General features: G+C 65.3%; 57 protein-coding genes and 1 tRNA gene (1 of these 58 cut by a window edge). 18 read left to right on the top strand and 40 right to left on the bottom strand.

Features of this window, described 5'->3' with window-relative positions; translation table 11 throughout:
- Positions 1-858, top strand: the 3' portion of a protein-coding gene (locus NO364_RS05350) for an alanyl-tRNA editing protein (RefSeq protein ID WP_257628720.1). It extends 333 nt beyond the left edge of the window; 858 of the gene's 1,191 nt are visible here — the last part of the coding sequence; its start codon lies beyond the left edge, outside the window; it ends in the stop codon at positions 856-858.
- Here NO364_RS05350 and NO364_RS05355 read toward each other — a convergent pair.
- Positions 855-2,075, bottom strand: coding sequence for a carboxypeptidase regulatory-like domain-containing protein (locus NO364_RS05355; protein ID WP_257628721.1), 1,221 nt, complete (start codon positions 2,073-2,075; stop codon positions 855-857). The genes NO364_RS05350 and NO364_RS05355 overlap by 4 nt on opposite strands.
- A gap of 83 nt (positions 2,076-2,158) precedes the next feature.
- Complete coding sequence (gene cysE / locus NO364_RS05360; RefSeq protein ID WP_157688396.1) at positions 2,159-2,773, bottom strand: serine O-acetyltransferase; 615 nt, start codon at positions 2,771-2,773, stop codon at positions 2,159-2,161.
- A 288-nt stretch (positions 2,774-3,061) separates the two neighbouring features.
- Between cysE and NO364_RS05365 the strand changes: the two genes are divergently transcribed.
- The 3 genes from NO364_RS05365 to idsA3 all read left to right on the top strand — a co-directional run bounded on the left by NO364_RS05365 (position 3,062) and on the right by idsA3 (position 6,217).
- Positions 3,062-3,622 carry an HAD family hydrolase gene (locus NO364_RS05365; RefSeq protein ID WP_257628722.1) on the top strand — a complete coding sequence of 187 codons (561 nt, stop codon included), beginning with the start codon at positions 3,062-3,064 and terminating at the stop codon, positions 3,620-3,622.
- A 199-nt stretch (positions 3,623-3,821) separates the two neighbouring features.
- Positions 3,822-5,174: a ribonuclease J gene (locus tag NO364_RS05370; protein ID WP_257629146.1), complete on the top strand. Its 1,353-nt coding sequence runs from the start codon at positions 3,822-3,824 to the stop codon at positions 5,172-5,174.
- A complete protein-coding gene (gene idsA3, locus NO364_RS05375) occupies positions 5,171-6,217 on the top strand; it encodes a geranylfarnesyl diphosphate synthase (RefSeq protein ID WP_257628723.1) in 1,047 nt (348 codons plus the stop codon). The genes NO364_RS05370 and idsA3 overlap by 4 nt, the downstream gene beginning before the upstream one ends.
- 14 nt (positions 6,218-6,231) lie before the next feature.
- Here the strand turns inward: idsA3 and NO364_RS05380 are convergent, their stop codons facing one another.
- The 8 genes from NO364_RS05380 to NO364_RS05415 all read right to left on the bottom strand — a co-directional run bounded on the left by NO364_RS05380 (position 6,232) and on the right by NO364_RS05415 (position 11,240).
- On the bottom strand, positions 6,232-7,185 hold the full coding sequence (locus tag NO364_RS05380; RefSeq protein WP_157688400.1) for a metal-dependent hydrolase: 954 nt from the start codon (positions 7,183-7,185) through the stop codon (positions 6,232-6,234).
- A gap of 72 nt (positions 7,186-7,257) precedes the next feature.
- A complete protein-coding gene (locus NO364_RS05385) occupies positions 7,258-7,809 on the bottom strand; it encodes a mechanosensitive ion channel family protein (protein WP_257628724.1) in 552 nt (183 codons plus the stop codon).
- Between the two features lie 42 nt (positions 7,810-7,851).
- Positions 7,852-8,196, bottom strand: coding sequence for a DUF7116 family protein (locus tag NO364_RS05390; RefSeq protein ID WP_157688402.1), 345 nt, complete (start codon positions 8,194-8,196; stop codon positions 7,852-7,854).
- 50 nt (positions 8,197-8,246) lie between these two features.
- Positions 8,247-8,522: a DUF5816 domain-containing protein gene (locus NO364_RS05395; protein WP_157688403.1), complete on the bottom strand. Its 276-nt coding sequence runs from the start codon at positions 8,520-8,522 to the stop codon at positions 8,247-8,249.
- Positions 8,500-8,865: a HesB/IscA family protein gene (locus NO364_RS05400; RefSeq protein ID WP_157688404.1), complete on the bottom strand. Its 366-nt coding sequence runs from the start codon at positions 8,863-8,865 to the stop codon at positions 8,500-8,502. The genes NO364_RS05395 and NO364_RS05400 overlap by 23 nt, the downstream gene beginning before the upstream one ends.
- 48 nt (positions 8,866-8,913) lie before the next feature.
- The gene (locus NO364_RS05405; RefSeq protein ID WP_257628725.1) at positions 8,914-9,582 is read right to left on the bottom strand and encodes a DUF8071 domain-containing protein; all 669 of its coding nucleotides are present in this window, start codon (positions 9,580-9,582) and stop codon (positions 8,914-8,916) included.
- A 40-nt stretch (positions 9,583-9,622) separates the two neighbouring features.
- Positions 9,623-10,891 (bottom strand): histidinol dehydrogenase, encoded by a 1,269-nt coding sequence (gene hisD, locus NO364_RS05410; protein ID WP_157688406.1) that lies wholly within the window; start codon positions 10,889-10,891, stop codon positions 9,623-9,625.
- Positions 10,892-10,961: 70 nt separating this feature from the next.
- Positions 10,962-11,240 (bottom strand): DUF8028 family protein, encoded by a 279-nt coding sequence (locus NO364_RS05415; RefSeq protein ID WP_257628726.1) that lies wholly within the window; start codon positions 11,238-11,240, stop codon positions 10,962-10,964.
- A 294-nt stretch (positions 11,241-11,534) separates the two neighbouring features.
- Here NO364_RS05415 and NO364_RS05420 point away from each other — a divergent pair, with 294 nt between their 5' ends.
- Entirely contained in the window at positions 11,535-12,617 is a 1,083-nt protein-coding gene (locus NO364_RS05420) for a putative sulfate/molybdate transporter (RefSeq protein WP_157688408.1), read from the top strand.
- Here the strand turns inward: NO364_RS05420 and ggt are convergent.
- Together ggt and eif1A are read right to left on the bottom strand one after the other, a co-directional pair.
- Positions 12,614-14,233 carry a gamma-glutamyltransferase gene (gene ggt / locus NO364_RS05425; protein ID WP_157688409.1) on the bottom strand — a complete coding sequence of 540 codons (1,620 nt, stop codon included), beginning with the start codon at positions 14,231-14,233 and terminating at the stop codon, positions 12,614-12,616. The two genes, NO364_RS05420 and ggt, sit on opposite strands and share 4 nt — an antisense overlap.
- Before the next feature lie 319 nt (positions 14,234-14,552).
- On the bottom strand, positions 14,553-14,837 hold the full coding sequence (gene eif1A / locus NO364_RS05430; protein WP_157688410.1) for a translation initiation factor eIF-1A: 285 nt from the start codon (positions 14,835-14,837) through the stop codon (positions 14,553-14,555).
- Between the two features lie 103 nt (positions 14,838-14,940).
- On the opposite strand from eif1A, the gene NO364_RS05435 reads away from it, so the two are divergent.
- A complete protein-coding gene (locus NO364_RS05435; RefSeq protein ID WP_257628727.1) occupies positions 14,941-15,960 on the top strand; it encodes an alcohol dehydrogenase catalytic domain-containing protein in 1,020 nt (339 codons plus the stop codon).
- 7 nt (positions 15,961-15,967) lie between these two features.
- Here NO364_RS05435 and NO364_RS05440 read toward each other — a convergent pair whose 3' ends face one another.
- Positions 15,968-17,614, bottom strand: a complete 1,647-nt coding sequence (locus NO364_RS05440) for a potassium channel family protein (RefSeq protein ID WP_157688412.1) — start codon at positions 17,612-17,614, stop codon at positions 15,968-15,970.
- Between the two features lie 3 nt (positions 17,615-17,617).
- On the bottom strand, positions 17,618-18,940 hold the full coding sequence (locus NO364_RS05445) for an MFS transporter (RefSeq protein ID WP_257628728.1): 1,323 nt from the start codon (positions 18,938-18,940) through the stop codon (positions 17,618-17,620).
- Between the two features lie 52 nt (positions 18,941-18,992).
- Between NO364_RS05445 and NO364_RS05450 the strand changes: the two genes are divergently transcribed.
- The gene (locus tag NO364_RS05450; RefSeq protein WP_420191765.1) at positions 18,993-20,036 is read left to right on the top strand and encodes a sodium:calcium antiporter; all 1,044 of its coding nucleotides are present in this window, start codon (positions 18,993-18,995) and stop codon (positions 20,034-20,036) included.
- 15 nt (positions 20,037-20,051) lie between these two features.
- Here the strand turns inward: NO364_RS05450 and NO364_RS05455 are convergent, their stop codons facing one another.
- Entirely contained in the window at positions 20,052-21,893 is a 1,842-nt protein-coding gene (locus NO364_RS05455; RefSeq protein WP_157688415.1) for a formate/nitrite transporter family protein, read from the bottom strand.
- Positions 21,894-21,989: 96 nt separating this feature from the next.
- Between NO364_RS05455 and NO364_RS05460 the strand changes: the two genes are divergently transcribed.
- Positions 21,990-23,348 (top strand): cytochrome P450, encoded by a 1,359-nt coding sequence (locus tag NO364_RS05460; protein ID WP_257628730.1) that lies wholly within the window; start codon positions 21,990-21,992, stop codon positions 23,346-23,348.
- Between the two features lie 68 nt (positions 23,349-23,416).
- On the opposite strand, the gene NO364_RS05465 is transcribed toward NO364_RS05460, so the two are convergent.
- Positions 23,417-25,903, bottom strand: coding sequence for a DUF5059 domain-containing protein (locus NO364_RS05465; RefSeq protein WP_257628731.1), 2,487 nt, complete (start codon positions 25,901-25,903; stop codon positions 23,417-23,419).
- 158 nt (positions 25,904-26,061) lie between these two features.
- A complete protein-coding gene (locus NO364_RS05470) occupies positions 26,062-27,570 on the bottom strand; it encodes a uracil-xanthine permease family protein (RefSeq protein WP_157688418.1) in 1,509 nt (502 codons plus the stop codon).
- A 106-nt stretch (positions 27,571-27,676) separates the two neighbouring features.
- On the opposite strand from NO364_RS05470, the gene NO364_RS05475 reads away from it, so the two are divergent.
- The gene (locus tag NO364_RS05475) at positions 27,677-28,288 is read left to right on the top strand and encodes a hypothetical protein (RefSeq protein WP_257628732.1); all 612 of its coding nucleotides are present in this window, start codon (positions 27,677-27,679) and stop codon (positions 28,286-28,288) included.
- A gap of 46 nt (positions 28,289-28,334) precedes the next feature.
- Positions 28,335-29,132, top strand: a complete 798-nt coding sequence (locus tag NO364_RS05480; RefSeq protein WP_157688420.1) for an RIO1 family regulatory kinase/ATPase domain-containing protein — start codon at positions 28,335-28,337, stop codon at positions 29,130-29,132.
- A gap of 308 nt (positions 29,133-29,440) precedes the next feature.
- Here NO364_RS05480 and NO364_RS05485 read toward each other — a convergent pair whose 3' ends face one another.
- The 4 genes from NO364_RS05485 to NO364_RS05500 are packed head-to-tail and all read right to left on the bottom strand — an operon-like array spanning position 29,441 to position 31,180.
- Entirely contained in the window at positions 29,441-30,256 is an 816-nt protein-coding gene (locus tag NO364_RS05485) for a carbon-nitrogen family hydrolase (RefSeq protein WP_157688421.1), read from the bottom strand.
- A 1-nt stretch (position 30,257) separates the two neighbouring features.
- Positions 30,258-30,683 (bottom strand): SRPBCC family protein, encoded by a 426-nt coding sequence (locus tag NO364_RS05490; RefSeq protein ID WP_157688422.1) that lies wholly within the window; start codon positions 30,681-30,683, stop codon positions 30,258-30,260.
- Positions 30,684-30,720: 37 nt separating this feature from the next.
- Positions 30,721-30,945 carry a DUF7123 family protein gene (locus tag NO364_RS05495; protein ID WP_114586681.1) on the bottom strand — a complete coding sequence of 75 codons (225 nt, stop codon included), beginning with the start codon at positions 30,943-30,945 and terminating at the stop codon, positions 30,721-30,723.
- Positions 30,946-30,997: 52 nt separating this feature from the next.
- On the bottom strand, positions 30,998-31,180 hold the full coding sequence (locus tag NO364_RS05500) for a DUF7525 family protein (RefSeq protein WP_157688423.1): 183 nt from the start codon (positions 31,178-31,180) through the stop codon (positions 30,998-31,000).
- Positions 31,181-31,273: 93 nt separating this feature from the next.
- Between NO364_RS05500 and NO364_RS05505 the strand changes: the two genes are divergently transcribed.
- Together NO364_RS05505 and NO364_RS05510 are read left to right on the top strand one after the other, a co-directional pair.
- Entirely contained in the window at positions 31,274-32,413 is a 1,140-nt protein-coding gene (locus NO364_RS05505; protein ID WP_257628733.1) for an acyl-CoA dehydrogenase family protein, read from the top strand.
- Between the two features lie 41 nt (positions 32,414-32,454).
- Positions 32,455-32,724 carry a DUF7111 family protein gene (locus NO364_RS05510; RefSeq protein ID WP_157688425.1) on the top strand — a complete coding sequence of 90 codons (270 nt, stop codon included), beginning with the start codon at positions 32,455-32,457 and terminating at the stop codon, positions 32,722-32,724.
- Positions 32,725-32,736: 12 nt separating this feature from the next.
- Here the strand turns inward: NO364_RS05510 and NO364_RS05515 are convergent, their stop codons facing one another.
- Entirely contained in the window at positions 32,737-33,417 is a 681-nt protein-coding gene (locus NO364_RS05515; RefSeq protein WP_157688426.1) for a protein sorting system archaetidylserine synthase, read from the bottom strand.
- Between the two features lie 97 nt (positions 33,418-33,514).
- Here NO364_RS05515 and NO364_RS05520 point away from each other — a divergent pair, with 97 nt between their 5' ends.
- Complete coding sequence (locus tag NO364_RS05520; protein ID WP_157688427.1) at positions 33,515-33,928, top strand: cupredoxin domain-containing protein; 414 nt, start codon at positions 33,515-33,517, stop codon at positions 33,926-33,928.
- Here the strand turns inward: NO364_RS05520 and NO364_RS05525 are convergent, their stop codons facing one another.
- The 9 genes from NO364_RS05525 to NO364_RS05565 form a co-directional block, all read right to left on the bottom strand.
- The gene (locus NO364_RS05525) at positions 33,929-35,161 is read right to left on the bottom strand and encodes a PAS domain-containing protein (protein WP_257628734.1); all 1,233 of its coding nucleotides are present in this window, start codon (positions 35,159-35,161) and stop codon (positions 33,929-33,931) included. It lies immediately after the preceding gene.
- Positions 35,162-35,260: 99 nt separating this feature from the next.
- Positions 35,261-35,998, bottom strand: a complete 738-nt coding sequence (locus tag NO364_RS05530; protein WP_157688429.1) for a universal stress protein — start codon at positions 35,996-35,998, stop codon at positions 35,261-35,263.
- The gene (locus NO364_RS05535; RefSeq protein ID WP_157688430.1) at positions 35,998-37,443 is read right to left on the bottom strand and encodes an APC family permease; all 1,446 of its coding nucleotides are present in this window, start codon (positions 37,441-37,443) and stop codon (positions 35,998-36,000) included. The genes NO364_RS05530 and NO364_RS05535 overlap by 1 nt, the downstream gene beginning before the upstream one ends.
- 95 nt (positions 37,444-37,538) lie before the next feature.
- The gene (locus NO364_RS05540) at positions 37,539-38,558 is read right to left on the bottom strand and encodes a DHH family phosphoesterase (RefSeq protein ID WP_157688431.1); all 1,020 of its coding nucleotides are present in this window, start codon (positions 38,556-38,558) and stop codon (positions 37,539-37,541) included.
- Between the two features lie 42 nt (positions 38,559-38,600).
- Positions 38,601-39,524, bottom strand: coding sequence for an LLM class oxidoreductase (locus NO364_RS05545; protein WP_257628735.1), 924 nt, complete (start codon positions 39,522-39,524; stop codon positions 38,601-38,603).
- 75 nt (positions 39,525-39,599) lie between these two features.
- The gene (locus tag NO364_RS05550) at positions 39,600-40,244 is read right to left on the bottom strand and encodes a 30S ribosomal protein S3ae (RefSeq protein WP_157688433.1); all 645 of its coding nucleotides are present in this window, start codon (positions 40,242-40,244) and stop codon (positions 39,600-39,602) included.
- Positions 40,237-40,473, bottom strand: a complete 237-nt coding sequence (locus tag NO364_RS05555) for a KEOPS complex subunit Pcc1 (RefSeq protein WP_157688434.1) — start codon at positions 40,471-40,473, stop codon at positions 40,237-40,239. The genes NO364_RS05550 and NO364_RS05555 overlap by 8 nt, the downstream gene beginning before the upstream one ends.
- The gene (locus NO364_RS05560; RefSeq protein ID WP_257628736.1) at positions 40,470-41,636 is read right to left on the bottom strand and encodes an exonuclease RecJ; all 1,167 of its coding nucleotides are present in this window, start codon (positions 41,634-41,636) and stop codon (positions 40,470-40,472) included. The genes NO364_RS05555 and NO364_RS05560 overlap by 4 nt, the downstream gene beginning before the upstream one ends.
- 1 nt (position 41,637) lies before the next feature.
- Positions 41,638-42,105, bottom strand: coding sequence for a 30S ribosomal protein S15 (locus NO364_RS05565; RefSeq protein ID WP_157688436.1), 468 nt, complete (start codon positions 42,103-42,105; stop codon positions 41,638-41,640).
- 246 nt (positions 42,106-42,351) lie between these two features.
- Here NO364_RS05565 and NO364_RS05570 point away from each other — a divergent pair.
- The 3 genes from NO364_RS05570 (at position 42,352) to NO364_RS05580 (ending at position 43,736) form a co-directional block, all read left to right on the top strand.
- Positions 42,352-42,423 (top strand) — tRNA-Ala (locus tag NO364_RS05570).
- Between the two features lie 256 nt (positions 42,424-42,679).
- The gene (locus NO364_RS05575) at positions 42,680-42,982 is read left to right on the top strand and encodes a hypothetical protein (protein WP_257628737.1); all 303 of its coding nucleotides are present in this window, start codon (positions 42,680-42,682) and stop codon (positions 42,980-42,982) included.
- 334 nt (positions 42,983-43,316) lie between these two features.
- Positions 43,317-43,736: a hypothetical protein gene (locus NO364_RS05580; RefSeq protein ID WP_257628738.1), complete on the top strand. Its 420-nt coding sequence runs from the start codon at positions 43,317-43,319 to the stop codon at positions 43,734-43,736.
- Between the two features lie 146 nt (positions 43,737-43,882).
- Here NO364_RS05580 and NO364_RS05585 read toward each other — a convergent pair whose 3' ends face one another.
- Both NO364_RS05585 and NO364_RS05590 read right to left on the bottom strand, forming a co-directional pair.
- Positions 43,883-44,404 carry a hypothetical protein gene (locus NO364_RS05585; RefSeq protein WP_257628739.1) on the bottom strand — a complete coding sequence of 174 codons (522 nt, stop codon included), beginning with the start codon at positions 44,402-44,404 and terminating at the stop codon, positions 43,883-43,885.
- Between the two features lie 32 nt (positions 44,405-44,436).
- Complete coding sequence (locus NO364_RS05590) at positions 44,437-44,985, bottom strand: hypothetical protein (protein ID WP_257628740.1); 549 nt, start codon at positions 44,983-44,985, stop codon at positions 44,437-44,439.
- A gap of 1,046 nt (positions 44,986-46,031) precedes the next feature.
- Here NO364_RS05590 and NO364_RS05595 point away from each other — a divergent pair.
- Positions 46,032-46,889, top strand: coding sequence for a hypothetical protein (locus tag NO364_RS05595; protein ID WP_257628741.1), 858 nt, complete (start codon positions 46,032-46,034; stop codon positions 46,887-46,889).
- On the opposite strand, the gene NO364_RS05600 is transcribed toward NO364_RS05595, so the two are convergent.
- The 3 genes from NO364_RS05600 to NO364_RS05610 all read right to left on the bottom strand — a co-directional run bounded on the left by NO364_RS05600 (position 46,886) and on the right by NO364_RS05610 (position 49,431).
- Complete coding sequence (locus NO364_RS05600; RefSeq protein WP_257628742.1) at positions 46,886-47,416, bottom strand: GIY-YIG nuclease family protein; 531 nt, start codon at positions 47,414-47,416, stop codon at positions 46,886-46,888. The two genes, NO364_RS05595 and NO364_RS05600, sit on opposite strands and share 4 nt — an antisense overlap.
- A 222-nt stretch (positions 47,417-47,638) precedes the next feature.
- Positions 47,639-48,064 (bottom strand): hypothetical protein, encoded by a 426-nt coding sequence (locus NO364_RS05605; RefSeq protein ID WP_257628743.1) that lies wholly within the window; start codon positions 48,062-48,064, stop codon positions 47,639-47,641.
- A 572-nt stretch (positions 48,065-48,636) separates the two neighbouring features.
- On the bottom strand, positions 48,637-49,431 hold the full coding sequence (locus NO364_RS05610) for a homing endonuclease associated repeat-containing protein (protein ID WP_343217997.1): 795 nt from the start codon (positions 49,429-49,431) through the stop codon (positions 48,637-48,639).
- An 834-nt stretch (positions 49,432-50,265) separates the two neighbouring features.
- Between NO364_RS05610 and NO364_RS05615 the strand changes: the two genes are divergently transcribed.
- The gene (locus tag NO364_RS05615) at positions 50,266-51,417 is read left to right on the top strand and encodes a phage NrS-1 polymerase family protein (RefSeq protein ID WP_257628745.1); all 1,152 of its coding nucleotides are present in this window, start codon (positions 50,266-50,268) and stop codon (positions 51,415-51,417) included.
- A 99-nt stretch (positions 51,418-51,516) separates the two neighbouring features.
- Here the strand turns inward: NO364_RS05615 and NO364_RS05620 are convergent, their stop codons facing one another.
- The 4 genes from NO364_RS05620 to NO364_RS05635 form a co-directional block, all read right to left on the bottom strand.
- A complete protein-coding gene (locus tag NO364_RS05620) occupies positions 51,517-52,806 on the bottom strand; it encodes an Nmad3 family putative nucleotide modification protein (protein WP_257628746.1) in 1,290 nt (429 codons plus the stop codon).
- Between the two features lie 295 nt (positions 52,807-53,101).
- Positions 53,102-53,806, bottom strand: coding sequence for a hypothetical protein (locus tag NO364_RS05625; RefSeq protein WP_257628747.1), 705 nt, complete (start codon positions 53,804-53,806; stop codon positions 53,102-53,104).
- Positions 53,807-53,948: 142 nt separating this feature from the next.
- A complete protein-coding gene (locus NO364_RS05630; RefSeq protein ID WP_257628748.1) occupies positions 53,949-54,620 on the bottom strand; it encodes a hypothetical protein in 672 nt (223 codons plus the stop codon).
- Between the two features lie 394 nt (positions 54,621-55,014).
- Positions 55,015-55,479, bottom strand: a complete 465-nt coding sequence (locus NO364_RS05635; protein WP_257628749.1) for a DUF3267 domain-containing protein — start codon at positions 55,477-55,479, stop codon at positions 55,015-55,017.
- Positions 55,480-55,720 lie beyond the last annotated feature (241 nt).

Here is a 55,720-nt window from a genome sequence, read left to right on the forward strand (position 1 = left end):
GGCTACGGCGGGTTCGACATCGACGCCGAGAAGGTCCGCGTCGACCTCGCGACGACGACCGACGTCGACGACGCGGTGCTGGTGGAACTCGAACGGCTCACCAACCGGGCGGTGTGGGACTCCCGCCCCGTCTCCTGGGAGGAGGTCCCGGTCGAGGAGGCCCGCGCCCGCGACGAGGTGGCGTTCAACACCAAGACCGAAGAGGGCGTGATGAGCGACGCCGACACGGTCCGTCTCGTCGAGGTCGAGGGCTGGGACGTGGCCGCCTGTGGCGGAACGCACGTGGCGAACACTCGCGAGATCGGGCCGATCGAAGTCCTCGACCGGTCGAACCCGGGGGAGGGGCTCACCCGCGTCGAGTTCGCGGTGGGGCCCGGGGCGATCGACCGCCGGGCGACCGTCCGCCGGGCGGCCCTCGACGCCGCCCGCGACCTCGATACGAACGTCACCGACCTCGACGAGGCGGTCGCGTCCCTGCGGGCGGAGCGCGACGACCTCGAAGCGGCGGTACGGACGTACAAATCGGCGGTGCTCGACGCGCGGCTGGCCGATCTGCCGACGGCCGAGCGCGACGGGGCGGTCTGGCGGATCGGCACCGTCGCCGACTTCGACCCCAACGAGGTCGGCGAGGCGGCGAAGGAACGCGTCGGGGACGACGTCGACGCCCTCGCGGTCGTGGGCGAGGGATCGGCCCCGTACGTGGTCGTCGCGACGACCGGCGAGGTGGACGCCGGCGACGTCGTCGACGGGGTGACCGAGCGGTTCGGCGGCGGCGGTGGCGGCGGGCCGACGTTCGCGCAGGGCGGCGGCCTCGACGCCGACCCCGCCGACGTCGTCGCGGCCCTGCGGGGCGGTTAACGGCGTCCGCAGGCGACGGCGAGGAGGGCGAGGATAGCGAACAGAGCGGGGAACGCGCTGAATCCGGGGCTGGTCCCCGTCGTCGTGGCCGGCGTCCCGGTCGCGGTGGGATCCGTCCCCGTCGTCTCCGTCACGCTGGGCGTCGCCGTCCCGCCGTCGCCGATCGCTTCGACCTGCACCTCGTTCGATCGGACGCCGTCCTTGCTGACGTACAGCGTGTGCGTGCCGGGGTCGGCGATCCGCACCGTGACCTCGCCGTTCCCGTCGGTGGTGCCGACCCGTTCCCCGTCAAGGAAGACCGCCGCCACCGCCGCGCCGTCGCCGTACGCGTTGGTCGCCCGGAGGACCGTCCGTTCCCCCGCCACCACCCGTTCGTTGACGGCTTCGAGCGTGATCGATCGCGTGCGCGTGAGGTCGACCGTGACGGTTTCGGCCGTCTCGTCGACCGTCACCTCGCGCTCGACGGTGCGGTAACCGTCGCGGGTCACCCGCAGGGTGTACTCGGTGTTGACCGGGGCGGTCACGGTGACGTTCCCGGTCCGGTTCGTCCGGTCGGTGGCGACGTCGCCGAGGCTGACGGTCGCCCCGGAGACGGAACGCGGTGGATCGAAGTAGGGATCGGCGACGCGGACGGTCACGGGCGCGGAGCCGCGTCGCAGCGCCACCCGGTTCGTGATCGACCCCTCGATATCGATGGACTTGCGCCGGACGTAGTAGCCGGGCTTCCTGACGACGATGGTGTACGTTCCCGCCTGGAGGTCGTCGGACTCGAAGACGCCGTCCGGGCCGGTCGTCCCCGTCTCGTAGGTCAACCCGCCCCGCTCGATGCGCACCGACGCGTCGGCGACCGAGCCGTCGTCGTCGTTCACTTCCAGACGGACCGAACTCCGGCGGTACACGACGATTTCGACCTCGCGCTCGCTCGCGGACTCGACGACGTACGGCGAGTTCCGGACGTATCGCGGGTGCGTGACGGCGATTTCGACCTCGGCGTCGGCGGGGACGTCCACGAACGCCTTGCCGTTGGCGGCGGTCGTTGCCGTCGTCGACCCGTCCGACCACGTCGCGTCGAGGTCGGCGTCGCCGACGGGGTCGCCGTCGGCGTCGCGGACGGTGACGGTGAGCGTTGCCGTATCGCTCGACTGGGCGGCGACCGGAGCCGCGGGGGCCACGAGCAGAAGCAGGGTGACACACAGCACCGTGGGGGGGCGGAACATGAATAGATGTAGACCGTCCGACAGTAAATAACTCGCGGCCGGCGCGCCGGCAGCGGTCAGCGCCCGTCGTCGCCGGTCTCGGCTCAGCAGCGACCCCCGTCACAGACGATGCGATCGATCTCCGCGTTCCCGTCGCGGACCGGTTCCCCGTCGTCGACGAGGTGCGTGTCGCCCACGGGACGGGCGGGATTGCCCACGACCGTCGTGTCGGGGTCGACCGGTTCGACGACGACCGCGGCGCCGCCGACGGTCGCCCCCCGACCGATCTCCACGGGCCCGAGGACGGTCGCGTTGGCTCCGAGCATCACGTCGTCGCCGACGGTCGGGTGGCGCTTGCCGTCGACCGGCCGGCGGTTCCCGAGCGTGACCCCGTGGTACATGAGGACGTCGTCGCCGACCTCGGCGGTCGAACCGATCACCACGCCTATGCCGTGATCGATCACGACGCGACGACCGATCTCCGCGGCGGGGTGGATCTCGACTCCCGTAATCAGCCGGGCGAACTGCGACAGCAGGCGCGCGAGGACGGGGTGGTCGCTCGTCCAACACAGGTGGGCGATCCGGTAGATCCACAGCGCGTGGAGGCCGGGATAGCAGGTGAGGAGGACGAGGCGGTTCCCGGCCGCCGGGTCGCGCTCGCGGATCGCCGCGAGATCCTCGCTGACGCGGCGGCGGGCGGCGGCGAGGAGGTTACGCATACGTACGAGACCGCCCGCGGTCGCCCGTAGCGACCGGCGGACGCGTTGCCGCGTGGGCCGGGAAGCGGGCGGACGGTTCCGTCGGTCGGCGGGGCGTGAGACACGGACAGGGACAGCACCTCGCGAGCGGGAGAGTGCGCTCGAAGGCGATCCGCTGGCCGTGGTGACCGACGGTCGTCGGCATAAATATCGGTACTCGATACGTCCACAAAAGAGTTCTGACGAAGGTCATCGCCACCGGACGGTCCGACCGAAGCCCCCATTATCGGGGGCGACGTACGCGGAGGCGTGAGCACCCGCATCGACGACCACGACGCCATCGTCTACGACCTCGACGGGACGCTCGTCAGGTTGGCGGTCAACTGGAAGGCCGCCGCCGAGGAGGCGACGGCGGCGTTCGCCGAGGCGGGCGTCGACGCCGACGCGGACCTCTGGTCCCTGCTCGAAACCGCGCCCGAACACGGCCTGGCGGACGAACTGGAGTCGATCCTCGCGGCCCACGAGCGCCGTGGCGCCGAGCGGTCCATCCGCCTCCCGCTCGCCGACCGCCTCCCGCACCGGGACCGACCGGTCGGCGTCTGTTCGCTCAACGCCGAGTCGGCCTGTCGGCTGGCGCTGGACCGGCACGACCTGTCCGCCCACGTCGGCGTCGTCGTCGGGCGGGATTCGGTGGCGACACACAAGCCCGATCCGACGCCGTTGCTGGCGACGGTCGACCGGTTGGGGGCCGATCCCGAGCGGACGCTGTTCGTCGGCGACTCCGAGCGCGACGCCCTGACCGCCGAGCGTGCGGGCGTCGCCTTCGCGTGGGCCGACGCCGTGGCCGACAGCGTCCCCGCCGAGCGGTAGGCCGGACGGCGGCGTGGACCCACGTAGTTTTTATTACCCCGGTGTGTAGTGCCCGCTACCAGTGACCCGCGGGCAAGTGCGGCAGCGGCCGCACGCGGGGACCAGCGACCGACGTGCTGTAAGACGCCGGGGCCGGTGGCCCCCGAGGACGGGATTTGCGTGAGCGGTCCGCCACGTCCGTGGCATTTCAATGCTAACCATGGAAATCGAAATCGCAACGATCGGCGGTTACGAGGAAGTCGGGCGGCAGATGACTGCCGTCCGCGCCGGTGACGACGTCGTCGTCTTCGACATGGGTCTGAACCTCTCGCAGGTGCTGATCCACGACAACGTCGAAACCGAACAGATGCACAGTCTCGACCTGATCGACATGGGCGCCATCCCGGACGACCGGGTGATGAGCGACCTCGAGGGCGACGTCCAGGCCATCGTTCCGACCCACGGCCACCTGGATCACATCGGCGCCATCTCGAAACTCGCCCACCGCTACGACGCCCCCGTCGTCGCGACGCCCTTCACCATCGAACTGGTGAAACAACAGGTCGAGGGCGAGAACAAGTTCAACGTCGACAACGACCTGGTCAAGATGGACGCCGGCGAGACCATGTCCATCGGCGACTCCGGCTCCGTCGAGCTGGAGTTCGTGAACGTGACCCACTCGATCATCGACGCGATCAACCCCGTCCTCCACACGCCGGAGGGCGCGGTGGTCTACGGGCTGGACAAGCGGATGGATCACACGCCCGTCATCGGCGATCCGATCGACATGAAGCGGTTCCGCGAGATCGGTCGCGAGGGCGAGGGCGTCCTCTGTTACATCGAGGACTGCACCAACGCGAACAAGAAGGGCCGCACGCCGAGCGAGTCCGTCGCCCGGAAACACCTCCGCGACGTGATGTACTCGGTCGAGGATTACGACGGGGGTATCGTCGCCACGACGTTCAGCTCCCACATCGCCCGTGTCACCAGCCTCGTCGAGTTCGCGAAGGACATCGGACGCCAGCCCGTCCTGCTCGGGCGCTCGATGGAGAAGTACTCGGGCACCGCCGAGCGCTTGGACTTCGTCGACTTCCCGGACGACCTGGGGATGTACGGCCACCGGAAGTCCGTCGACCGCACGTTCAAGCGGATCATGAAGGAAGGCAAGGAGAACTACCTGCCGATCGTGACGGGCCACCAGGGCGAGCCGCGGGCGATGCTCACCCGGATGGGTCGCGGCGAGACCCCCTACGAACTCGAAGACGGCGACAAGGTGTTGTTCTCGGCCCGCGTCATTCCGGAGCCGACCAACGAGGGCCAGCGCTACCAGTCCGAGCGTCTGCTCCGCATGCAGGGCGCCCGCATCTACGACGACATCCACGTCTCCGGCCACCTCCGTCAGGAGGGCCACTACGAGATGCTCGACGCCCTCCAGCCCCAGCACGTCATCCCCGCACACCAGGACCTCGAAGGGTTCGCCCCCTACGTCGACCTGTGTGAGAGTCAGGGCTACGACCTGGGCCGTGACCTGCACGTCACGCGAAACGGCAACATGATCCAACTGGTGGAATGACGGCCGACTCGACGGAAGAGCGGGTGCTCGCCGCGGTCCGCGAGCGCCGCGAGCAGGTCAACGCGGCCATCGACGAGGACCTTCCCCTCGTGGAACCCGAGCGGCTCTGGGAGGCCTCGCGGTACCTGCTGAAGGCCGGCGGGAAGCGACTCCGACCGACGGTGTCGCTGCTGGTCGCCGAGGCCATCGCGGACGTGCCCCCGCTCTCCGTCGACTACCGGCAGTTCCCCGCACTCGACGGCGACGACGTCGACGTGATGGCCGGCGCCCTGAGCCTGGAGGTCATCCAGTCCTTTACGCTCATTCACGACGACATCATGGACGACGACACGCTCCGCCGTGGCGTGCCGGCCGTCCACGAGGCCTACGACGTCGATACCGCCATCCTGGCGGGCGATACGCTCTACTCGACGGCCTTCGAGATCATGGCCGAGACGGGGGCCGCCCCCGAGAACGGTCTGGAGGCGATGCGGATGCTCGCGAACACCTGTACGCGCATCTGCGAGGGCCAGGCCCTCGACGTCGAGTTCGAACACCGGACCGAGGTGCTCCCGGAGGAGTATCTGGAGATGGTCGAGTCCAAGACCGCCGTACTGTACGGGGACGCGGCCGCGACGCCGGCGATCCTGCTCGACGCCGAGGACGACGTCGTCGACGCGCTCTACGACTACGGCATCCACTCGGGCACCGCGTTCCAGATCCAGGACGACGTCCTCGACCTGACGGTGCCCTCGGAGCGCCTCGGCAAGCAGCGCGGCTCGGACCTCGTCGAGAACAAGGAGACCCTGATCACGCTCCACGCCCGGCAACAGGGCGTCGACGTGGACGGACTGGTCGACGCCGAGGACGCCGACGCGCTCACCGACGAGGCCGTCGAGTCGGCGGTCGAGACGCTGAACGAGGTGGGCAGCATCGAGTACGCCCGTGAGAAGGCCCGCTCGCTCGTCGCGCAAAGCAAGGCCGACCTCGATGCCCTCCCAGACAACGAGGCTCGATCGCTCCTCGAGGATCTCGCCGAGTACCTCATCTCGCGGGGCTACTGAGGCCCCCTTCTCTCTCACCCCACGACCACGTAGGCGACGGTGTAGGCCAGCCACGCGACCGTGATCGCCGACAGCCCGGTCAGGCCGGCGACGACCCAGTCGGGCGGTTCCACGGTCGGCCCGTCGGCGGTACCGACGAGACGTACCCGCGGTAGGGCGCCGACGAGGCCGACCCCGAGCACCGAGAACACGAACGGGTAGGAGAGGTCGAGCGTCGGCGCCGGAATGAGGAGGACCGTCGCCGCGTAGCCCGCACCGAGGCTCGCCCGCCGGGAGACGACCGTCCGGGGCCGGAGTCCCGTCGCGGCCCCGGCGACGGCGACGGCCGCCCAGACCGTCGCGAGTTCGACGCCGAAGGCGGCGAGGAGGTGGAGCGTCGGGTCGGCGGCGAGGACGAGACGCTCGGCCACGAGCGCCGTGTCGAGGGGGTAGAGCATCGCCGGCGGTTCGCCGGTGACGAGGTCACCGAACGGGTGGGTGACGAGGCCGACCAGCCCCACCGCGAACACCGTCGGCGGGGCGTGATCGGTGTATCGGCGGGCGAGCACCCCGAGGGCCATCGCACCGATGACGAACGGGACGGTGACGACGGCGCCGAGCGGGCCGCTCACGGACCAGGCGAGGACGACGACGCCGGCGGCGAGGGCGAACGCACCGAGGCGAGTGTCCCGACGGGCGGGGCCTGCGAGCGCCGCGACGAGGGCGACCGGCGGGGCGAGTATCAGCGAGTGGGTGACCGCACGGTGGACGAGGTTCCCCGTCGACCAGAACGCGGTCGCGAGGCTCAGGGCGTCGCCGCTCGCGGCGGCCGCGACGCCCACGAGGGCGTACGCGATGTCGACGTCGGGGAGCGCGGCGAAGGCCCCCGCCAGCAGACCGACGGCGAGGACCCGTTCCGCGGTCCAGCCCCGCCGGACCGCGCCGCCCGCGACGATGGCGAACGCGACGGCGGCGTGACCCACGAACATACCACGATTTCACACGGAACGGACATAAAGCACGCGGGCGGGATGACAACGGGGCGCACGGAATCGCCGGTCTCAGGCCCGTTCGCGGTCGACTTTCGTCCAACGGGCCTCGATGTCGGCGTTCCCACGGACGACGGTGTCGCCGTCGACGTCGAAGCGGGTCTTCCGGAGTTCGATGGACCGGACGATTCCCTCCATGTCGCCGACGCGGACGGTGTCGCCGGCCTCGAAGTCGGGGTCGCGGAGGAGGTAGATGCCGGCGACGGCGTCGGCGATCATGTCGCTCGTGGCGTAGGAGACGCCGAGGGCGACGAAGCCAGCGGCGGTGCCGAGCGACGCGGCGATGCCCTCCAGTCCCGCCACCGAGAGCGTCGAGAGGCCGACGCCGAACCAGAGGAAGACGGCGACGACCGTCGTCAGGAACTGTCGGTAGACGGGCGACTGCCCGCGCATCGTCCGCGCGAGGACGGCATTCAGGACCGTGAGGACGAGTTTGACGAGGAGGACCGCCAGGACGAGAAAGACCACGCCCGTGATGACGGTCGGAAGGGTGTCGACGAGTCGCTCGACGAACTCGACGAGCGCCCGTCCGACGAGGTCGGACTGGAGTGCGAACTCGGCCATACCCTACCGCGTGGTCGCCGGGGACGTAAAAGTGCGGCGCGGCTACGCCGCCGTTCCGACGCGGTCGACGACTTCGTAGTCCTCGCCCGCGTCTTCGACGCCGATGACCGCCCACTCGTAGTCGGGATCGAGTCCGGCGAGTCGGTCGCGGAGGTCCCCTGCGGCCTCCATCCACGTGACGAAACAGCGGAGGCGATACTCGGATCGCCCGCCGTCCGCGCGCAAGCGTCGCGGCGAGGACGCCTCGTCGGCGTCGAGTGCAGTCACGTGGACGGTCCGCCATTTCCGCTCGGCCCGGAGATCGGTCCCGTCGCCGTCGACGGAGTAGCCGAGGCGACGGAAGATCCGCCGGGCCTCTTCGACGGGTGGCATGGTAACAGGGGCCATGTACGAGCCACTACGGCGGGTCGGATGATAAGTGTTGTCACGGCGAGGGATCACTCGTGAGCGGCGTCCCAGCGGTCCGGTTTCCGGAGGTTGCCACAGGCGTTGCACTCGATGCGCCCCATGGTGTCCATGGCGGTGTCGAAGGCGTCGCAGTTGCCACAGAGGTAGCCCCACCGGCGGTCGCAGTCGGGGGAACAGTAGGCGACGAAGAACGGACCGTGGGTGCCGCGATCGGGGGCCGTCCGGTCGACGTAGACGGTTACGTCGTCGGGCGCCGAACGGGTCGCGAGCGACGACCCGGGCTCAGGTTCGGAAGGACTCCCCACAGCCACACTCCGAGACGACGTTCGGGTTCTCGACGTGGAATCCCTCGGCCTGGAGGCCGGCCTCGTAATCGAGGACGGACCCGCCGATGTAGTCGGCGCTCGCCGGATCGACGAACACGCGCAGGTCGTTGGACTCGACCACCATGTCGTCCTCTTCGGGTTCGTCGTCGAACCGCATTCCGTAGGAGAGGCCCGCACAGCCGCCCTGCTGGACGAACAGTCGCAGGCCACCGACGTCCAGATCCATCCCCTCGCGATCCATCAGTTCGAGGGCTTGCGTGGCGGCTTCGGGGGTGATCTTCACCACACCGTCGCTCGCCCCGCTCGCGTGCTCCGTGCTCATGGACGCCTATACACCGTCGAACGTGTTAACACTGACGGGAAGACGTAATCATTCCTCGTTACGTTCGCCGCGATCCGTCCGGACGATCCGGACGGCCCGTCGACACGCAGCCCCGAGCGGGTAGCCGACGGCGACGACGGCGACGCTCCCGACGGCGGCCACGCCGGCCGCGACGGCGACGGCATCGGGCAGGGAGACGACCCGCTCGCCGCCGTACGTGGACACGACGGTGCCGTAGCGCGTGACGGCGACGCCGAAGACGGGGCCGGCGACCAGGAGGCCCGTGGGGACCAGCCCCGCCCTCGCGGCGGCACCGGCGGCGGCCAGCCCGACGAGCAGGGCCGCGCCGACGAAGACGACGATTCGGGGATCCGTGCCGGTCCACGTGCCGACGAGCCACCGTTCGAGCGGGCGGTAGCCGGTCGTCGACGCGACGGCGCCCGCGGTCAGGGCCGCGAGGACCGGCGTGATCCCGACGAGGATCACGGAGACGGCTGCTCGACGACCGAGGACGAGCGCCGCGAGCGGACCGCGGACGACCCGCACGACGGGCGCACGGAGGGCAGCGAGGCGGTGGAGTCCCGAACGGGTCAGGCCGAGGGCCGCCACGAGTCCCGTGACGAGGGCGGCGAGGAGCCAGCGAAACCCGGCGGAGAGGCGTTCGAGCGACGAGCGGGTTCGACTCAGGGCGGTCGGAACGGCGTTGGAGGGACGCATCGTCGGCCCCTTCGCGGCCCCGGGTACTCAACGTTGTGGACTACTCGAACCGGCGGCGGACGCTGTCGGCGTGGCCGTGGAGGCCCTCGGCCTCGGCGAGAGTGGTGATCGTCCCCGAGAGGGCGTCGAGGGAGTCCCGGTCGAGTCGTTGGACGGTCGTCGAGCGCAGGAACGTCTCGACGGAGAGGCCGCCGAAGCGTTTCGCGCCGCCGCCGGTGGGGAGGACGTGGTTGGTGCCGGAGGCGTAGTCGCCGGCGGCGACGGGGGTGTACGGGCCGAGGAAGACGCTCCCGGCGCTGTCGATCCGGTCGAGCAGTTCCTCGTCGTCCTCGGCCTGGATCGAGAGGTGTTCGGCGGCGTACTCCTCGGCGAAGAGGACGGCCTCCGACATCGAACGGGCGAGGAAGACGCCGCTGGCGTCGTTCGCGAGCGCCGCCTCGACCGTCTCCGCCCGTGCCATCCCCGGTGCCCGGGCGTCGAGTTCGTCGGCGGTTGCCGCCGCGAGGTCGGGGTCGTCCGTCACGGCGACGACCGAGGCGTGGTCGTCGTGTTCGGCCTGGGCCAACAGGTCGGCGGCGACGTAGGCCGGATCGGCCGTCCCGTCGGCGAGGACGAGCACCTCGCTCGGGCCGGCGAGGAAGTCGATGTCGACGTCACCCCGGACCTCGGCTTTGGCGGCGGTCACCCACCGGTTGCCCGGGCCGACCACCTTCTGGACAGGTGTCACCGTCTCGGTCCCGTAGGCCATGGCGGCGACGCCCTGCGCGCCGCCGACGCTGTAGACGGCATCCGCACCCGCCTCGTGGATGGCCGCGAGCGTCGCCGGGTTCAGCTCCTCGGCCGGTGGCGTCGCCACCACGACGTGATCCACCCCCGCCACCTTCGCGGGGACGACCCCCATCAGCGCGCTGGAGGGGTAGGCGGCCGCGCCGCCGGGGACGTAGACACCGACCCGTTCGAGCGGACGGAACCGCCGCCCGAGTTCGCGGCCGTCGAAGTCCTCGCGCCAGTCGTCGGGGCGCTGGCGCTCGTGGAACGCCCGGACGTTGTCCGCGGCCTCACGGATCGCCGCCAGGACGTCCGGATCGACGTCCTCGTGGGCGGCCGCCGCGGCGTCGGTCACGTCCAGGTTGCCGACCTCGACGCCGTCGAACTCGCGACAGAACTCCCGAACGGCCACGTCGCCCTCGTCGCGGACGCGGTCCACGATCCCACGGACGTCGTCGCGGACGCCCTCGACCCCCGCATCGCGGTCGAACAGCGCCGCCCGCTCCGCGGGGCCGAGCCCCTCGATTTCGCGTACTTCCATACCGACACGTTGCGCGGGCGGGCGAAAAGGGATTCCGGTTCCCGGGGCGGAACCAGTCGGTCCCGGGCGGTCACTCGGGCGGGTTGTAGGAGTGGCCGACGACGAACGCGACGGCGTTCAGGGTGAGCAACCCCGCGAACGCGAGGCGGTGGCCGGTCACCGTCCCCGTCGCCAGCAACGGGAGGTACGTCAGGGGGAGCAGCGTCGCCAGCCAGAAGGCGACGAAACGGATGGGCAGGGCCGCGTACGTGAGGGCCGAACGGAGGGTATCCTGGAGGGCCGGGGTCGGTTCGGCGGCGGTGCCGTCGAGGGGCCTGGATTCGGGCGTGGACATGGTGACTGGCTCCACTCATCGCTTGTCCCCCTACCCCCATATAGGGGGCAAATCGTTGCGGTGTCTTCGTGTCGTTTCGCTCGATTAACGCGACCGAACGGTCGGTTCGGATCGTTTTACAACGGCCGCAAAAACGTTTAGAAAATTCACGAAGCTCCGAGAGCGGTTTAGACGCGTCGGGCCCCGATCGCCCCGCTCGACCGGCCACCGTCCCCCGGACGTAACCGAAACCGGTCACATCGCCGTCGAATCGTACTATATATCAGTTTCTCGATGCTTCTTTCCCCGTCGAGCGGGAAGGCGGGGACGATGTCGTTGGCTAGTTGGCGCGGAACGCGGTTCGGTGTCGCCTGGGGCGAGGTGACGGGGGCCGTCGGGGACACCGTCACCGTCCTCCCCATCGTCGTCGCCGTCGCGGCGCTCACCGACCTCTCGCTTGGTCGGCTCCTCCTCGGGTTCGCGCTCTTTCAGGTCGTGTGGGGACTCTACTACGGCTATCCGATATCCGTCGAGCCGATGAAGGCGCTCGCGGCCCTGGTGATCGCCGGTGGCCTCTCGGGTGGGGAGTACGTCGCCGCGGGACTGCTCGCCGGCGTGACGCTCCTCCTGGTCGGGACGACGGGGACGCTGGACCGGCTGGCGCCCTACGTCGGGGAACCGGTCGTCCGGGGCATCCAGGTCGGGGTGGCGCTCGTCCTCCTCCGGACGGGCGTGACGACGGGGCTCGGGGCCCCGCGACTCGCCGCGCTCTCCGTGGTCGTCGCCCTGGCCGCCGTCGCGCTGGGCTACCGGAACGCCGCCGCCCTGGCGGTCCTCGCGATGGGGGGCGTCGTCGCCGCGGGCGCCGCCGGGACCGTCACGCCCCGGCTCCCGACCCCCGTGCTCCTCGATCCGTCGACGCTCGTCGTCTCCCGGAACGCCGTCGGCGCGACCCTCGGCCAGCTTGCCATGACCGTCGGCAACGCCGCCGTCGCCACCGCCCTGCTCGTCGACGAATACTTCGACGCCGACACCTCGCCCGACGACCTCTCGACGAGCATGGGCGTGATGAACCTGCTGGCGATGCCGCTGGGGGCGATGCCCATGTGTCACGGGAGCGGCGGCGTCGCCGGCAAGTACGCCTTCGGCGCCCGGACCGCCACCTCGAACCTCGTCCTCGGTGGGTGCTACCTCCTGCTCGCCGTCGTCGCCGTCGACCTCGTGGCCGCGTTCCCGATGGCCGTCCTCGGCGTCGTCCTCGTCCTCGTCGCGGTGGAGCTCGGCCGGGCCGGCGCCGACACCGAGGATCCGCTCCTGACCGGCGCCATCGGCGTCCTCGCGCTCCTGACGAACGTCGGCGTCGCCTTCCTCGCCGGCCTCGTCGGCTACCACGCCCTCGCCCGACTCCGCTAGAAGCCCGCGGCGCTCCCGTCCTTGCGGGGTTCGGTCGCCCCCGAGATGACGCCGTCGGCGACCCGCGTAATCTGGCCGCCGCCGAACTCCGAGGCCGGCTTCACCACCACGTCGTGGCCCCGACGGGCGAGTTTCGGGAGCAGTCCCGAGGGGAAGCGGTCCTCGACGGCCAGCGACCCGTCTTCGAGGTAGCGCCAGCGCGGGGCGTCGAGCGCCGCCTGGAGCGGCATGTCGTAATCGAGGAGGTTCGCGAGCACCTGGAGGTGGCCCTGTGGCTGCATGTACCCGCCCATGACGCCGAAGGCCGCCCAGTCGTCGCGGTCGAACCGGACGAGCCCGGGAATGAGCGTGTGGAAGGGTCGCTTGCCGGGTTCGATCCGGTTCGGATGGTCGGGATCCAGCGAGAACGAACTCCCACGGTTCTGAAGCGTGATGCCCGTTCCGGGGACGACGACGCCGCTCCCGAAGTGGCCGAAGATGGAGTTGATGAAGGAGACGACGTTGCCCGCCTCGTCGGCGACCGTCAGGAGGACGGTGTCGCCGTCGCCCGGGGCGCCGGGTCCGCCGACCGTGACGGAGCCCGCCCGCTCGCCGACCGTCGCCGCCCGCTCGGCGGCGTAGGACTTCGATCCCAGCGGCGGCACGTCCTCGAACGCGGGGTCGGTGATGTAGTGGTGGCCGTCGTGGAACGCCCGCTTCAGCGACTCGGCGAAGTAATGGACCCGGTCGGCGGCGTCGTAGTCGTGGGCGCCGGCGTCCAGTTCCTCGGCGACGTTCAGCGCCTCGAGCGCGACCAACCCCTGGTTGTTCGGCGGGAGTTCGTACACCTCCGCGCCGCGGTAGGTCGTCGAGACGGGATCGACGTACTCCGGTTCGAAGCCCGCGAGGTCGTCGGCCGTCAGCAGGCCGCCCCGCTCGCGCACCGTCCCGGCGATACGCTCGGCGAGCGGTCCCTCGTAGAGGGCGCCGGCTCCCTCGGCCGCGAGGGTGCGGAGCGTCGACCCGAGGTCCGGAAGCCTCACCACTTCGCCCGCCTCGGGCGCCCGCCCCTCGATCAGGTACTCCTTGCGGGCGTCGTCCCGGGTGAACAGCGTCTCCGCGACCGTCCACATATCGGCGATCACCTCGCTGACCGGGAAGCCCTCGGTCGCGTAGTCGATGGCCGGCTGGAGCGCCCGCGACAGCGACAGGGTGCCGTGGTCGTCGAGCAGCGTCTCCCACCCGCGGACGGTGCCGGGGACGGTGACTGCGAGTGGACCGTCCGCCGGCATCGACGCCGCGTCGGGGTCGGTTCCCGTCCGCTCGGCCACGCGTTCGCGGACGGTCCCGACGGTCGCCGCGGCGGGCGCCCCGCCGCAGGCGCGGAAGGCACCCACCTCGCCGTCGGCGGTGCGGTAGAGCGCGAACGCGTCGCCCCCGATGCCCGTGCTCATGGGCTCCACGACGTTCAGCGCCGCGGCCGTCGTCACCGCCGCGTCGAAGGCGTTGCCCCCCCCACGGAGGGCCGCGACGCCCGCCTGCGTGGCGAGTGGCTGGCTCGTCGCCACCAGCCCGTCCTGTGCGTACACCGTCGACCGCCGCGAGTCGAAGCGATCGAGGTCCGGTTTTTCGTCCATGGCGACTATCCCCGGAGGGAACACAAAAGTCGTTGGGTATGGGGCCAGTATAACCGTAAGAACGGGACGGGAGTTGCGATATCGTCGGCCGTTCGTGTAGTCAAAACAGTCGGATCCGCGGAACCGTTCGATCCGTCCGCTCGGACCGGGGTTGGGACTCGACGGTCGACGCGTCGTGAAAAACTCGGTCGTCGGGGCCTCCGGTCGCCGTCGACCGGGACCGACCAACGGCGGCTTCGTACGGATTATTGTAACTGTTCACCGGTGGTTCGCCGGACTGTCCTGGCGAACCTCCGGTCATGACTTACAATAAACAGTCTCAGTCGATGTGGCCTTCGCGGCGCAGCTGGTCGGCGTCCTTCCCGGAGTAGCGCCACTCGATGTTCGCCTTCTCGTCCTGCCAGTCCCACGGCTCGACGAGGACCACGTCGCCCTCGTTGATCCAAGTGCGGTACTTCATGCGGCCGGGGATGCGCCCCATCCGGTTCTCGCCGTCCTCACAGCGGACGCGAACGTGATTCCCGCCGTTGTGCTCCGTTACCACGGCGAACAACTCGTCGTCGTCGGGCATTCGGAGGTTCCGACGCCCTGTCTCTTCGCTCATACGATCACTTCGCGGCCCGCACGGTTAAGTCATCGGAGACGCCCGGTAACGTTTCGCACGCGATACCCCTACGCTTACGTCGCCGGCGGCGCACCTCCGACCGATGCGTGCCGCTGCATTCACCGAACTGATCGGACCGGACGGCGTGAGCGTCATCGAACGGGAGTCCCCCGAACCGGAGCGGGGCGAGGCGACCGTCGACGTCGACGCCTGCTCGATCAACCACCACGACCTCTGGATCCTGAACGGTGCGTCGGCGATGGTCGATCCGACGGATCTCCCCTTCGTCAGCGGACTCGACGTGGTGGGGACGGTTCGCGAGGTGGGCGATGACGTCACCGCCGTCGCCCCCGGCGACCGGGTCGTGCTCTGTCCGAACGAGACGTGTGGGCACTGTCGGTTCTGCCGGGAGGGCCCGGAGAACCTCTGTGCGTCCTACTCGCTGTACCACGGGGGGCTCGCGGAGACGGCCCGCGTCGAGGCGTCACGCCTGATCCCCCTCCCGGACGACGTGGACGCGACGACGGCGGCGGCGCTCCCCACGGCGTATCTGACCGCCTACCACATGCTCCGGCGGGCGGAGCTGGAGCCCGGCGACCTCCTTTTCGTCCCCGGCGTGACCGGCGGCGTCGGCGTCGCCGCCGTCCAGTTGGCCGACGTGCTCGGCGTCCGGAGCATCGGGACCTCCTCCTCGGCGTCGAAACTGGAGACCGTCGCGGAGCTGGGCGCCGATCACACGATCCAGGGCACCGATCCCGACGACCTCCGGTCGGCCGTCGAGTCCATCGGCGCGCCCGACGCCGTCCTCAACCACCTCGGCGGCGAGTACACCGACCTCGGCATGGGAGTGATGCGCCGCGGAGGACGGATGATCGTCTGTGGCCGGACCGCCGGCCCGACCTCCGAAATCGACATCGCGGACCTATTCCGGGGACACAAGCGGATCGTCGGGAGCACGATGGGGACGCAGGCGGACCTCGAACGGCTGGTCGACCTCGTCGCCGTGGGTGACCTGTCGCCGCGGATCGACCGCACCTTCCCGCTCGACGCTACCGACGAGGCCTTCCGGACCATGGCCGAGCGCGACACGGTCGGCAAACTCGTCGTGATGCCGGGCGAGTAACGCCCGGTCAGTCGCCGCGGGACCCCATCGTCTCGGTGAAGCGGTTGGTCCCCTCGTCGGTGCCGGCGATGACGAGTTCGTCGCCCTCCCGGATCCGGAACTCGGGACCGAGGTCGGTCACCACCTCGCCGTCCCGCTCGACGCCCACGACCGTACACCCGGTTCGCGCGCGGACGTCCGCCTCGCCGAGCGTCCGCCCGACGAGACCGGGGGCGTGGGTCCGGATCACCTCCACCTGCTTGTCGAGCGAGATCACTTCCTCGTCCTCCAGGATCGTGGAGGCGAGCATCCGGCCGCTGACCGTCGCCAGCGAGAGGACGTAGTCGGCGCCGGCGCGGTACATCTTCTGGACGTTCTCGGTCTCCTCGGCGCGGGCGATCAGCTCGATCGACGGGTTCAGGTCGCGCGCGACGAGGATAGCGAACTCCGTGAGCGTGTCGTCGGGGAGCGCGAGGATGACCGTGTGGGCGTCCTCGATACCCGCCCGCGCCAGGGCGTCGGGATCGGTCGCGTCGCCGACCACGTCGACCGACGGGTCCTCCACGTGGTCCATGACGACGTGTGAGACGTCCGCTCCGGTGAGCGCGTCGGAGATGGTCCGCCCGACCTCGCCGTGACCGACGACGACCGTCCGCCCCCGGCGGAACGAGCGCACGGCCGACAGGGTCATGTCCTTCAGTCGCTCGATCTGTCGCTCGCGACCGCTGACCAGCAACACGGTGCCGCCGTCGAGGACGGCGTCGGGATCCGGCGGGCTCTCGAACTCGCCGCGGAACCACGCCCCGATGACGTTCGCCCCCGCTCGCTCGCGGATGCCGCTCTCGGCGATGGTGCGGCCGACGAGTTCGCTCCCGCGGTGGATCGGAAGCTCCGCCACCTCGAAGTCCTCGCCGACCTCGATGGCCTCGCCGAGTTCCGTCGAGACTCCCGTCGTCACCTTGGCGGCGAGGCCCTCGCCCAGCAGCGCCCGGGGCGAGAGCACGTCGTCGGCGCCGGCGAGGCGGTGGTACCGCTCCCGCTCGGGGTCGTCGACGACGCTCACCGTCCGGACGTCCTCCGCCACCTCCTTCGCGGTCAGGACGATGCTGGTGTTCACTGGGTCGGTGTCGTCGGCGACGAGGGCTCGAGCCGCGGGGAGGCGGGCGGCCTCCAGGCTATCGACGGACTGGGGATCCGCGTGGATCACGTCGTACCCCTCCTCGTAGCGGTCCCGGGCGCGCTCGCGGTCGGGTTCGAGGATCAGGTAGTCGACGTTCCACGAGTCGAGTTCGTCGACTAGGGTCTCGCCCCGCGGCGTGAGCGTACAGACGACGACGTGGTCGGTGAGGTCCTCCTCGGCGGCCGCGGGCACCGTCGTCGACATGGCCTCCTCGAACAGCGGGAAGACGAGCACCGGGAGCGCGAGAAAGATGAGGACCACGCCGGTCAGATCCATCACGATGACCAAGAGGTTCATCGCGGCGCTCGACCACGGGGCGTCGGAGCCGTACCCCGTGGTCGTGAACGTCTCCACGACGACCTGGAGCGCGTGCAGAAAGCCGATCGGCGAGCCCTCGAAGAGACTCATCCCGGCGTCGTAGGCCGCCGCGTAGCCGAGCATCACCCCCACCAAGATGACCACGTAGATCAGCGTCCGGCGCTGCCAGGTGTCCATACCTCAGTCTGGACCGTCCGTGGAATAAACCGTCCGCTCCGTTCCGGCGGTCCGCCCCCGCCCGACGCGTCGCCGAAGGAGGAGAACGACCCCCGCGCCCGCCACGACGAGGCCGCCCGCGACGCCGAACGTCCACAGGTATCCCCTCGCGGCCAGCCACCCGCCGGCGACGCTCCCGACGCCGCCCGCGAACGTCGAGAGGGCGCTGTACACCCCGAGAGCCTCCCCGCGGACGATCGGTGGCGAGAGTCGCGTGACGAGCGTCCCGGCCGAGACGGCGACGACGGCCCACGCGAAGCCGACGGCGACGAACAGGGCGACGGTCGGCGCCAACGCCCCGCCGGTCACCACGAGGGCCGGGAACGCGACGCCCCTGACCGCCAGAGCGCTCACGTGGACCAGCGTCACGTCGTACCGCGCCGTGAGCGTCGCGGCGACGCCGAAGAAGGCGGCCGCGGCGACGTTCAAGGCGAGATAGAGGCCGAAGACGCCGGAGTCGCCGACGCCGACGCCCGCGAGGTAGGCGGGGAGGGGAGCGAAGAAGGCCCCGAACCCCGCGAACGCGAGCGCGACGGCCAGGAAGAAGACGGCGAGGTCGGGGGTGAACCGGCGCACGAACCGGCGGGGATGGAGGCCGCGGACGTCCATCCGACGGGGGGTGAAGGGGAAACTCGCGCCGCGGACCCCGAACGGCCGCGCGGCACGGAGCGCGCGGCGCAGGCGGCGGGGTGCCGGGGCGGCGCCGGGGCGGTCCGGGTCGGAGTCGGCGGGGAGCGACCCGACGGCGACGAGACCCCCGACGCCCGCGCTGGCCCCACAGACCAGACAGACGGCACGTTGGGCGGCGATCGCCGACCAGCCGAGCCGATCGCCGGCGAGGACGACCACGAACCCGACGAGCAGGCCGAGCGCCCACCCGACCCCCTGGACCTCGTTGAGGCGGGCGATCCGGTCGCTCCACGCCGACTCCGGCGTGTCGACGACGGCGAGGAGGGTGAGGACCGGCACCGCGGCGGCGAAGGCGAGCCAGACGGCCGCGTTCGCGACGACGACGGCGGCGATGGAGTCGAGCAGGGGAACGGCCGTCAGGGCCACGACGACGGTGCCGACCGCCGCGAGGACGTACCGCCGCCGGCGACCGGTACGGTCGGCGAGCCACCCGACCCCGAGGGCTCCGGGCGTGCCGGCCGCCGCGGCCACCGCCGCCAGGACCCCGAGCGTCGCCGGCCCGCCGCCCAACTCCACGACGTACAGCGGGACGATGAGCGACGCGCCGCCGAGGCCCAGCGAGGCCAACCCCCAGGCGTAGAGCCACCGATCGGACACGTCCGGCCACTCTCCTCCTCGGCACTTATACTGGCGGGTGCCCGGAAACGGGATGGGTTTTTGCCCTTCCCGGCCGACCATCCGGGCGGTGCTCGGTCCCACGCTCGCAGTCGGCCTGGCGCTCGTCTCGACGGCCGTCATCTGGACGGGGAGCGAGCGGCTCGAATCGTCGGCGGGGCGGCTCAGCCGCCACTACGGGCTGCCGGTCGCCGTCCACGGCGCCGTCGTCGTCGCCGTCGGGTCGAGCTTTCCGGAGCTCAGCTCCGTCGTCATCAGCACGCTCGTCCACGGCGAGTTCTCGCTCGGCGTCGGCGCCATCGTCGGCAGCGCCATCTTCAACCTGCTCGTGATCCCCGCGGTGTCCGCCCTCGCGAGCGAGGAGTTGGAGACGACCCGCGACATCGTCCACAAGGACGCCCAGTTCTACATCATCAGCGTCCTCGTCCTCTTTCTCACGTTCGCCCTCGGCGCGACGTACGTGCCCGGCGGGACGAACGAGGCGGCCATCCTCACGCCCACGCTCGCGGTCCTCCCCCTGCTCACCTACGGCGTCTACGTCTTCCTCCAGTATCAGGACACGCGCGAGCATACGGCCGCCCCGCCGTCGGACGTCGCGGTGCGCCGCGAGTGGGGGTGGCTCGTCGTCGCCCTCGTGCTCATCGCCGTCGGCGTCGAGGGCATCGTCCGTGCCGTCCTCGCGCTCGGTGCCCTCTTCGACACCCCCTCCTTCCTCTGGGGGGTCACCGTCATCGCCGCCGCGACCAGCCTGCCCGACGCCTTCGTCAGCGTCCGCGCGGCCAAGGAAGACGACAGCATCACCAGCCTCACGAACGTCCTCGGGAGCAACACGTTCAACCTCCTCGTCGCCATCCCGGTGGGGGTCCTGCTGGCCGGATCCGCGACCATCGACTTCCTGGTCGCCGTCCCCATGCTCGGGTTCCTGGCGTTCGTGACGCTCGTGTTCGTCGTCCTCACCCGGACGCACCTCGAACTGACCGACCCCGAGGCGTACACGCTGCTCGGGCTCTATCTCCTCTTCCTCGGGTGGATGACTCTGGAGACGCTCGGCGTCATCGAGGGCGTGCGGGGGATCTGACCGCGCCCCACCGGGTCAGCGCTTTTGCGGTTCGCGGGGATCCGCCCGCCGGCCGAACAGCTTCTCGCGGAGGCTCCGGCCCGTCGCGCGCTCGGCCAACAACACCGAACAGTCGAGTTCGTCGACGACGTCGAGCTTGAGCGAGTCGGTGACCAGCCGGGGGAGCAGTCCCCGTTCGACCGCGCCGAGTACGACCAGCGAGTGATCGGCCGCCCTCTTCGCGATGGCCCGCTCGACGTCGCCGGAGGTGTCGACGACCACGTCGGCGTCGTCGAGGCCGTGATCGGTGGCCCACCGTTGCAGGAACTCCTCGCCGGCCGTGCGGTCCTCGGGGCCGTCGACGACGTGGAGGAGCGTACTCGACGCGTCGGCGGTCGAACCGAGCGCCCGGGCCACTTCGGCCCCGAGCGCGCAGTCCGGGGAGTCGACGGTCGGCAGGAGGAGCCGTGAGGTGTCGAGGTCCCGGTCCCGCAGGGCCAGGAAGTCACAGGGCGGCGCACCGCGCAGGTCCGTCAGCGACCGTCCGCCGCGGCCGGTCGTCCACGGGCGGCTGTCGTCCCAGCCGATCATCAGGAGGTCGGCGTTCTCCCGTTCGGCCACGTCGAATATCTCGTCGAACGATCGATGCGAGACGATGGTCGACGTCTCCACGGCGACGTCGTGGTCCCGAATCGTCTCCCGAACCCCGTCGAGGAGTTCGTCGGACTCCTCGATGATCCGGCGGTGTTGTCCGGCGCCGTACCCGCCGGTCCGCTGGTCGGGCATCTGCACCACGTGGACCGGGTGAACCACCGCGGACTCCCGGGCGCTGGCGACGAGGCAGGCGAGTTCGATCAGCCGCCGCTCGGTCCGTGGGTTCGCTATCGGGACGATCACCCGATAGGGACCGTCGCTGTCCTCGACTTGCTCGCCGGTGTTGACGAGGGGGACGTACGCCCGCCCGGCGAGGCCGCCGAACAGCCACTCGCGTGGGGAGAGCTGGCGTTTCGCGCCCTCGAACCGGGCGGATTTCAGGCGGTGTTCGGTGGTCTGGAAGTAGTTGACGACGGTCACCAGCAGGACGCCGCCGAGGGTGTTGCCGAGCAACACCGGCAGCGCGAACTCGGTGATGCCGACGACGACCGGGAGGTCGTCGACGAGGATCAGATAGACCATCTCGGTGTAGGAGACGACGATGTGAAAGAGGTTGCCGAGCGGCACCGCGAGGAAGGCGAGATACACGACGACGATCCGCGAGACGGTGTCGCGGGCGGCGTACTCGACCCACACGACGCCGGCGACGATCAGGCCGGCGAAGGCGGCCTTGACGAACAGCGTCGCGGGTGCCGTCTCGACGCCCTTGCGCCCGAGTTCGACGGCCGTCGCCGCCGTCGACGGCGAGAAGACGCCTCCCCACGCCAGCGCGGCGGCACCGAGGGTCCCCCCGGCGAAGTTGCCCGCGAGGACGACGATCCAGTTGCGCAACAGCGCCGGGACGCTCACCAGCCGTTCGAGCGTCAGCGCCACCGGCGGGAGCGTGTTCTCCGTGTACAGCTGGTAGCCGCCGATGATGATGTAGATGAACCCAAGCGGGTACAGCATCGCGCTCAGCACCGGGTGGCCGTCGGTCGACGCCGTCAACGACGCGTACAGCAGGAAGGTGATCGTGATGGCGAAGCCGGCGGCCAGCCCCGAGAAGAACAGTTCGCGGCTCCCCGCGGTGATCTCCTCGTCGGCCGCCGCGACGATGCGCTGGAACACCTCGTCCGTCGAGAACCGATCGCGCACCACCTCCCCGACGGCCGGCGCGCCGCTCCGTGACCGCTCGACGGCCTCCCGCACCGACTCCTCAGGATCCGGCGGCTCGTCCGAACTCATACCGCAACCGACCGGTCGAGGGAACTAATGGTTTGATACACTCGGACGGCAGCCGGGTCCCGTGGATATAAGCCGCCGAGACGGTATACCGCCGGTATGTCCTCGGGCGACGGCACGACGACCCCGCTGGCACCTTACCCCTCGACGCTCGGGCATCCGCTGACACACACCGTCGGCGCGATGCGCGACGTCTTCGGCTTCCGGAACCGGGCGATGGCCGACCGGGACTTCGTCCGGGTCAAACTCCTCGGTCCCGGCGACGTCTACCACCTCGGTCACCCCGACCACTTCGAGTACGTCCTCCTGAGCGGCCGCGACGACTTCCGCAAGTCCGACGACTTCCGTATCGCCTTCGACGAGGGCCTCGTCGCCGCCGAGGGGGAGACCTGGCGCCGCCAGCGCGAGGTGTTACAGCCCCTGTTCGCCCGTGATCGGCTCCTCGACCACGCCGACGGGATGGTCGCGCAGGTCAGGCGTCGGTGTCGGCGCTGGGAACCCGGGAGTCGGATCGACCTCGCCGCGGAGACGAGCCAGTTGAGCCTCGACGTGCTCTTCTCGACGCTGTTCGGGCGCGAACTCTCCATCGACGGGGACGAGGCGATCCGGACGGCCGCCGACCGCCTGCAGGACTGGTTCGCCCCCACCTCCTACCCGCTTCCCCGATGGGTGCCGACGCCCGCCCGGCGGCGGTTCCGGCGCGGGAAGGAACGCCTCCACGCCGTCGCCGACGACCTGCTCGCGGCAGCGGCCACGGATCCACCGGCCGATCCGTCGGCTGCCGACGACCTCCTCTCCTTGCTCGTCGCCCTCCGCGAATCGGGGGCGACACCCGAGGGCGTCCTAGACGACGACTCACTCGGGGACCAGGTGGTGACGATGATCTTCGCCGGTCACGACACCACCTCGACGGCCATCGCCTTCGCCTTCTACGCGCTGGCCACCAACCCCGAGGTCCGGGCGCGGTTCCACGACGAGGTCGACGCCCTCGACGGGCCGCCGACGGTCGACGATCTGGACGCCCTCGACGTGACCGAACGGGTCGTGACCGAGACGCTCCGCAAGTATCCGCCGGTGTACACCATCCCCCGCGAGGCGGCGACGGACGTGACCCTGGACGGCTACCGCATCCCCGAGGGCGCGGCGACGTGGCTCACCGTCGATCAGATCCACCGCGACTCCCGGTTCTACGACGACCCCGAGACCTTCCGTCCGGCGCGCTGGGCGACCGACCTCCGCGAGCGCCTGCCGGACTTCGCGTACGCCCCCTTCGGCGGCGGCCCGCGCCGCTGTATCGGCCGTCAGTTCGCCCTGCTGGAGGCGACGCTCGCCCTCGCGACGATCGGTCGCGAGTACGACCTCGTCTGGCCCGGCGATCCCGACGCGGAGCCGCCGCTCGTCGGCGCCATGACGGCGCGCATGGTACCCGGCACGAAGTTCGTCGTCGAGCGGCGGTAAGTGGAGGAAAAGTGCCCACGGCAGCGGGGACCGGGGTCGCTGAGGCGGTCAGGGAGCCCGCCGTCGGCTCACTCCTCGACGACGACAGTGCCCTCCATCCCCGCGGCCTCGTGCGGGATGCAGAAATAGCCGTGTTCGCCGGCCGTCTCGAAGGTGTGGACGTAGGACTGGCCGGAGGCGACGTAGCCCTGACCGTTCTCCCAGCCCTCGCGGGCAGCCTCCTCGGAGTCGAAATCGCCGGAGGCCCAGTAGCTCGCCCCCTCGGGGAGGCCGTCGCCGTAGGCGGTGACGCTGTGGGGTTCGCCGCCGGCGTGGCTCCACGCCACCGTGTCGCCGACGGAGACGGTGAGTTCCGCGGGCTCGAAGGCGACGGCGGTCATGTCGACCACGTGGTCGGCATCGTCGGGGACGCCCTCGACGACGTTGGGGCCGCCCTCGAAGTCGCCGGAGTCGCCGCCGTGACCGCCCTCGCCGCCTCCGCCGCCGGCGGAGATCTCGGGCGCGTCGCCGACGGCGCCGGCGACCGCGAAGCCGGCGTTGCGGGTCGCCTGCGCGAACCGTTCGCCGGCCGCGTCGACGCCCTCGCCGCTCTCGAGCGCCGAGACGTAGTCCGAGAGCGCGGACTCGAAGGTCTCGTAGGTCTCGTGGTCCCCCTCTTCGAGGGCCTCGTGGACGCGGGCGTTCTCGAAGGTGGCGAACACGTCGCCCACGAGGGGGGCGGCGTTCACGTCGCCGCCGCCCTCACCGCGCTCGACGACGGCGTAGACGGCCGCGGTCGCCTCGTCGGCGAAGGTCGTCGCGGCGTCGGAGGCGTCGGCCTCTCCCGTCGTCGCCGAGCGGACGGCCCCGAGGGCCTCCTCGAAGGAGTGGTATCGCTCCTCGCTGGCCGCCTCGACGGCCTCGTGGAAGCCGTTGGCGCCGGCCTCGAAGTACTCGAAGGCCTCGCTCGCAACCGTCTCGGCGCGGTCGGTCGCGCCGAGCGTCGCGAGGACGCCCGCGTCGCCGGCGCGGCCGGTCATGTACGTCGCCGCGGCCGCGCTGGCGACGGGCGTCGACCCCGCGCTGGCCTCGAACTCGACGAGGGCGTCGGTCGCCCCCGCGAGGTGGGTGTCGACGGCCTCGTCGTCGCCGCCGCGGAAGGCCTCGGGGAGCGCCGTCAGGTGCTCCTCCTCGAAGGTGTGATAGAGCTCCTCGCTGGTCTCCTCCAGCGTCTCGTGGAAGTCGGCCTCGTTCTCCTCGAAGCGGGCGAAGAGGTCCTCCGCGACCGTCGCGGCCGCCTCGCCCTCGCCCCGGTGGTAGCGTTCGCGGGCGTCGCCGAGGCGGGCGCGGAAGTACCCGGATTCGAGCACCGGCGCGGCGTCGCCGGCGAGGGCCTCGATCCCCGTCGTGAGGCCGTCGTGGGTCGTCGCCGCCGCGTCCGCGACCCCGGCGTCGTCGCCGTTCTCGATGGCCTCGATCAGGGCTTCGAGCCCGTCGTGTTCGAACTGCTCGTAGGCGTCCTCGCTGGCCTCCTCCAAGGCCTCGTGGGCGCGGGCGCCCTCGAAGTGCTGGAAGACGGACTGGGCGGCGGCCGTCGCCGCTTCGGGCTCGCCGGCCTCGTAGAGCCACACGGCGTCACGGACCCGAGCGCGGTAGCCGTTCAGGCCGGCGGCGTGGGCGAGGCCGAGACCCGGACCGCCGAGCCCGGCGGCCATCTCGGCGTCGAAGCCGACGGCGCCCATCAGCGAGAGGTGGCCGACCCCCGCGACCCCCTCGGGGACGAGTTCGTACGCGGCGTCGACGACGCCCTGTGACGCCGAGAGCGCCGCCTCGTGGACGGCGTCGGCGTCGCCCTCCTGGGCGGCCGAAACGGCGTCCTCCAGCCCGCCCTCGAAGGCCTCGTAATACTCCTCGCCGGCCGATTCGATGGTGTCGTGGACCGCCGCCTCCTCGAAGTCGGCGAGCGTTGCTTCCCCGACCGTCGCCGCCGCGTCGGTCAGACCGGCGGTCGCGAGGGCGTCGACGTTCCGGACGCGGGACGCGAACACGAACAGGGAGAACACCCCGACCGCGGCGTCGCCGGTCCGCTCGCGCTGGGCGGACAGCAGGTCCTCGCCCGCGCCGTCGAGGGCGCCGATGGCCTCGTCGGCGTTCCCCGCCTCGAACGCCGAGCGGCCGTCGCCGAGGCTCCCCTCGAAGGACTCGTAGGCCTCCTCGCTCGTCGATTCGAGGCCCTCGTGGGCGCCGTACTCGCCGCCGGCGTTCTCGAACCGGGCGAACACGTCGCCGACGAGTCGCGCGGCCGCGGCGTGGTTGTCGGTGCGGCCGAGCGCCACCGCGTCGTGGAGTCGCGCCCGCATGACGTTCCACTCCGCCGCGAGCGCCGTGTCGGCCGAGACCGCAGCGGTCGGCGTCTCGGTCGCGGTGGGTTCGGCGGTGTCCGTCGCGGTGGGTTCGGCAGTGTCCGTCGCCGTCGGTTCGGCCGCGTCGGTTCCGCTCTCGCCGCCACAGCCGGCCAGTCCGGCACCGAGGGCGACGCCGGTCGCCTGCAGTATCCGTCTTCTCGTGTGTCGCATAGATTTTAGGCTAGCCTAAAAACACAAAAGCCCGTCGGTTTTTCGGTCAACCTAAAAATTTCGTGGCGGACGCCTCCCCCTCGCGGGTGGGGAGTCGGTAGGAGCGATGGGGGACGCGGCCGACAGTATTTAGGCCAACCTAAAAACGTGTCGAAGCGTCAGTCGTCGCGGAGGAACCGGTCGAACGCGGAGCGGAAGGCGGCGTCCTCCTCGGTCGCCTGTTCCCACTCCACGAGCCCCCGTTCCTCGCGGGTGCCATCGATGGTGTTGTCGAGGAAGAAGGCCACGAGGCCGCCGACGGCCATGCCGGTGGATCCGATGACGTAGATCGTATCGGCGACGGCGCGGGCGCCGAGCACCGGGCCGAGGACGGCGACCCCACGCATCCCCTCGCGGAACGCCGCGGCGCTGCCGACGTTGCCCATGTACGCGGGGACGGCGAGGCCGGTGAAAAGCGCGATGCCGACGACGAAGACGTTTCGCGAGGAGTCCAGGTCGACGTACTCCAGGTTCGAGAGGCCGACCGCGACGATCTGTCCGAACATGGCGACGTAGAGACCGCCGACGATAGGGTCGGGGATGGTCGCGATCAACTGGCCGAAGTAGCCGACGAAGCCGACCACGAGCATCACCGCGGCGCCGATCTGGACGACGTAACGCGAGGCGACGCCGGTCAGGCCGATGGCGCCGATGTTCTCGGAGTAGGAGGTCGACCCCCCGGTTCCCATGAGGCCGGCGAAGACGTTCATGATCCCCTCCATCCCGATGCCGTGGTTGATCCGCTCCTTGCTCGGCGCACCGACCCCCGAGAGCCGCGCGACGGCGTGGTAGTCGCCGAACGACTCCAGCATCGACGCCGCGACGCCCGCGAGCATGCCGATGACGAACGCGGTTTCGATCTGGGGGGTTCCCCACTGGAGCGGGTAGATCGGCATCAGCGCTGGCGCCGACGCGACCGAGGCGAGGTCGACGTAGCCCGACGTCTCCGGGGCGTAGAACCCGACCACCGAGAGGACGGCGGCGATCACCCACGCGACCACGACGCCGAGCAGGACGGGGAACAGCTGGAACGCTCGTGAGGCGTCGCCGAGGTACTGCGAGAACAGGACGATCAGGCCGAGGGTCAGCCCCAGCAGCCACCAGTTGCCCGACGCAGCCGTCACCTGCGGTGCGTTGAACAGCGCCAGACCGATCAGGGCGATGGTCGGCGCGATGATGACCGGCGAGATGTACGACCGCAGGCGGCCGAGCAGGCCGAGGTAGCCGACGGCGATCTCGACGACCGCCGCGACGACGATGGCCCCCTGCAACTGGAGGAGGGCGGCCTCCCACGCCGGCCCCGCGGGATCGCTCGCCTGCACCACGCCGATGACCGCGAGCGCCGGCGCGAGCATCGAGAATGGCGCCCCCTGAACGATCGGATAGCGGTTGCCGAAGGTCGTCTGTGCCAGGGTCGCGATCCCCGAGACGACGAAGAAGGTGCCGACGAACCGCGGGACGACCGCGTCCGGCATCCCCAGCGCCCCCGCGAGGATCAGCGGCACCGCGACGTTCGCCCCAACCATCGTCAGGTAATGCTGGACCCCGAGCAGGAGCGACGTCGGAATCGGCGGCCTGTCCTCGATACCGTACTCCACGAACCCGGAGCGACCGTCGGAGTCGCTCATGGTACCGGCTCACCCGAACCCATACGGCGCACTCTCTCGTCGGGGCGTTAAAATCGACCGGAACCGGCCGAAAGGGTAAGGACGGGGGCGACCCACCACCCGAGCGATGGACGAGGGGGTCGCCACCGAGGACGCAGCCGGGGAACCGACCGCAGCACCGGACGCGGAGCGGTACTGTTACGCCGGCGAGGCGGTCGTCGCCGCGACGCCGCTCGGCGCCGGCTGGGCGGCCGTCACCAGCCACCGGCTGATCGCGTACAACCCCGCGGCCGACGGCCGGCGGTTCGAGACGGTCGACCGGCCAAACGTCGCGGGGATCGACGTCGACGCCGCGGGCGACCGGCGGCTCCTCGGGTGGGCGGTGCGGGCCCTCCTCTACGGGCTGGCCGCCGTCGCCGGCGGCGCCGCCCTCCGCGCGATGGACCTCGGCGAGACGCTGTCGATGGATCCCGGGACGGCCGGCGCGGCCCCCGTCGGGAGCGTCCTCGCGGTGACCGACGCCCTGGCCTCGGCGCTCGTGACGCTCACGGCGCTGCTGTTGCTCGGCGGCCTGGCCCTGTTCGTCGGCGGTCTCGCCCTGCTGGCCCGGTACCTTCGGACGCGCCGGTCGGCGCTCGTGATCGAGCGGTTCGGCGACGAACCGGTTCGACTGGCCGTGCCCCGAACCGACGGCGAACGGGCGGTACGGGCGCTGTCCGGGGCGCTCGACGAGCGGTAGCCCGCCCGACGAAGATATATCCCTCGTGGCCGCGTACCGACCGTCGATGGAAGTCAGGCGGTTCCTCCGCGGCCGGATCGACGACGACCGCCTCGACCGTGTGATGACGGCGGTCGCCGAGCGGTACGGTCACGAGGACCCGTCGGTCCGGTATCTCGACGCCGACAACTGGCTCTCGACGCCCGTCGTCCTCGACGAGGAGCTCTTCGTGAAGGTGATCTCCCGACAGAACTCCATCGTCCACGCGCTCATCACCACCGGCCGGAACATCGGCGTCTTCTCCGCGGGGACCGAGGGCTTCTTCGAGCATTTCGGGACCCCGTACCAGATGGCCACCCACGAACTCGAGGCGACCGAACGGATGCGCGACATCGGACTGAACGCGCCGGAACCGCTCGAAGCGCTCGAGGTGGCCGACCTCGGGGTCGTCGTCCTCGAATATCTCCCCGAGTTCCGGCCGCTGGACGACCTCGAACCGGAACAGGCGCGTGACCTCGCTCCCGACCTGTTCGCCGCGCTGCGGACGCTGCACGACCACGGCCTCGCCCACGGCGACCTCCGGGCCGAGAACGTCCTCGTCCTCGACGACGAACTCTACTTCATCGACGCGACCAACGTCGGCGCCGAGGGGCGAACGGACGCCCGCGCGTACGACGTGGCCTGTGGACTCGCGGCCCTCGAACCGCTCGTCGGCGCGGGGGCGACAGTCGACGCCGCGGCGACGGCCTACGCCACCGACGAACTGGTCGCCGCGCTGGACTTCCTCGATTTCGTCAACATCCGCCCGGATCACGACTGCGACGCCGCGGCGCTCAAAGGCGAAGTCGAGAAGCGAGCCGCGTGATACGGTTCGTCGTGAGTCATTACCGGCGGTTCGCCGAGACAGTCCGGTGAACCGCCGGGAGACAGTTGCGACGATCCGTATGAAAGGGTGGACGAGAGGGGGCGGAAGACGGGACGTCGAGTCGCTCCTGCCGGGCGAGGGGAGCGACCCGACCGGGGCGAGCGACGACGTGGTGGATGTTGTTGCCGAGTCTCGACGAGAAAAGCGTCGATGCGTCGGCACTCACCGATAGCGCCCTCTCGGTGATAAAGCCTCCGGCAACGGCAGCGGTCGCTGGGATCGGGACATGGGCCCCGTTGCCGTCGGTCTCAGTCCCAGTCCCGCCGGTCGCGCAGCGCCGGAAACTCCTCACGGACCGCGTCGATCCGGTCGGGATCGAGGTCGGCGACGACGAGGGTCGCCTCGTCGCCGGCGCTCGCGATCGTCGTCCCCCAGGGATCGTAGACGGTCGACCGGCCGAGGAGGGTCGCGTCCTCGAACGTCGCGGCGCCGTTGGCCGCCGCCACGTACGTGAGGTTCTCGACGGCGCGGGCCCGCGCCAGCGTCCGCCAGTGTTCCACTCGGGGATAGGGCCAGGCGCTCGGCACGCAGACGAGCGTCGCCCCGCGGTCCGCGAGCCGGCGGTACAGCTCCGGGAATCGCAGGTCGTAACACGTCGACATGCCGACGGTGAAGCCCTCGAAGTCGACCGTCGAGAGCGACTCGCCGGGCGTGAGCAGGCGCGTCTCGGCCGACTCGTACCCGAAGAGGTGGTGTTTGCGGTAGACCGCCCGACGGCGGCCCTCGCGGTCGTAGAAGACGCAGGTGTTGGCGAGCCCCTCGGACGCGGGCGTCTCGGCGCCGGCCGCCGCGCTCTCGGCGAGGTCCTCGACGTGGCTCCCCGCTAGGAGGCCGACGCCGTGGTCGGCTGCGGCGTCGGCGAGACGGGCGAAAGTGGGGCCGTCGAGCCCCTCCGCGGTGCGGGCGTAGGCGTCGAAGGCGAAGTAGCCGACGGTGAACAGTTCGGGGAGGACGACCAGGTCGGCGCCGCGGGCGGCGGCGTCGCCGACGGCTTCGACCGCCCGGTCGACGTTCCCGTCGACGTCGCCGGCTGTCTGGTCGAGTTGGGCCAGTGCCACCCGCATCTCAGGCCGGCAACCCCAGTTCGCGTCTGAGCGCCGCCTCGAGGTTGTCGAGTTCGGTGTCGAGGCGCTTCTTGAAGAAGCGTTCCACGCCGGGGAGTCGCCCGTCGACGACGAACTCGTTGTGGAGGCGGGAGCCCGTGTCGGTTTCCTCGATGCGGTGCTCGCCGGTGACTCGGAGGACCGAAGAGCGGCCGACGAACTTCACGTACCGGGGTTCGTCCCGTTCGACGTCCTCGGTCTCGACGGTCGCGGTACGGTCGACTAGGGGAAGATCGAGGTCGATCTCCCAGGTGGCGCGGTTCCCGTCGACCTCGTAGTCGTGGACGACGCTGATCGCACCGGCCCGCATACCGGGATCGGAGATGAACTCCCAGACCCGTTCCCCCGGTGCCTCGAACTCGAACGTCCGACGGACGCGTACGGTCACGGGCTGAACTCCCCCCGTACGCTAAAAAATCCGAGGGTCACCCCTGCGTGACGCGCCACGTCGTCGACCGGGCGCGCCCCCACTTCTCGATTTCGACGTCCTCGGACTTCTCGGCCAGTCTGGGGAGTCGAGAGCCCACCTGTTTGGCCGTCAGCCCGATGGCGTCGGCGATGTTCTTCGCGCGGAAGTAGCGCTCACCCCGAGAGACGCTGTCGTGGAGGTACGCGAGGATTCGCCGTTCCTCTTCGGTCAGAGAGGTCATCGTTCACTCGCGGTAGGGGATTCAGCGTCTTAACTCTTTCAAGCCCGACCGGTCAGGCGTACGCCTGGATCGACACGACCGCGAGGAGGGCCGCCACGATGCCCAAGGCGAACCCCCAGGCCTTGGTCAACTGCCCGGGTGCGGCCAGCATCGCCAGCGCACCGCCGACCGCGACGATCGAGAACAGCACGCCGAACCCGACTCCCCTGTCCGTCACCGCGGCGTCGTGTGCCATACCGGCACCTGCCGCGGGTTGCACTTAGCTCATTCGGCTCCGGCCGCGGAACCGCACGGATGATATAAGACGACGCGGGGCCGTACGGCCGGTATGGACTTCAGCCTCTCCGCCGAGCAGGCCCAGATGCGCGACATGGTAGCCGACTTCGTCGACGAGGAGGTCGTCCCCGTCGCGGGCGATATCGACGAGGCCGACGAGTTCCCGGCCGACCTCGTCTCGCAGATGGCCGAGCTCGGACTCATGGGGATGCCCTTCGACGAGGCTTACGGGGGCGCCGGGCTCGACTATCACGCCTACGCCGCGTGTCTCGCGGAGATCAGCCGCGGGAGCGGGGGCCTCGGAACCATCGTCGCGGCCCACACCAGCCTCGCGGGCGGGATGCTCGACGCCTTCGGCACCGACGACCAGAAGGAGCGGTTCCTGACGCCGCTGAACGAGGGTACCGACGTCGGGGCGTTCGCGCTCTCGGAGGCGGGCGCCGGGAGCGACGTGCCGGCGATGGAGACGACGGCCGTCCGCGAGGGGGACGAGTACGTCGTCGACGGCGAGAAACTCTGGATCTCGAACGGGTCGGTCGCCGACACGGTGATCCTGTTTGCGAAGACCGACCCCGAGGCGGGCCGGCATGGCATCTCGTCGTTCGTCGTCCGCCCCGAGGAGGATCCGGGCTTTCACGTCGAGGGAACCGAACACAAACTGGGCGACAAGGGCTGTCCGACGGCGGAACTGCGCTTCTCGGACCTGCGGTTCCCGGCCGACCGCCGCCTGGGCGCCGAGGGCGACGGGTTCGTCCAGGCGCTGAAGACGCTCAACGCGGGCCGGATCACCATCGCGGCCCGGGGCGTCGGCATCGCCCGAGCGGCTCTGAACGAGGCCGTCGCGTACGCGAACGAGCGCGAGCAGTTCGGTCAGCCCATCGGCGACTTCCAGTCGATCGGCCACAAACTCGCGGACATGGACACGAAAGTGGAGACCGCTCGACTCCTGATGCACCGGGCGGCCGACCGGAAGATGCGCGGCGAGCGGTTCGTCAAGGCGGCCGCGCAGGCCAAACTCCACGCCAGCGAGGTGAGTCGCGAGGTGGCCAACGAGGCGATCCAGATCCACGGGGGGTACGGCTACACGAAGGACTTCCCGGTCGAGCGGTTCTACCGCGACGCCAAACTCAACGAGATATACGAGGGGACCAGCGAGGTGTTGCGCAACACCATCGCCGACGAGGTTCGCTGACCGACCGCAAGGTTCGACAGGCCGGAGTCCAAGGGGAGACCATGACCGAAGACGACGGCGACGGTGTCACCGCCCGCTACTACGAGGCAGGCGGCGAGCGGGTTCTCACTTTCGAACGCGACGGGCGAACGGCCGCCCTCGCACAGAACAGCGAGGGGTACGCCATGGTGACGGTGCGTCCCGACCCGGACGGCGACGAACTGGAGCGGTACTACGGGTTCGACATGGCCCTCGATCACGCGGCGGAACGGCTCGGCGTCCACGTCGCGGACCTCCCGGTGCCCGACGAGGCGGCCGACATGGGGATGTAGGCGACCGGCTGGTCAGCCGGTCCAGTAGAACCGCGGCCCGAGCGTGAGGTAGGCGAGCGCCAGAAACAGGAGCGCGAAGGCGAACACCTCCCCGGGCCGGCCCCGGAGGAGGATGGCGAGTCCCTGGACGACGCCCATCACGATGGCGTCCTGCGGGTGGAGGTCGGGGTACGTGATCTGTGTCACCATGAGCCCCGCGAGGACGCCGGAGAGGGCGACGAGCAGGAGGGGGCCGACGAAGCCCGCGAGGACGCCCGCCGAGAGGATGGTCGCCGCGAGCGTCGAGGGTGTCCCCTTCGTCTTCGAGGCGTCGCTGTCGTAGGCGGTATAGAGGCCGAGTCGAGTGACGGCCATGGCGACGTAGACGGCCGGCAGGAGGAGCCCCAGCGCGTAGAGGAGGGGTCGGTCGGCGAGCGTCCACGCGTCGGCCGCCCGCGACGCGATCAACATGGCCGGCGCGACGCCGAAGGAGGCCACGTCGGCCAGCGAGTCGAGGTAGGGTCCGGCGGGGGTCCCCCCGCGCTTCCGCGCGACGACGCCGTCGAGGCCGTCGGCGACGGCCGCCAGGAGGACGATGCGGGCCGCGAGCGGGGCGTTCGTCGTCGCGACGAACGCAGCCAGGAAGCCGAGCATCGCGTTGCCGACCGTCACGGCGTCGGCCAACCCCAGACGCCCGACGAACCGCGGTTGCATAGCTCCAACCTCTGTGACCGAGGATTTACGTCTTTATATCGTCGGATTCGACCGCCGAACCAGTCCGCATTTATTCGTCGCCCCCCGAGCGGGAGGTATGCACAGGCGTCGACTCCTCGCGACGCTCGGAACGGGACTCGCCGTCGGGAGCGCCGGCTGTGCCGGCGTCGTCGGCGGCGACGTCGAGGGCGACGTGGGCATGACCGCGGAGGCGTTCCGACCCACGACCATCACCGTCTCGGTCGGCGAGGAGGTGGTCTGGTACAACAACAGCGCCCGCGCCCACTCGGTCACCGCCTACGACGACGGCATCCCCGAGGGCGCGGAGTTCTTCGCCACGGGCGGGTACGACTCCACGAGCGCCGCCCGGGAGGGGTGGTACGAGATGAACGGCGTACTCGAAAGCGGGGAGACGTTCGCCCACACCTTCGAGACGCCCGGCCAGTTCAACTACTTCTGCATCCCCCACGAACGGGCGGGCATGGTCGGCCAGGTCGTCGTCGAGGAGTGATCACGCGGCCGGCAGTTCGAGGATGACGGTGGTTCCGTTGTCGCCGGTGTCGACCGCGACCCGACCGTTCGACACCCGGACGATCCAGTTCGTGAGCCACAGCCCCAGCCCGGTGCTGTGGGTGAGCTGTGTCTCCGCCCCCGCCTCGAGGACGCGCCGCTCCACCGGCGGGAGCCCGGGACCGTCGTCGGCGATCCGGAGGACGGCCTGCCCGCCTGTGTCGGCCATCGAGAGGTCCACGCACACCCGCGGAACGGGGGCGTCGTTGTGTGCGACCGCGTTCTCGAGGACGTTGTCGACGGCGTGTGGGAGGAGTTGGTCGGCACGAACGGGAGCACCGTCCGGAAGCGTCGTCCGGACCTCACAGTCGGGGTAGGTCCGCCGCAGTTCCGCGAGTCGGTCCCGCACTACGTCGACCAGGTCCAGCCGGACCGCCTCCGTCCGATCCGCGTCGGCCACCCGCTCGATCAACCGGCCCGCGTCGCTCAACTCGGCGAGGTCGTCGAGGCGACGCCGGGCCACGTCGAGGCTCCGTCGCGCCGCCTCGTCGTCGAGACGTGCCGCCGCCCGGTCGACGTGCCCCCGGGCGACGTTCACGTCGTTCCGGACGTTGTGACGCAAGACGCGGTTGAGGACGGCGAGCCGCTGTCGGCGCCCCCGCCGCTCCGTCACGTCGAGGACGACGAACGCCGCGCCGTCGCCCCTCTCGTGGATCGGGGCGGCCCACACACGCGTATCGAGGAGCGCACCGTCCGGTCGCCGGTGACGGGTGTCCTGGCCGACGATCCGCTCGCCCCGCCGCAATCGGTCGAGGAGGGCGTCGAACCCCTCGTCCGACGCGTCGGCCCAGGTCACGCCGAACGAGCGACCGAGGACGGCCGAGCGATCCCGGCCGAAGGTGCGCTCGGCCGCCGGGTTCCAGAGCCGGACTCGCCCCTCGCCGTCGACGGCACAGATCGCCACGGGCGCCGCGTCGATCACCGTCGAGAACCGGTCCACCAGATCCTCGACGGCCGCGGTGAGCACGGCCACCTGCTCCTCGCCGTCGAGTTCCCGGTCCAAGGCGTCGAGCAACTCCGCGAAGACGGTCCGGGAGAGTCGCTCCCGGTCCGCCGCGACCTCGTCGCGGGCGGCGGCGTAGGCGTCGACCACGGCCCGCTCCACCGCCTCGTGCCCGCGGTCGGTCAGCGCCCGAAAGACGGCACCGGCGATCTGATCCGTCGACTCGTCCATTTTAGGTTTGCCTAAAAAATGCCCGGTGATAAGCGTTCGGCTCCGCGGCGACGGCGGGGGCCGACGACCGTCGTCGCTCGGATCGGTCGGCAGGTCCCCTCATCCCCCGGCCGATCCGTCGTCCCGTTCCCGCCGCACGACCACGACGGGCCCCACCGACTGGGCGGCCACCTGCGCGGACGCGTCGCCGAAGAGGAAGGAGCGCAGCGACGGTTCGCTCTCGCCCATGACGACGGCGTGGTGGTCGACGGCCGCCGTCGCGATGGTCCGGATCGGGGACTCGGAGACGGTGACCTCGCTCGTGATAGCGGCGGCCGGAACGCCGCTTTCCCGGAGGTGAGCGGCGGCGTCGCTCAACAGCGACCGGCCGGCCGCCGTCTCCGCCTCGCCGTCGGCGACGTGGAGGAGGGTCACCGCGATGTTTCGGTCGCCGATCAGGGTAGCGACGAACTCCGTGACCCGCGAGGCGTCCACCTCCCCGCTGAGGGGGACGAGCAGACGTTCGACGTCGGGGGCCGGATTCGGAACGAGGATCGCGTCACAGCCAGTCTCGTCGGCGACGCGGTCGAGGGTCTGCTCCTCGTCGTGTGTGAATACGAGTCGCGTCTCGGCGATACCCCCGGCCTCGTGGAACGCGGCCGCGAGTTCGCCGAGTTTGGTCTGGGCCTGCGTCTCGAACTGGAGGCGAGCCTGTCCCGGCGGCGTCTGTTCGGGCAGGACGTGATAGCCGAGGACGACGACCGGCAGGGTCGTCAGCACGTCGACGACGGATTCGGGGATCGTCTCGCCCGCGAGGACTTCGACCGGGACGAGCACCGTCCAGTTGGGTTCGGACATCACAGTACCCCCCGTAACGTCACGTCGCGAGCGTAATAGTAGTACCAGCCGGCCGACAGCAGCATGATCGCGAGGCCGATGAGCTGTGACGTCGGCTGCATGAACCCGATGAGGGCGAAACTCGCCAGCGCGCCGAGCACGGGAACGACGGGGTAGCCCGGAACGCGGAAGTCGGGGTCGTACCACGCCGGTTCGTCCCGGCGGAGCGCGATCAGCGCGATACACATCAGCCCGTACATGACGAGATGGAGAAAGGAGGCCACCTCGGCGAGCACCGCCACCTCCCCGAGCAGGACGAGCACGAGGATCGGTCCGCCCGCCATCCCGAGGGCGACGTGGGGCGTCCCGTATTCGAGGTTGATGCGGCTCGCAAAGCGTGGCACCAGCGCGTCCTTGCTGACCGCGTAGATGGCACGCGAGGTGCTCAGGATCGAGGCGTTCGCGCTCGACACCGTCGCGAGGAGCCCGCCGAAGAGGATGGCGAAGGCGCCGAGCGACCCGAGGAAGCTCTCCGCGACGGTGACCATCGCCGTCTCACCGAGCGTCGCGAGTCGTTCGCTCCCGAACGCGCTGACCGCGACGAAGATGGTCGCCACGTACAACACCCCGACGATCAGCACCGATCCGACCATGGCCAGCGGGAGGTTCCGCCCCGGGTCCTTGATTTCGCCCGCGACGGTCGCCACCTGGGCGAACCCGAGATACGACGTGAACACGAGCGCTGCGGTCGTCAGGACCGAGAAGGCACCCTTCGAGAGGAACGACTCGCCGATCGGTTCCGGCTCCCCGACCAGGCCGAAAATCGACAGCCCGCCGAACACGAGGAAGGCGACGATGATCGCCAGGAGGACGCCGACCACGCCGTTCTGTAGCTTCGCCGCGTTCTCCGTCCCGGTCACGTTCAAGACCGTCAGGAACACGCCGAACAGCAACGCCAGCGGGACGACGACGTCGAAGCCCCCGAGTACGACCCCCAGCCTGACGAGGACGGCCTCGGCGTAGAACCCGAAGCCGACGAGGTAGAAGGCGGACGCGAACACCAGCCCGAACCACAGCGAGAGGCCGACGACGGCGCCGAACAGCGACCCCATCCCGCGGGAGATGAAGTAGTACCCGCCCCCGCTTCGCGGCATCGCGGTCGCCAGCTCCGAGGTCGGCAGCGCGACGAGGAGCGCGATCACGGCACCGATGGCGAACGAGCCCGCGGCCGCCGGGCCCGCCCGTCCGGCGGCGATGCCGGGGAACACGAAGATGCCGGCGCCGATCATCGTTCCGACGCCGATGGAGATGCCCCCGGTCAAGCCGATGGTCCGTTCGAGTTCCGTCCGCTCGTCGACGACGGTCACCTCGTCGGCCGTCTCCGGCCGTTCCACGGCCGGCCGTTCGCCGTCTCGGTTCGTCGCCTCGGTTGGTGGGGGCGCCGACCTGTCCGGGGTATCGACCATGTCCGTGAGGTTCGACGGCCCGACGCTTATGTCTGTCGAGTGATACGTAACCGGACCGCCGACGACCGACGTCGCGTGGCCCCCGGCCGACCGGCTCAGGCGTCGCCGTCCGCCTCCAGATTGAGCGCCGCGACGAGTCGGGCCGTGATGACCTGTTCGACGATGGCGATCAGTCCCTCGTCGTCGTCCGCGTAGTCGGCGAAGATCCCGAGCGGGACCTCGCCGCCGGCCATCTCCCGGTGGCCGCCGGCGCTGCCCACGTCGTCGAACGCCTCGGTGAGCACGTCGCCGATGTGGACGCGCGTGTCCGTCGAGCGGGCGCTCAAGTGGATGCTCCCGTCGACGACGCCGAAGACGACCGCCGTCTCGACTCCCTCTAGGGTGGCGAGATAGTCCGCCGCCTGCGGTAGCGCGTCCCGCTCGCTCGTCCGGCCGACGTGGGAGATGAGCACCGCCCCCCGGACCGATCGGTTGGCTATCGCCTGGGCGATTGCGTCGACGGTCGCGCTGGTGACCGAGGGCGTCGAGAGCTGGCGCAGCAGGTTCAGATCCGCCGCCTCGTGGAGGAACCCGGCCGCGGCGTACTCCGCGTCGGTCGCGCCGCGGAGGAAGCCGAGCGTCTCACGACGGATCGCGAACAGCAACGCGGTCGCCAGCGTGGCGTCGAGTTCGAGGTCGAACGCCCGTACGTACTCGGTGAGGATCGTCGCCGTCGCGCCGATCGACTCCCGGTGGTCGACGAAGCGGGCCTCGATCCCCTCCGCGGGATGGTGATCGAAGACGACGTCGATCGGCGTCCCCTCGGGGACGCGGTTGTTCCCGCCGGGGACGGCGTGATCGACGAACGCGAGCAGGGACCCCTCCGGGCGGTCGTGGACGCTCGTCGGGTCGAACTCCCGGAGGTCGATGTCGAGGAGGTTGATGAACGCACGGTTCTGCTGGTGTGAGATGTCGCCGCTGTAGAGGATGCGACGCTCGTCGATCCCGACGGCCGCGGCGATCCGACCGAGCGCCAGCGCGCTCGCGAGGCAGTCCGGATCCGGGTTGTTGTGACAGACGATCGTGAGCTCCTCGGCCGGCGTCAAGACCTCCCGCAGCGCCTGGACGTCAGTCATAGCCCTAGTTGGTCCCCGACCGGCACAAGCGTACTGACCGGCTCAGACCTCGTCGACGACCTCCTCGGCGAAGCGCGTCATCTCGCGTCGCGGATCCGATCCCTGGAGGCTGACGACGGCGTGATCGAGGCCGAACTCGGCCAGTCGTCGGAAGTAGTCCCGGAACCAGTCGACGCCGGCGCGATAGCCCAGATGGAGGGGTTCCGGCTCCGCATCCGGATCGTCCGCGAGGGCGACCCGGACCGCGATCACGAACGGCTTCTCGCCGGCGAGCCCGCGCCACCGGTCCAGATACGTCCGGAGCGTGTCCTCGGGGAGGTGATAGAAGATCCAGCCGTCGCCGTGTTCGGCGATCCACTCGACCGACTGGCGGGCGTGGCCCGTCGGCAGGAGCGGGAGCGTTTCGGTGGTCGGCTTCGGCAACACGTCCAAGTCCCCGTCGAGTTCGCCCCACGGCCCGTCGAGGGTGGGATACTCCTCGCGCCAGAGCGTCCGGATCGCGTCGATCCGCTCGCGGACCGCCACCGCCCGCTCGTCGGGGTCGACATCGAAGGCCGGATACTCCGGGTCGCGGTCGCCGGAGGCGACGCCGAGGACGAGCCGCCCGCCCGAGAGTCGGTCGACGGACGCCGCGGCCTTCGCGACGTGGATCGGGTGGCGCAAGGGGAGGACCACACTCGAGGTTCCGAGAGCGATGTCGTCGGTGTGGGCCGCCGCGTGCGAGAGCAGGGGCCACGTGTCGAACGCGCCGCCGGCGTCCCCGAACCGCGGCCAGTACGTCGGGACGTCCCGCGCCCAGAGGCCGTCGAAGCCGACCGACTCGGCGTGACTCGCGAGGCGTGTCTCCGCCGCGACGTCCGGCGTCGACTCGCGGACGCCGGTGAGCGGGAACCCGATCCCGAACGAGAGGCCGTCGGAGCCGAACAGTCGCCGGTAGCCGGCGTTCGCGTGTGCCAACTCGGTCATCGGGGGTCCTTGTCGCTGGACACACATCCGTACTCGGGTCGCGTCGCGGCCGCGAAAAGGGTCGTCGGGTGTCGATCAGTCCTCGTCGACGGCGACGTCTTCCTCGTCGACGTCGACGGCGGCCTCCTCCTCGGCGGCGACCTCTTCGGGTCGCGCTTCGAGGGTGAGCTTCTGGACCTCGACCCGCCGGAGCGGGTAGATGGTCTTGGCCTCGCCGTAGACGGCCGAGGAGAGACGCCCCTCGACACAGCTCTCGACGAAGGACTCGAAGTCACGTTCGTCGGCGGCCTCCTCGACGAGGTCGATCATGACCCGCCGGATGGCCTTCTCCTGACTGCGGTCGGCCTTCTTCGTCGTGAACGCGACGGGCTGGACGCGGACGCGGTAGTCGTCCGTCGTCAGGACCGTCACGGTCGCGTCGATCTTCGAGGCGCCGCGGCGCACCAGACTCCGCAGGTAGTCCCGCGTGAGTTCGTGCTGGACGAACTCCGCGTACGCGGAGTCCGACCCCACGTCCGTGATCTTGAACGTGAGTTTGGTGTTGTTCGCCCCCGAGTCGCCGGTGAGGTCGCCGAGGGTCGTCTCGATCGTTCGTCCGATGATCTTCTCCGGTTCGTCGGCGAGCGTCTGGCCGAGTTCCTCCCGGTCGTACTGCTCCGGGGCGAAAACCGTATACCAGCGCTTGCCACGTTGCTGCTTGGGTACTGAGCGTTCACTCATGGTTGTGTCTGTGTTCGCGTGCCGTTCGTGCGACGGTCTCCGCGACCGTCAGGTTCACCACGTAGTCGTCCAGGGTCGACCCCAGACCGCCAGCGGTCTCGCGTTCGACGACCGTGCGGACGACGTCGTCCGCCACGCGCGTCGTCATCGACGGCGTGTTGTCCGGCCGGAGTGCGGCCGCCACCGTCGACGCGTCGTCGTGTGTCGTCGCGACGTCGGCGCGTCTCATAGCGCCCCCCTGAACGCCGCGATGAACCTCGATACCTCCGTTTCGAACGCCTCCGCGTTCGCGTCGTCGAACCGCGCCGTCGCCCACCGGGAGCCACCGGCGCTCCGCCCGTCCGCGTCGACTTCCCGAACCGCCTCGGCCATCGCCGCCCCGAGGGCTTCGTCGGTCGTGCCCGCGGCCGCAGCCGAGTCGTCGGCCACGACCAGTACGACGGGTTCCGGCGACTCGAAGTCCCGACAGAGTCGGGCGACCGTCCCGAGCCGACCTGGACCGTCGTCCGCGACGCGCGCGACGAAGACGCCGTCGTACCGGCCCGTCGTCGCGTCCGACAGCGTCCCGTGGACCGCCCGGGCGTGCGTCCGCCAGGCGTCGAGGACGGCCGACCGCGCCGTCTCGGCGTCGCGGATGGCGAGGGCGACACCGGTCCCCGGCCGCTCGCGTGCGACCGCGTCGAGGGCGTCGCCGAACCCCGCGACGGTCGCGAACCGGCCCTCCGGGGTCGCGTACGGGTGCAGAACCCGTTCGACGGCCGCCGCGGCCCGCGACGACGACGCCGAGGCCTCGATGGCCAGCCACGACGCCAGTCGCCGCCGGTCCGGTTCGTCGGGCTCCGCCGGCACGCCGAGGTCCGCGAGCGCCGCCTGCGCCCCGTCGGGATCCCCCGAATGCGGGCTGCGGACGAGCGTCGAGTGGGCGAGGCCGTCGACCGGATCGGTCGTCGGCACCGCCAGCCCCGGACGCCGGTCGATCGCCGACCGCGCCGTGGCCGCGTCGAGCAGCGACGGCGCGTCGCCGACCGGGCGACCGGCCGCGGTCACGCCGGCGAGCGCGAGGATCGGATCTGGATCGACGCCGAGTTCCCGGACCGCCGCCGCGGCCGCGACGCTCGTCGGCCGGTCGTCGCCGACGAGGGCGACGTCGCCACCCGTCACACCGAGCGCGAGGGTGAGGTCGTCGCCGTCGGCCGGGAGCGGGTCGGGCACCGGATCGACGCGCACCTGGAAGGGCGTCGATCGCTCCTTGAACGCCCGCGCGAGGACGCCGCTGGCGGCCAGCGCGTCGCCGGTCGCGGCCGCGACGACCCGAACGAACGGGGCGTCGCGGATCGCGGCGGCCACGTCGCCGGCATCGGCGTCCTCGACGGTCGCGGGCGCGGTAGACATACTATTCCTCGAGCAGTTCGACGGCGACCTCGTAGCTGTACGTGAAGTCCTCGTCGAGCGCGTCGCCGCGGTAGTAGTTCACCAGACGGCGGATCTTCGACTCCGTGTTCTGGAGCGCGCGCTTGTTTTGGTGGTCCTGGGGGTTCGCTTCCATGTGCTCGCGCAGGCGGATGGCCCGCTCCATCAGGTTGTGGAGATCCTCCGGAAGCTCCGGCTCGGCGTCGTGCTCCTCGAGGATCTCGGTGAGCTTCTTCCCCGTCGCCAGCTTCACGTCGGGGATCGGCGTACCCTTCACGCCCTCGTCGCGCAGCTTCATCCCGATGACGCTCGGGTCGTGACCCTGCTCGGCGAGTTCGACCACGCGCTCTTCGATGTCCGCTTCGTCTACGTCGCTCCACTCCGGGGGTTCGTCTGCCACCGGCTTGTCCGAACCGGACGAGCCACGGCGGCGGGTGTGCATTCGTGCCATAGATGGATTGGAACCGCACAGACCGCAGAAGCGTATCCGTGACCGACAGCTGTCGGTCACAACACTCCCGCAATCCCAAGCCCGAAGGCGAGTCGGATTTGCGGTCGCGCCGTTCCCACCCGAATCAACGCGGTCCAGCACTAAACCGTTTCGAATCCGCGAGTTCGGCCCCGTGGGACGGTGACACGTCCGGAAACCGATCCGAAGGCCTTATTATGTGGACCGCGGTACGGTTCGATGCGACGCGGGCTCGTAGATCAGGGGTAGATCACTCCCTTGGCATGGGAGAGGCCCCGGGTTCAAATCCCGGCGAGTCCACTTGAAATAAACTCCCTTAGGAGTTCACAGACGGCTTCGGGTTTTCTCCTTCCTTCTCCGGTTGACGTATCACAGTTCATTCGGGTACCACTCGAACTTCTATCTGAGCGGACGCGCGGATCAACGTACGCGCGGAACTAATACTTGGTGCGGTATGCGCATACGGTATCCTGCCGGAATCGAGTAGTAGTCTCGGCAGAGTAGTCTCGTGAATATAATCAGACACAGTCTTATTCTCGCCCATTACGAACTATATGTGATAGAAATTCGTGATGCAATTGATGAAAAAATCGACGAGCAACACAAACGTATGGGAGAAATCAACACCGAACTGATCAATAGAGGTGTACTGGAATACCCTGAGGACTTCACCTATGAGACTCAAGAGTCCGCAGAAGACATAGTTCGAGCACTTGAGAAAGAGTTCTCTGAGGGAATTCCCAAAACATTAGCTAAGACTGTTCTTCGAGAAGCTGGGTACGAGAGAGGGATTATGGAAGATCTCGTCCACCATGGTGAGATCCACGACTGTTGTACAGGGTATATTCGGACTGTTTAGCGGAGGTATTAGCAAAGGTTCGGCCAGTCGTTCCACCTACTCAACAAGGACATCGAGACGTTCCTCATTGGCGAGGAAAACACTCGACGAAATCGACGGGAAATACAAAGGACTCGACGCGATTTGGTACGCAGAGCACGGTGAGAATCTACCGCAGAAAAATAGTTCTATCGCGTCCTCTTCGAGCCGATTGACTGGGAAGAGATTGAAAAATACTCCTCTCTGAGTAATAACAATTTACGCCCTAATAGTGGCATTCCCTCTGCAACGGCCAGCTACTAGTGTAGGTGATCCTATGAAAAATGGTTTATTTTCAGATAGTAACTAGTATTTCATGACTCTCCCTCCTGAAGGAGAGATCTTCCGTGTTCGAGTTGATCGGGACGGTGGAACAGAGGATGGCCTTTCTCGTAATGGCCGAATCCATGTGCGCGGTAATCTTGATGGTTTGCCAAAAGCATATGGCGTGAAAATTCTCGAACACAAATCAGGATATGTCGTCGCTGAAGTGGTGAATGACGTGAGTCCAGATGAGGCTACTAATCTTCGTCAGTGGCAGCGAAAGCAAGAGGAGGAAGAGAGAGATCCGCGAGAGAAGAAGAGGGATTTACAGCGATTAACACCGAATTCGGTGGAATCCGAGCCGAGAAATCCTTGGAGAAAGTCAGATTCCGACGAAGAAAAGGAAGACGAAGATGAGAAATCGGACGAGAAATTCTTGGGCAGTAAGAACCATCTTCTAAATGACAAATAGATGGGTTCAACTCTAATTTCTGCGCCGTGAAACTAGCACGTACTGTTGTGGCACAGAGAGACTGACAGACAACCCTCGTCCGGTTCGGCCATGGACAGAGTCACCGGGGGCTTGATTACTCAAGATCATCGCTGAGTCAATTGAAACTAAATCACTCTACTGGCCGAAACGTCTGTTAAACTGCATTCGCTATTCGGACACAAATGTGGTTCACTAAATCCCATTCCATCAGGCGGGAAAATAAGATTTGAGTCACAGTTCGGACATGCTTCACCTGAAGTCGGCTTGTTCCGGTACTTTCGATGAATTGCCACTCCCTCAGCGTCTTTTGATCCGACTGGATCGTATGGAGAATTCTGTCTCTCGTACCTCTCAAGATATACTGGATCGCTTCCACTGTGTATCTCAGTGTGGCAAGAATCGCAGATTGGAACAGTTAGATCCAGTGGGTAGTTGACATGGTGTTCGATCAGTCGCTCCTCCGTGCCATCGTTGTTAAGAGCTTTCTCTCCGCACCTCATACAGCGTCCAATGTTCACCGGATTAACAGTCGCTGAAGATGGTTTGAGATACGCGTAATGGATTTCGCAAAGAGACTCTGTTTCCACAGTGTGTTTATTATATGCGTTCCTGGTAGCATTGTTTGAACAGTATTCGCACTGGCTCATATGTCGCTATGAAATAACAGACTATTAATAAATCACTTGGGGAACGCAACGTAGCCCGTTTTATCACTCGCAGTCATAGCGATTGTTCCCTCGGGCCAGAAGAACCAGTGGATACTCCATAGGATGTCCGATACTCCTCCACTCAAATTGATCAAAAACATCCACGCTACAGTTGCTTCTATCACTGGACTGATGGGGAGAACGAGCAGTACCAGATAGAGAAGCGTTAGTATCTGTGGCGACAGAAACGTGGTTACTTTCTCGTACATATCTGTAATCTGATCTGGAGCCATCACCATCCGAGGCCAGATGAATTCTGGCTCAAATCCGAGTTGCTCATACGCAATATAGTGAGCTGACTCGTGGGCGTAGAGTGACGCAGTTACTCCCACAAACAGAGCAATGAATTCGTCAAATATCGTGGGTAGCTTCCACCACCACAACTCGCTCGTGACTAATACCGGAGTAAGATATCCGATGGAAAACAGTACGACAAATCCGACGTATTTCTCGACACATGAGAGCTGGAGATCTCGAAATTCGGTATGAGTTTCAGGAGAACGAGGGGCAGATTCCGACATTCTCTACCGCAATATGTTCTGCAGAGAATATAAAACGAGAGACTGACAGGCAACCCTCGTCCAACCCGGCCACGGGTATAGTCATCGGGAACAACGCTTTCCCGGCGTTCGTGCTATGGGGTTCTATGAGTACAATTCGCGGACTGCTTGAACGTGCCGAACCTGGCAATCGGATCCGATGGTACGCAGAGAATGGAGCTCGACAACGTGCCCCCTCGACAGTAACGAAAATCGTTCTTGAAGAACGTCACACCGTCGTAGAGCTTGAAGACTCTCGAGGAGGAGAATATACAATTACTGTTCCGGATCAGCGCGAACCATTCGTCAGTCGGACCACTCCCGAGGGCGACGAGGAGCACTACGGTGGTTTAGAGTGGATATCAGTTGTCGCAGGGGGAGAGTTCCACAACAATACACTCTGCAGTAATTCTCCTGAATAAGCGCTTAGAATAGACGAATATGGCCGTTCAAAATTGCACTTCACAGTCTTCGTTGTAATCGAAGTCCCCGTGTCCCTTCGGCGATTGCCTCCAACATGTCCTCGACGGACGAAGGTGTCCGTATTGAATCGGAGTCGTTGTCTCGCGCGACGGTGGAGAGAACTCACAGCTAACCGCTCGGGTTGTTATCGCTCACCAGAAGTGCATTACTTGATTGAGGATACAGATCATGATGCTATAGGGCATATTGACGTGGAATTCTACAAATAACATATATCTTAATGAGGCGGTCCCGACGAGGAGAGTCTATTCGGAAGGAAGGTGAGCTGTCCACTATATCGAAGGTTCCCACACGGGGGTCAGCGAGTACCGCCACGTATCTTGGTCCGTATTCCGAAGACAGTAGGTGAAGGAGAGATGAACCTGCAGGCGTTGTATTCCCCGTTCTGGTGCTCCCCAGTCTTTTACACTTCTCTTTTGAAAGTAGGACGACGAATGCCCTGGGTCGGTCTCAACAAGGGCGAGCGTGTCATACCGGAGGAGGTAGCTGACGGAACTCGCGTTCGCTGTCCAGAATGTAACGAACAGATGTTCCCTCGAGGGCCGATGAGCGACGGCCGGGCCAGACACTTCGTCCACGTGTCATCGAATACCTCGTGTAGCGGGGGAATTGGGGAATCAGAGATCCACAGAAAACGAAAGTCGATGGCTATCTCGGCATTGAAACAGGAGTACGATGACTACGTCCGATGCGGATCGGAGGTTCCACTCGACGTCAGCGACTCGAAATCGAATACTGACGAACGTTGGGCCGACGTGCTCCTTGAGTTTGAAGGGCCCGATGATCTGTTTGGAGAAGGAATTATCGTCGAAGTTCAGTATAAGAACGAGGAGAAAGACATTGAGACAACAACGTACGATTATCTAACTAAGTCGTTCAGCGTGTTCTGGGCGTACGGGAAGGACTTCACAACCAATCAGTTCCGCATCGAACAGATGATCGATGCATTCCGAGAGGATGAGGAAACTGCGGTTCTCGCTGGGACTACACAAGCCCGGGAATACGCTCCATCAGTCGAAGAGCGAACCGAGCAAGAAGCACTCGTCTCATCCGATCAGGGCGAAACAGAGGGTATCGAACAACTCCCCGAGACTGATTCGAACGGACATCCCGTTCCGAAGATACCAGAATGTGCTCACGGCTTCCACGAGATCACAAAAAGTAGTGGTGAGGGTACAAACTATTTCAAGTGTGGAGATTGTGATATAATTGTACATCGTAGTGTCCGGGGTTTCTATTTCTACAATATGGATCTTAATCCCCGTCAAAACGGCCCCGAATCATTAAAGAGCGGATGTAGGGGAATTTGGAAACAGACTGAATCGACATACGAATGTAAAAATTGTGGCAAAAGATACCCACAGGATCACGATGAATTGCTGTCCAAGTTGAATGTGAACTAACCCGGTTGAGAGATGTAGTCCTCCGGGAACCGCTCCCGGAGGAGCTCAGCCGTAGCGACTTCTGCTCGATCCGCTTCTTCCTTGATACTGTACCACGAAACATCGAGAATCCGAACAGGCGGGAAGACGGCCGTGAAATTGGCTCCGGGATTTCCGGGTTCGTTTAGATGTTGATTAAGTCGTTTGAAGAGGTTCTTCGCTCGGCCAACGTAAATGAGCCTTTCCGCTGAATCAACCTCATGCCTCCATCCTGGCCTCTTGATATTCAATCCTGAAGCTGCGACATTTCGATGTCTTCGACTGTATGCGCATTCAAGGACGTAGACGGCGTAGGACTGGAGGCTGCCAGTGGTGTGGGGAAACGCTGTCGAGACGATCGTCCGAACGTCCGTGGCGTGACGAAGTGGGAGGGGATCGGACGTCTCTTTCCAGGAGTCAGCAGGGATATTGGGAATTACCTCTTTCCGGACACGTTCTCGAATGGGTGCGTGTCCGATTACGGAGGGCACGGGGTTTCCGTAATGCATCGGGCTTCTATCGGCATTCTAACCATATCAGTAGTGTAAAACTGTCGGGCTAGTGGATTAACTGACTTCGCCGGAATCGATTGTTTGGGAGTGTAATGAGTTCGCTCTCCCAGCTTTCCTTTCAATCATACAGCCCTCAATCCTCCTGTCCCTCATCAAGAAGAAAAACAGGCCTCCGAGATGGTGATAAGTCAGAGGCCAGTCGGGAAATCATCCGCTAGTTCAAAGTTCAGTCTTGTAATCGATTCTGGGATCGTAGGTATGTGGTGTTCCTTTGCCACCTTTCTGGTGTGATCGAACGTCTAACAGGACCCTGAAAAACACCTTGTCAGCGGATTCTTTAGACAATATTTCCGAAATCACGTCGCCATCACCATAGACACGAAGCAGTCTTCGAAACACGGTCGTTCCTGGCAATGTTTTCAATTCCTCTTCCGATGGTGGATGCCCAAAAACTTCAGCTCCATCGTCCGAGAAGGCCTCATCATCATCGCTCATACTAATCTTGGGAAGTGGGATTGGCCCGTCATACTCGACGCCTTTTTTCTGGAGAATATCTCTCGCTTCACTAGTGAAGTCTAAAACTCCGTCCCGATTTGGGCCAAAAATCAATATGGAGGTTTCATGTTCGCTGTATTGATCTCCCATACAACCTTTCAGGCCTCCGGGTGCTAATAATCTCTAGCCAGTTTTCAAGCCAGTTTCAGCAGTATCCGTCTGTCTCTCAGAGCTCACAAATTGGTTCAGACGAAATAGAGATTCTACAACCAACATATATCCTACTGAGGCGGTCCGGAGGTAGAGGGATTGTCGGAAATGACGGTAGCCCTGTCCTCCAAATTGATGATTCCCACACGGGGGGGTCAGCGAGTACCGCATCAGCCTTCCTAAAGCACGAAAGACTACATCTGCGTACGAGTTCAGGCTCCTTGATCGAATGAACGGACGTCTGATTGATAGTCTACCCCGCTTACTCCACGAGTTCGTTCTCTTCTCGAGATTTTCTGATAGTAGACTTTCTCAACCGTTGGAGATTGAATCCGCTTGGATTCTGATCTTCTAGTGCGAAGGGAATTCGTGGGTTATCTGTCGTCAAATGTCCGACGTTTAATATATACAATCCCCCGTCTATTCTCAGGCTGAGAGAGTGACAGCTCGCGCGAAAAAATACCCCATTTAGAGCTCAGAAATTCGGCCTTCCGAGACGATGCCGTCAAAATCTACAGGTCGGAGTTTTCGTCATTACTCGATTCATCAAATCCAGCTTCCTCTTTTCCCCGTCGCCACGATCCGAACCGACTCTGTATCGTTCCTGGAGAACAGAAGTCGTCATCTTCGGCAAATTTCTTCGCGGAACAGTTCTCATGTCGTTCCGCGCATTCCCGAAGCATCTCAAGGAGTTCTTCAGAAGAATAATCCTGATTCTGTGTATCAAGGCCGGCAAGCTCTTTCGCAGTACTCCAGTTACCGAAGCGATGTCTCACAGCACCTGAAGTTGGGAATTCATCCTTCTCGTTGAATATGCGCTGGGTTGCCTTCCCGTATTTTCTCTTACACTCTAGAATCATGTCAAGAAGCTCTTCATCAGAGTACTCGCGAGGTCTCGAATTGTGATTACGCTCGTCGACATCGATACCAGCTTCTTTCTTTGCCTCAATCCAGCTGCCAAATCGGGTAACAACGACAGTCGGGCTGACAAAGTCATCGTCCTGCTGTAGCGTATCGGTAGTACACTTACCGTAGCGACGCTGGCATTCACGGAGATGGCTTAGGATCTGCTCGTCCGTGTACTGCCGTTTCCGGCCACTATCATCGGACAGGTCTTCTTCTACTCCTGCTGCCTTCTTTGCATTGGACCAACCATCGAAACGGTCCATGACGCACGACACGGAACAGAATTGGTCATATTCTCGGAATTTTCGAGGAGTACAGACGCCCTGCTGATCTTTGCACTGACGAAGCATCGCTAAAATAACCTCGTCGCTGTATCTTTTCTCAGGACTCATCCTATTCATTCATACATCACAACCAACTTAGTCTTGTTGGCTACTGGATTCTGGCAATACGCCATATTATCGTCTCTACGGGGCCCAAGGATTGATCTCAGTTCATATTCATAACGTGCATACCGATAGAATTTAGTAAGTTCCTGATATACAATAGCCTGCGAGCTACCGATCGCGATGATCTCCAAGATATCGAATCAACATCGGTCGGAAGCTCATATTGAGGGACAGCGACGTCTCTGGATAGATATTTTCTACCGAGGCGTGGCGGAGTCCCAAGAAATATCGATTTTGCCATGTCTGCCAAAAATCGAACTTCTACGTTTGGTCGAAACGGTCATCAATCGAATCCTGCTCGAAAAGAAGATCAGTACAGTCAACACTCCTCGTATCCTTCTGGAGTCTCCGAACTGGACGAGAACGGCTTCGTCCCCGCCAGAACGACGTTCCACTCCAACGACGCCCCGGTCGGACAGACTCACTGGTTCGATCGAGCATGGGGAGTCCATCACGGCCTGATGCCCTCAAAATGGCGCGCAGTGATCGCCGAGCATGGTCGTGATCTTGACGAGGTCGAGGAGGGTCTGAGAGCCTCCCCCAAAGGACGCGACCGACATCAAGTCGTGGACTGCGTTCTGGATAACCTCCCAGACCGAATCCGTGAGAGTGCCCGACATCGGTTCCTCAGTATGGATACAAATGATGCTCGGCGATTCAACGGTCACTATTCAGGTGTCCGCGGTGCAGTAATCAGCGCGTGTATTTCCGTTCTTGAGGATAGCAAAGAATTCCCGGACGACGCTTCGGAGACCGTCTGGTTCAACGGGGTTCTTGAACCACTCTGTGCAGAACTGGGCACGGATCCAGACGGACAGATCCGTCTCGCTCGTAAGGTCTGGGGAGGTGATGAGAATGAATAGGGTCGTCTCCTCAAGCGACTACGGTAACGAGGACTTCGTCGGGGTTGACGCGGACGAACTCACCGAAGCACTAAAATTGAATAACCACTTCTTGGTTGCCCTGCTCAGCCCAGACGAGGAGAGGGACAAGATGCCACTCTATCCAAAAACGGGGGCAAATTCAGAAGCCGGACTCTCATTTGAGGAGGCTCGAGACATCGCCTCTGGACTCCAGGGGATGGATGACGTTAGAGCCGACGAGATGACCGTCCTCGGATACATGTTCTCCTCGGATAGCCAACTAGTCCTCATCGACTGGGATGATATCCGGGACCCGAACGTCGGCGACGAAAGCGTGCCCGACTTCGTGATCGAGAGAATTCGGGAATTCGGAGGTTATGTCTCGGTGTCCGTATCGGGTACCGGTCTCCATCAAATCTGCAGAGTCAGTAATGAGACTCAAGAGCTACTCGCTGATCATAAATCGCGGGCGGATTTGCCAATCGATCAGCTGGACGGTCTTGACGACCAGCCACATGTCGAGATTTATCAGGAGAAACGGTACGCAACGGTGACTGGAGATGTCTGGCGGGATCCATACACCCAGACCCTCTTCGACTCACTTGCGTCGACCGATAAACCGTTTAGGGAGTTCATCGATCACTACGTTCCTCAATCTAGTAACAACAGCTCAACGAGCGAGACGGTGCGAGGAAGTACTAACGAAAAACAGACGCTGATCGACCTCGCAGATCAGCGAGCTCGGCAGTATAGCTACAAGTACTCAGATATGATCTGGCTCGAAACTGACTCTCCGACGGTTGAAGAGGTTCGAGCGACAGGATTCTATCAGGACCGAGAGTTCAGAGAACTCTGGAACGCGAATGAGAGCGGTTATCCCTCAATCTCTGAGGCAGATATGGCGTTCATCTCGAAGTTGTGGTACTACTGCGATAATCGAGAACTCGTCTGGGAATGCTTACGCAAATGCAATCGATATCGCCCGAAGTGGGACCGAAATAACTACCTGAATCGAACGATCGAAGAAACCCGAGACAACGATCGGTACGACGGCAAGTACTGCTCTCCGAGCTAGGCCGTTCCTCCTTTTCGGGAGTTACTATTTTGAGGTCGTAGAGGACCAGATTTTCTCCACTCTGCGCGGAAATCGTAATAGCATCAGCGCAGAGCTAATTCAACATCCACTTGGCGAAGTTGGAACGGCTACGTCTCCGTGCTCACTCTCTCGCCGTTTTCGTTTCAACCGCTCTACTTCATCAAGACAATCGTCAAGGATGTTCTCTTGCTCGTCAAAGTATTCCACAAGGCGCTGGGCTATTTCCTTATCCAGTATCGCGTTTCGTACATACTTCGGAGAATCCACGAGACCGACTAAGTCTACGCTGTCTTCGAAACTAACTAACGTTGTGTCTCCTTGTACAGCTACACGATCGCCCATATTTAGCGCTCGTTTCTTATCGATATATCCGACGATCCGACGGTTATCATGTTCATATAAGCTCTCGTTTTGACACCGTGTGAAAAGGAATAGATACCTTCGAGAAGCGGTCTCTGCGAACGTTTTAATCGAATTCTGGTAGCACTGGCTACAGAAATTTTCGGCGCCCTTCTCAATATACGGTTCCGTCTTTCCTCTATTCACGATGTCTCGAACCGGGTACTCGGAATGGGGTGAATGGAAAAACCATTGGAGTTGTCCTTTCTCACCGAGTTGGGTACGGTTAAATTCAGTCGCGGATTCAACATCTGGTTCAGCTATTCGCTGGGAGTGATAGTCTCGTTGGGCCCGCAGGACGGCTCTAGTACTTTCCGTATCGAACTTTAATGGTCGGCGATACCATGGGCCTCCACCGGAGTCTTCCGAGTGTTTTGTGACAAATTGGTTCGCTTCGACACCCGACTCACCGCTCAGCGGAACCGGCGTCTTGTACAATCGTGAGTCGTCTGGATTCCCAAGAACAAGATACTCTGCATCAAACTCGTCGCGTCGAACATGGGCATTCGTGACGAATTTTTCTTTCACGTCCTCTGGCAGGGAGTGGTATTCGTCCTTTGGGATAGGATCGTATTCCAGAGTGAAATGACCGATAATATATGCCCCCCAATCGTCGTTTATCCAGTCCTGTTCTGGATTGCCTTCACCGACATAGTCCAGCGTCGCGTAGAAGAAGAGAATATCACCCTCCTCAAGTTCCGCTATTCGGTTCGTCTTGGGTGAATGTCGATCGCCGTAGGAGTAGTCTTTGTTATAGCCAATCTCAGGGAATTCCGGATCAAAGTGAGTTACTGTATTCTTCGCGCTTTCGGGCCGAATAGATCCAAGCCCGAGATCGTCGTACGTCGGCTCGTTAACAGTCTCATCGTCTTCAGGGATAGGAATGTATCGAAAGGTCCCATCTCCATAGATCGGCCCCCGACCACCTGGAGAACTACTGTTTGCACCGATATTTAGCGCAACAGACATCATACTCTTCGCTACTCATAGCCCATTAACATAAGTTATGGCCAACTGTCGATTCCACGATGAACTCACAGTGCTGGCCGGATACTCATAAGAAGGCACTTCCAACATGGCTTTTTCCAGTCATCGTGGACCGACTACATCAGCCAACCCCCACCCGCGTGGGAATGTTGACATCTCCGAAGATGAGTTTGCTGCAAAGAAGCAGGAATTGTTAGACGATTCCTGAGTTTGCCAAAGCCAGCTAACATTTCTGAAGCTCTGCAAGATACAGAGCGCGTATTCTGCACGCCGACCCCTACAACTCCGACCGAGCGTAGGTATTTCTGTTATCGATCAAATTTCTAATTTCTCCACGAGGATTGTCAACATATCGGATGTAGTCTTCAATATACGACTCGTCATTCGAGCTTTCGTAAATATATTCGATTGGATCATCAATCGAGACTGTCTCCCTAATCGGTTCCTCTAAGGTTATCTCAGGATCTCCCTCCCATTTGTTCTCATGATCGTCGTACCATTCTATCGCTGTTTGATGACGGGTGGCTTGATGTACTCGAATTACCTCAGCTAAAATTGATAGGCAACGGTTCACTTGATTTACTGTATTCCCGTAGATTGCGAATTCAATTAGGATATTAGCTGGCCCTAATCTTTGAACAAAAGGAGATGTGATCAAGAATTTCGTTGACGTACCGCTGAAAAGGAAATTGTATCCGTATTCTTGATAGAAAATATATCGTAAGTCAAGCGTTAGCCTCTCTGCGTCCTGATTAAATTCTATCCCTTCGACTTGGAGGGTGACAACTGTACTTGGGGACTCTTTCCCCCGACCTATGCTATGGAACAAGATAGTCGCCTGCTCTCCCTGTTCGGTCGTGAAATCAAGATTCTTCCCGAGAAGATTGTCCAAAAGTCGATCCTCAATTTCGTGGTGAGCTAAATCTGATTGCGTCTCATTATATGCCAATTCGATTAACTTCGCAATGAGTTGGGTAGGCATTAGATTATCAAACGGACTGAAGAATCAAATCAATAAGGGATGAGAGATCGAATAATACCACCCGACTGGCTTACTGGAGTCATCCTCTTTATTCAACGCGACTCACCTATCGGCTGATGAATATTTCAATAACGCTCTGACTCTAATTTCCGTCTACTATCTCAACAATTTCAATAGGAGGTTCCATCAAGACTTCCCAGGTTGGGTTTTCAGAGCCTGCTTCACCTTCCCAATACCTCCGCCCATCTCGTAGAATCTCAATGAAACTGCTCGCTTCAACCAGATCCATATCCCGAACATCGTATGACTCACATTCAACTGCAACTAACTGCCCATTTCCGCCTCTGTACCGCTGTCTGTAGTGATTAGCTTCGGCTTGCGTTTTCGCGCCAAAATACGATTGGAACCGTGATTGTTCGCTCTCGAAATCGCTCTGTCGCAACAACTCAAGCCCTGTCTCAAGTAATACTGGTGCTGGGTCATAATGCCGTCTCTCGTACTCCCCATCCTCTGACTGAGCTCGGAATAGCAATGCGACCATTCCTTGATATTTTCCTTCTAAGGGCAGTTGAACTCCGCCTTCTATGGGGGGATCATTGATGCCGACTAATGCGCTCAGAGCGTGCCTCGCACCGTGGCTGGAGAGACCCTCGGGGAATTCGGATCTTAATGCCTCTAGCTCCCCCTCAGGACTCATTGAATCATCTGGTGGCAGAGCGAACTCGCCTGGATAGACCTGTGGAGGCCAGTATAAATCCAAAACGTCTCCAACTTCAAGCTCTCCAAGCAAATCCACGTGATAGAATGTGGTCATAATTCTCCCTTTGGTAGAAAGAAACAAATCAGTTCGGTTACCAGTTGATGTGGAGCGCTCCAAGCGGATTCGTTCTTGTATTTGAAAGCACGGCTATTTATCGGTGCTACCCAAGCACTGGTCGGTGTCAGAAGTCTATAGAGTAGAGGGTGTGACACTCTTTCAGCAATCGGGTGCAATCGTCCTTGCTGTCCTTACTGGACCTGTTGCTTTGTCCCTGAGAAGACCTCTAACATCCCCACTACCACCGCCCCCCAGCGTGGGAATACTAGCTTATTAAGACAGGTGTGCTCTGAGCAGGAGATAGGTTTCAGAAGTTGAATATACCGCGCATACTCACCGCGGTGGCTTGTGTCGCGAATTATCTCAGTAGTATCAAAAGTCGCAGATCAGATCATAGCGAGTCTTCCGGAAATGCCACGTAGTTCTTCCTGTCATCACCGACAACGACTTTCGTTCCGGCAGGCCAAGTCAGCCGTCGCACAACCCAGGACACATCAGATGCAGCTCCCCCGAGATTAAGCACCAATCCCCAGCCGAGGACGATCGCCAGTTCGTTGACGGAACCTGTGAGGAGGAGCAGAGCATAGACGACCGACAAAACCTGTGGAGCTAGTAGCACTATAATACTCTCCCACAGATCAAGGGGCACCTCCGGAACATAGACGCAATTCGGCCATTTATATACTGGATCGTAGCCTAAAACAGAGTTAGCGATGTAGTGGAGAGATTCGTGAATATAGAGCGAGGCCGTAATTGCTACCCCGACTCCAACGACCAGTTTGACGTTGTTTTGCGGGAATAGGATGACATTTTCTGAGAAGATGACTACACCAGCAATTGTAAGCAGAATTGCCATGGTTGAAAATAGAACAATCCTCGAGAATGAGTAATGTTCGTACCGAGTATATCCTTCAGGAGCTTCTGGCATTGTCATCAATTAGCTTCTTAACTACCACTACGGGTTTTTCTGACAACACTCTATCCCCTCAGAATTCCGGGATTGTCAGTGGAAATCGGTTCAATAGAATTCTCACTGATTACCGCTCGTAGCGAATCTGCTAATAATCGTCTTACCGGAGCAAGGCCACGATCTCTCT

It is taken from the genome of Haloplanus salinarum, assembly GCF_024498175.1.
GTDB lineage: Archaea > Halobacteriota > Halobacteria > Halobacteriales > Haloferacaceae > Haloplanus > Haloplanus salinarum.

Coding starts and splice junctions, on each gene's coding strand:
- NO364_RS05355 (WP_257628721.1), bottom strand. CDS start 2,075: ATGTTCCGCCCCCCCACGGTGCTGTGTGTCACCCTGCTTCTGCTCGTG.
- cysE (WP_157688396.1), bottom strand. CDS start 2,773: ATGCGTAACCTCCTCGCCGCCGCCCGCCGCCGCGTCAGCGAGGATCTC.
- NO364_RS05370 (WP_257629146.1), top strand. CDS start 3,822: ATGGAAATCGAAATCGCAACGATCGGCGGTTACGAGGAAGTCGGGCGG.
- idsA3 (WP_257628723.1), top strand. CDS start 5,171: ATGACGGCCGACTCGACGGAAGAGCGGGTGCTCGCCGCGGTCCGCGAG.
- NO364_RS05380 (WP_157688400.1), bottom strand. CDS start 7,185: ATGTTCGTGGGTCACGCCGCCGTCGCGTTCGCCATCGTCGCGGGCGGC.
- NO364_RS05385 (WP_257628724.1), bottom strand. CDS start 7,809: ATGGCCGAGTTCGCACTCCAGTCCGACCTCGTCGGACGGGCGCTCGTC.
- NO364_RS05390 (WP_157688402.1), bottom strand. CDS start 8,196: ATGGCCCCTGTTACCATGCCACCCGTCGAAGAGGCCCGGCGGATCTTC.
- NO364_RS05400 (WP_157688404.1), bottom strand. CDS start 8,865: ATGAGCACGGAGCACGCGAGCGGGGCGAGCGACGGTGTGGTGAAGATC.
- NO364_RS05405 (WP_257628725.1), bottom strand. CDS start 9,582: ATGCGTCCCTCCAACGCCGTTCCGACCGCCCTGAGTCGAACCCGCTCG.
- hisD (WP_157688406.1), bottom strand. CDS start 10,891: ATGGAAGTACGCGAAATCGAGGGGCTCGGCCCCGCGGAGCGGGCGGCG.
- NO364_RS05420 (WP_157688408.1), top strand. CDS start 11,535: ATGTCGTTGGCTAGTTGGCGCGGAACGCGGTTCGGTGTCGCCTGGGGC.
- ggt (WP_157688409.1), bottom strand. CDS start 14,233: ATGGACGAAAAACCGGACCTCGATCGCTTCGACTCGCGGCGGTCGACG.
- eif1A (WP_157688410.1), bottom strand. CDS start 14,837: ATGAGCGAAGAGACAGGGCGTCGGAACCTCCGAATGCCCGACGACGAC.
- NO364_RS05435 (WP_257628727.1), top strand. CDS start 14,941: ATGCGTGCCGCTGCATTCACCGAACTGATCGGACCGGACGGCGTGAGC.
- NO364_RS05440 (WP_157688412.1), bottom strand. CDS start 17,614: ATGGACACCTGGCAGCGCCGGACGCTGATCTACGTGGTCATCTTGGTG.
- NO364_RS05450 (WP_420191765.1), top strand. CDS start 18,993: ATGGGTTTTTGCCCTTCCCGGCCGACCATCCGGGCGGTGCTCGGTCCC.
- NO364_RS05455 (WP_157688415.1), bottom strand. CDS start 21,893: ATGAGTTCGGACGAGCCGCCGGATCCTGAGGAGTCGGTGCGGGAGGCC.
- NO364_RS05460 (WP_257628730.1), top strand. CDS start 21,990: ATGTCCTCGGGCGACGGCACGACGACCCCGCTGGCACCTTACCCCTCG.
- NO364_RS05465 (WP_257628731.1), bottom strand. CDS start 25,903: ATGCGACACACGAGAAGACGGATACTGCAGGCGACCGGCGTCGCCCTC.
- NO364_RS05470 (WP_157688418.1), bottom strand. CDS start 27,570: ATGAGCGACTCCGACGGTCGCTCCGGGTTCGTGGAGTACGGTATCGAG.
- NO364_RS05475 (WP_257628732.1), top strand. CDS start 27,677: ATGGACGAGGGGGTCGCCACCGAGGACGCAGCCGGGGAACCGACCGCA.
- NO364_RS05480 (WP_157688420.1), top strand. CDS start 28,335: ATGGAAGTCAGGCGGTTCCTCCGCGGCCGGATCGACGACGACCGCCTC.
- NO364_RS05485 (WP_157688421.1), bottom strand. CDS start 30,256: ATGCGGGTGGCACTGGCCCAACTCGACCAGACAGCCGGCGACGTCGAC.
- NO364_RS05495 (WP_114586681.1), bottom strand. CDS start 30,945: ATGACCTCTCTGACCGAAGAGGAACGGCGAATCCTCGCGTACCTCCAC.
- NO364_RS05500 (WP_157688423.1), bottom strand. CDS start 31,180: ATGGCACACGACGCCGCGGTGACGGACAGGGGAGTCGGGTTCGGCGTG.
- NO364_RS05505 (WP_257628733.1), top strand. CDS start 31,274: ATGGACTTCAGCCTCTCCGCCGAGCAGGCCCAGATGCGCGACATGGTA.
- NO364_RS05510 (WP_157688425.1), top strand. CDS start 32,455: ATGACCGAAGACGACGGCGACGGTGTCACCGCCCGCTACTACGAGGCA.
- NO364_RS05515 (WP_157688426.1), bottom strand. CDS start 33,417: ATGCAACCGCGGTTCGTCGGGCGTCTGGGGTTGGCCGACGCCGTGACG.
- NO364_RS05520 (WP_157688427.1), top strand. CDS start 33,515: ATGCACAGGCGTCGACTCCTCGCGACGCTCGGAACGGGACTCGCCGTC.
- NO364_RS05525 (WP_257628734.1), bottom strand. CDS start 35,161: ATGGACGAGTCGACGGATCAGATCGCCGGTGCCGTCTTTCGGGCGCTG.
- NO364_RS05530 (WP_157688429.1), bottom strand. CDS start 35,998: ATGTCCGAACCCAACTGGACGGTGCTCGTCCCGGTCGAAGTCCTCGCG.
- NO364_RS05535 (WP_157688430.1), bottom strand. CDS start 37,443: ATGGTCGATACCCCGGACAGGTCGGCGCCCCCACCAACCGAGGCGACG.
- NO364_RS05540 (WP_157688431.1), bottom strand. CDS start 38,558: ATGACTGACGTCCAGGCGCTGCGGGAGGTCTTGACGCCGGCCGAGGAG.
- NO364_RS05545 (WP_257628735.1), bottom strand. CDS start 39,524: ATGACCGAGTTGGCACACGCGAACGCCGGCTACCGGCGACTGTTCGGC.
- NO364_RS05550 (WP_157688433.1), bottom strand. CDS start 40,244: ATGAGTGAACGCTCAGTACCCAAGCAGCAACGTGGCAAGCGCTGGTAT.
- NO364_RS05555 (WP_157688434.1), bottom strand. CDS start 40,473: ATGAGACGCGCCGACGTCGCGACGACACACGACGACGCGTCGACGGTG.
- NO364_RS05560 (WP_257628736.1), bottom strand. CDS start 41,636: ATGTCTACCGCGCCCGCGACCGTCGAGGACGCCGATGCCGGCGACGTG.
- NO364_RS05565 (WP_157688436.1), bottom strand. CDS start 42,105: ATGGCACGAATGCACACCCGCCGCCGTGGCTCGTCCGGTTCGGACAAG.
- NO364_RS05580 (WP_257628738.1), top strand. CDS start 43,317: ATGACTCTCCCTCCTGAAGGAGAGATCTTCCGTGTTCGAGTTGATCGG.
- NO364_RS05585 (WP_257628739.1), bottom strand. CDS start 44,404: ATGAGCCAGTGCGAATACTGTTCAAACAATGCTACCAGGAACGCATAT.
- NO364_RS05590 (WP_257628740.1), bottom strand. CDS start 44,985: ATGTCGGAATCTGCCCCTCGTTCTCCTGAAACTCATACCGAATTTCGA.
- NO364_RS05595 (WP_257628741.1), top strand. CDS start 46,032: ATGAGCGACGGCCGGGCCAGACACTTCGTCCACGTGTCATCGAATACC.
- NO364_RS05600 (WP_257628742.1), bottom strand. CDS start 47,416: ATGCATTACGGAAACCCCGTGCCCTCCGTAATCGGACACGCACCCATT.
- NO364_RS05605 (WP_257628743.1), bottom strand. CDS start 48,064: ATGGGAGATCAATACAGCGAACATGAAACCTCCATATTGATTTTTGGC.
- NO364_RS05610 (WP_343217997.1), bottom strand. CDS start 49,431: ATGAATAGGATGAGTCCTGAGAAAAGATACAGCGACGAGGTTATTTTA.
- NO364_RS05620 (WP_257628746.1), bottom strand. CDS start 52,806: ATGTCTGTTGCGCTAAATATCGGTGCAAACAGTAGTTCTCCAGGTGGT.
- NO364_RS05625 (WP_257628747.1), bottom strand. CDS start 53,806: ATGCCTACCCAACTCATTGCGAAGTTAATCGAATTGGCATATAATGAG.
- NO364_RS05630 (WP_257628748.1), bottom strand. CDS start 54,620: ATGACCACATTCTATCACGTGGATTTGCTTGGAGAGCTTGAAGTTGGA.
- NO364_RS05635 (WP_257628749.1), bottom strand. CDS start 55,479: ATGGCAATTCTGCTTACAATTGCTGGTGTAGTCATCTTCTCAGAAAAT.